General features: G+C 64.5%; 53 protein-coding genes (2 of these 53 only partly in view). 29 read left to right on the top strand and 24 right to left on the bottom strand.

Annotated elements, in window-relative coordinates; translation table 11 throughout:
- Window positions 1-1,056, bottom strand: partial view of a cation:proton antiporter gene (locus NAO55_RS09985; RefSeq protein ID WP_102838880.1) — the 5' portion only. The gene continues 198 nt to the left of window position 1, outside the view; the window shows 1,056 of its 1,254 coding nt (coding positions 1-1,056); the start codon lies at window positions 1,054-1,056; its stop codon lies beyond the left edge, outside the window.
- 174 nt (window positions 1,057-1,230) lie between these two features.
- Between NAO55_RS09985 and NAO55_RS09980 the strand changes: the two genes are divergently transcribed.
- Together NAO55_RS09980 and NAO55_RS09975 are read left to right on the top strand one after the other, a co-directional pair.
- Window positions 1,231-1,668, top strand: a complete 438-nt coding sequence (locus NAO55_RS09980; protein WP_102838879.1) for a hypothetical protein — start codon at window positions 1,231-1,233, stop codon at window positions 1,666-1,668.
- Between the two features lie 103 nt (window positions 1,669-1,771).
- Window positions 1,772-2,218, top strand: a complete 447-nt coding sequence (locus tag NAO55_RS09975; RefSeq protein WP_102838878.1) for a c-type cytochrome — start codon at window positions 1,772-1,774, stop codon at window positions 2,216-2,218.
- A 6-nt stretch (window positions 2,219-2,224) separates the two neighbouring features.
- On the opposite strand, the gene NAO55_RS09970 is transcribed toward NAO55_RS09975, so the two are convergent.
- The 3 genes from NAO55_RS09970 to NAO55_RS09960 form a co-directional block, all read right to left on the bottom strand.
- Window positions 2,225-2,605 (bottom strand): DUF1090 domain-containing protein, encoded by a 381-nt coding sequence (locus NAO55_RS09970; RefSeq protein WP_102838877.1) that lies wholly within the window; start codon window positions 2,603-2,605, stop codon window positions 2,225-2,227.
- Between the two features lie 59 nt (window positions 2,606-2,664).
- Complete coding sequence (gene ligB, locus NAO55_RS09965) at window positions 2,665-4,326, bottom strand: NAD-dependent DNA ligase LigB (protein WP_102838876.1); 1,662 nt, start codon at window positions 4,324-4,326, stop codon at window positions 2,665-2,667.
- 95 nt (window positions 4,327-4,421) lie between these two features.
- A complete protein-coding gene (locus tag NAO55_RS09960) occupies window positions 4,422-5,753 on the bottom strand; it encodes a ferredoxin reductase family protein (protein ID WP_102838875.1) in 1,332 nt (443 codons plus the stop codon).
- Window positions 5,754-5,925: 172 nt separating this feature from the next.
- Between NAO55_RS09960 and NAO55_RS09955 the strand changes: the two genes are divergently transcribed.
- Together NAO55_RS09955 and NAO55_RS09950 are read left to right on the top strand one after the other, a co-directional pair.
- Complete coding sequence (locus NAO55_RS09955) at window positions 5,926-6,849, top strand: ABC transporter ATP-binding protein (protein ID WP_102838874.1); 924 nt, start codon at window positions 5,926-5,928, stop codon at window positions 6,847-6,849.
- Between the two features lie 12 nt (window positions 6,850-6,861).
- Window positions 6,862-7,623 (top strand): ABC transporter permease, encoded by a 762-nt coding sequence (locus NAO55_RS09950; protein WP_102838873.1) that lies wholly within the window; start codon window positions 6,862-6,864, stop codon window positions 7,621-7,623.
- Window positions 7,624-7,710: 87 nt separating this feature from the next.
- On the opposite strand, the gene metK is transcribed toward NAO55_RS09950, so the two are convergent.
- The 4 genes from metK to NAO55_RS09930 all read right to left on the bottom strand — a co-directional run bounded on the left by metK (window position 7,711) and on the right by NAO55_RS09930 (window position 11,495).
- A complete protein-coding gene (gene metK, locus NAO55_RS09945; protein ID WP_102838872.1) occupies window positions 7,711-8,901 on the bottom strand; it encodes a methionine adenosyltransferase in 1,191 nt (396 codons plus the stop codon).
- Window positions 8,902-8,915: 14 nt separating this feature from the next.
- Window positions 8,916-9,917 (bottom strand): ArsR/SmtB family transcription factor, encoded by a 1,002-nt coding sequence (locus NAO55_RS09940; RefSeq protein WP_102838871.1) that lies wholly within the window; start codon window positions 9,915-9,917, stop codon window positions 8,916-8,918.
- Between the two features lie 82 nt (window positions 9,918-9,999).
- Window positions 10,000-10,602 carry a LysE family translocator gene (locus NAO55_RS09935; RefSeq protein ID WP_102838870.1) on the bottom strand — a complete coding sequence of 201 codons (603 nt, stop codon included), beginning with the start codon at window positions 10,600-10,602 and terminating at the stop codon, window positions 10,000-10,002.
- Window positions 10,599-11,495 carry a TauD/TfdA family dioxygenase gene (locus NAO55_RS09930; RefSeq protein WP_102838869.1) on the bottom strand — a complete coding sequence of 299 codons (897 nt, stop codon included), beginning with the start codon at window positions 11,493-11,495 and terminating at the stop codon, window positions 10,599-10,601. The genes NAO55_RS09935 and NAO55_RS09930 overlap by 4 nt, the downstream gene beginning before the upstream one ends.
- A 143-nt stretch (window positions 11,496-11,638) precedes the next feature.
- Here NAO55_RS09930 and NAO55_RS09925 point away from each other — a divergent pair, with 143 nt between their 5' ends.
- From NAO55_RS09925 to fba, 7 genes are all read left to right on the top strand, one after another.
- Window positions 11,639-12,577 (top strand): LysR substrate-binding domain-containing protein, encoded by a 939-nt coding sequence (locus NAO55_RS09925; protein WP_011914928.1) that lies wholly within the window; start codon window positions 11,639-11,641, stop codon window positions 12,575-12,577.
- A 96-nt stretch (window positions 12,578-12,673) separates the two neighbouring features.
- Complete coding sequence (tkt, locus tag NAO55_RS09920) at window positions 12,674-14,671, top strand: transketolase (RefSeq protein ID WP_102838868.1); 1,998 nt, start codon at window positions 12,674-12,676, stop codon at window positions 14,669-14,671.
- Window positions 14,672-14,777: 106 nt separating this feature from the next.
- A complete protein-coding gene (gene epd, locus NAO55_RS09915; protein ID WP_063540726.1) occupies window positions 14,778-15,824 on the top strand; it encodes an erythrose-4-phosphate dehydrogenase in 1,047 nt (348 codons plus the stop codon).
- Between the two features lie 49 nt (window positions 15,825-15,873).
- Window positions 15,874-17,034, top strand: coding sequence for a phosphoglycerate kinase (locus NAO55_RS09910; protein ID WP_102838867.1), 1,161 nt, complete (start codon window positions 15,874-15,876; stop codon window positions 17,032-17,034).
- 113 nt (window positions 17,035-17,147) lie between these two features.
- On the top strand, window positions 17,148-17,345 hold the full coding sequence (locus tag NAO55_RS09905) for a hypothetical protein (RefSeq protein WP_013984292.1): 198 nt from the start codon (window positions 17,148-17,150) through the stop codon (window positions 17,343-17,345).
- A 20-nt stretch (window positions 17,346-17,365) separates the two neighbouring features.
- Window positions 17,366-17,701 (top strand): MliC family protein, encoded by a 336-nt coding sequence (locus tag NAO55_RS09900; RefSeq protein WP_102838866.1) that lies wholly within the window; start codon window positions 17,366-17,368, stop codon window positions 17,699-17,701.
- Window positions 17,702-17,876: 175 nt separating this feature from the next.
- On the top strand, window positions 17,877-18,941 hold the full coding sequence (fba, locus tag NAO55_RS09895) for a class II fructose-bisphosphate aldolase (protein ID WP_102838865.1): 1,065 nt from the start codon (window positions 17,877-17,879) through the stop codon (window positions 18,939-18,941).
- Between the two features lie 60 nt (window positions 18,942-19,001).
- Here the strand turns inward: fba and NAO55_RS09890 are convergent, their stop codons facing one another.
- Entirely contained in the window at window positions 19,002-19,382 is a 381-nt protein-coding gene (locus NAO55_RS09890; RefSeq protein WP_102838864.1) for a response regulator, read from the bottom strand.
- Between the two features lie 290 nt (window positions 19,383-19,672).
- On the opposite strand from NAO55_RS09890, the gene NAO55_RS09885 reads away from it, so the two are divergent.
- From NAO55_RS09885 to NAO55_RS09860, 6 genes are all read left to right on the top strand, one after another.
- Window positions 19,673-20,287: a class I SAM-dependent methyltransferase gene (locus NAO55_RS09885; RefSeq protein WP_102838863.1), complete on the top strand. Its 615-nt coding sequence runs from the start codon at window positions 19,673-19,675 to the stop codon at window positions 20,285-20,287.
- A 177-nt stretch (window positions 20,288-20,464) separates the two neighbouring features.
- Window positions 20,465-20,743 carry a DUF3509 domain-containing protein gene (locus tag NAO55_RS09880; RefSeq protein ID WP_063540732.1) on the top strand — a complete coding sequence of 93 codons (279 nt, stop codon included), beginning with the start codon at window positions 20,465-20,467 and terminating at the stop codon, window positions 20,741-20,743.
- Window positions 20,744-20,831: 88 nt separating this feature from the next.
- Complete coding sequence (locus tag NAO55_RS09875; RefSeq protein ID WP_063540733.1) at window positions 20,832-21,305, top strand: PA2171 family ribosome-binding persister protein; 474 nt, start codon at window positions 20,832-20,834, stop codon at window positions 21,303-21,305.
- Window positions 21,306-21,520: 215 nt separating this feature from the next.
- Complete coding sequence (locus NAO55_RS09870) at window positions 21,521-23,767, top strand: putative bifunctional diguanylate cyclase/phosphodiesterase (protein WP_102838862.1); 2,247 nt, start codon at window positions 21,521-21,523, stop codon at window positions 23,765-23,767.
- A gap of 131 nt (window positions 23,768-23,898) precedes the next feature.
- Window positions 23,899-24,204, top strand: coding sequence for a hypothetical protein (locus NAO55_RS09865; protein ID WP_063540735.1), 306 nt, complete (start codon window positions 23,899-23,901; stop codon window positions 24,202-24,204).
- 62 nt (window positions 24,205-24,266) lie between these two features.
- Window positions 24,267-24,449 (top strand): hypothetical protein, encoded by a 183-nt coding sequence (locus NAO55_RS09860; protein WP_102838861.1) that lies wholly within the window; start codon window positions 24,267-24,269, stop codon window positions 24,447-24,449.
- Window positions 24,450-24,477: 28 nt separating this feature from the next.
- On the opposite strand, the gene NAO55_RS09855 is transcribed toward NAO55_RS09860, so the two are convergent.
- Window positions 24,478-25,662 carry a BaiN/RdsA family NAD(P)/FAD-dependent oxidoreductase gene (locus tag NAO55_RS09855; RefSeq protein WP_102838860.1) on the bottom strand — a complete coding sequence of 395 codons (1,185 nt, stop codon included), beginning with the start codon at window positions 25,660-25,662 and terminating at the stop codon, window positions 24,478-24,480.
- Between the two features lie 134 nt (window positions 25,663-25,796).
- Here NAO55_RS09855 and NAO55_RS09850 point away from each other — a divergent pair, with 134 nt between their 5' ends.
- On the top strand, window positions 25,797-26,561 hold the full coding sequence (locus NAO55_RS09850) for a substrate-binding periplasmic protein (RefSeq protein WP_102838859.1): 765 nt from the start codon (window positions 25,797-25,799) through the stop codon (window positions 26,559-26,561).
- On the opposite strand, the gene yccS is transcribed toward NAO55_RS09850, so the two are convergent.
- Together yccS and dbpA are read right to left on the bottom strand one after the other, a co-directional pair.
- Window positions 26,558-28,741 carry a YccS family putative transporter gene (yccS, locus tag NAO55_RS09845; protein WP_102838858.1) on the bottom strand — a complete coding sequence of 728 codons (2,184 nt, stop codon included), beginning with the start codon at window positions 28,739-28,741 and terminating at the stop codon, window positions 26,558-26,560. The genes NAO55_RS09850 and yccS overlap by 4 nt on opposite strands.
- A 137-nt stretch (window positions 28,742-28,878) precedes the next feature.
- Window positions 28,879-30,258, bottom strand: coding sequence for an ATP-dependent RNA helicase DbpA (dbpA, locus tag NAO55_RS09840; protein ID WP_102838857.1), 1,380 nt, complete (start codon window positions 30,256-30,258; stop codon window positions 28,879-28,881).
- Window positions 30,259-30,401: 143 nt separating this feature from the next.
- On the opposite strand from dbpA, the gene rloA2 reads away from it, so the two are divergent.
- From rloA2 to NAO55_RS09820, 4 genes are all read left to right on the top strand, one after another.
- A complete protein-coding gene (gene rloA2, locus NAO55_RS09835; protein ID WP_063540740.1) occupies window positions 30,402-30,911 on the top strand; it encodes a retropepsin-like aspartic peptidase RloA2 in 510 nt (169 codons plus the stop codon).
- 665 nt (window positions 30,912-31,576) lie between these two features.
- Window positions 31,577-31,840 (top strand): DUF4212 domain-containing protein, encoded by a 264-nt coding sequence (locus tag NAO55_RS09830; RefSeq protein WP_063540741.1) that lies wholly within the window; start codon window positions 31,577-31,579, stop codon window positions 31,838-31,840.
- A 3-nt stretch (window positions 31,841-31,843) separates the two neighbouring features.
- Window positions 31,844-33,613 carry a sodium:solute symporter family protein gene (locus NAO55_RS09825; protein WP_102838856.1) on the top strand — a complete coding sequence of 590 codons (1,770 nt, stop codon included), beginning with the start codon at window positions 31,844-31,846 and terminating at the stop codon, window positions 33,611-33,613.
- Window positions 33,614-33,710: 97 nt separating this feature from the next.
- Window positions 33,711-34,229, top strand: coding sequence for a hypothetical protein (locus NAO55_RS09820; RefSeq protein WP_102838855.1), 519 nt, complete (start codon window positions 33,711-33,713; stop codon window positions 34,227-34,229).
- A 138-nt stretch (window positions 34,230-34,367) separates the two neighbouring features.
- Here the strand turns inward: NAO55_RS09820 and NAO55_RS09815 are convergent, their stop codons facing one another.
- The 6 genes from NAO55_RS09815 to NAO55_RS09790 all read right to left on the bottom strand — a co-directional run bounded on the left by NAO55_RS09815 (window position 34,368) and on the right by NAO55_RS09790 (window position 42,811).
- Entirely contained in the window at window positions 34,368-35,075 is a 708-nt protein-coding gene (locus tag NAO55_RS09815; protein WP_063540744.1) for a 3'-5' exonuclease, read from the bottom strand.
- The gene (locus tag NAO55_RS09810; RefSeq protein ID WP_102838854.1) at window positions 35,072-37,006 is read right to left on the bottom strand and encodes a putative nucleotidyltransferase substrate binding domain-containing protein; all 1,935 of its coding nucleotides are present in this window, start codon (window positions 37,004-37,006) and stop codon (window positions 35,072-35,074) included. Before NAO55_RS09810 ends, NAO55_RS09815 begins: the two co-directional genes overlap by 4 nt.
- A 185-nt stretch (window positions 37,007-37,191) precedes the next feature.
- Window positions 37,192-37,596 carry a phosphate ABC transporter substrate-binding protein gene (locus NAO55_RS09805; RefSeq protein ID WP_102838853.1) on the bottom strand — a complete coding sequence of 135 codons (405 nt, stop codon included), beginning with the start codon at window positions 37,594-37,596 and terminating at the stop codon, window positions 37,192-37,194.
- A gap of 11 nt (window positions 37,597-37,607) precedes the next feature.
- Window positions 37,608-38,789 (bottom strand): porin, encoded by a 1,182-nt coding sequence (locus tag NAO55_RS09800; RefSeq protein WP_102838852.1) that lies wholly within the window; start codon window positions 38,787-38,789, stop codon window positions 37,608-37,610.
- An 18-nt stretch (window positions 38,790-38,807) separates the two neighbouring features.
- On the bottom strand, window positions 38,808-40,430 hold the full coding sequence (locus NAO55_RS09795) for a methyl-accepting chemotaxis protein (RefSeq protein WP_102838851.1): 1,623 nt from the start codon (window positions 40,428-40,430) through the stop codon (window positions 38,808-38,810).
- A gap of 200 nt (window positions 40,431-40,630) precedes the next feature.
- Window positions 40,631-42,811, bottom strand: coding sequence for a malate synthase G (locus NAO55_RS09790; protein ID WP_102838850.1), 2,181 nt, complete (start codon window positions 42,809-42,811; stop codon window positions 40,631-40,633).
- A gap of 227 nt (window positions 42,812-43,038) precedes the next feature.
- Between NAO55_RS09790 and NAO55_RS09785 the strand changes: the two genes are divergently transcribed.
- Window positions 43,039-43,563: a glycine cleavage system transcriptional repressor gene (locus tag NAO55_RS09785; RefSeq protein WP_063540750.1), complete on the top strand. Its 525-nt coding sequence runs from the start codon at window positions 43,039-43,041 to the stop codon at window positions 43,561-43,563.
- Window positions 43,564-43,566: 3 nt separating this feature from the next.
- Here the strand turns inward: NAO55_RS09785 and rarD are convergent, their stop codons facing one another.
- Window positions 43,567-44,457 carry an EamA family transporter RarD gene (gene rarD, locus NAO55_RS09780; RefSeq protein ID WP_063540751.1) on the bottom strand — a complete coding sequence of 297 codons (891 nt, stop codon included), beginning with the start codon at window positions 44,455-44,457 and terminating at the stop codon, window positions 43,567-43,569.
- A gap of 203 nt (window positions 44,458-44,660) precedes the next feature.
- Here rarD and NAO55_RS09775 point away from each other — a divergent pair, with 203 nt between their 5' ends.
- Together NAO55_RS09775 and treF are read left to right on the top strand one after the other, a co-directional pair.
- Window positions 44,661-45,428 carry an SDR family NAD(P)-dependent oxidoreductase gene (locus NAO55_RS09775; RefSeq protein WP_102838849.1) on the top strand — a complete coding sequence of 256 codons (768 nt, stop codon included), beginning with the start codon at window positions 44,661-44,663 and terminating at the stop codon, window positions 45,426-45,428.
- On the top strand, window positions 45,425-47,077 hold the full coding sequence (gene treF, locus NAO55_RS09770; protein ID WP_232244573.1) for an alpha,alpha-trehalase TreF: 1,653 nt from the start codon (window positions 45,425-45,427) through the stop codon (window positions 47,075-47,077). Before NAO55_RS09775 ends, treF begins: the two co-directional genes overlap by 4 nt.
- Here the strand turns inward: treF and NAO55_RS09765 are convergent.
- The 4 genes from NAO55_RS09765 to NAO55_RS09750 all read right to left on the bottom strand — a co-directional run bounded on the left by NAO55_RS09765 (window position 47,074) and on the right by NAO55_RS09750 (window position 50,718).
- A complete protein-coding gene (locus NAO55_RS09765) occupies window positions 47,074-47,982 on the bottom strand; it encodes an EamA family transporter (RefSeq protein WP_102838847.1) in 909 nt (302 codons plus the stop codon). The two genes, treF and NAO55_RS09765, sit on opposite strands and share 4 nt — an antisense overlap.
- A 107-nt stretch (window positions 47,983-48,089) precedes the next feature.
- Window positions 48,090-48,593 carry an LEA/WHy family protein gene (locus NAO55_RS09760; protein WP_102838846.1) on the bottom strand — a complete coding sequence of 168 codons (504 nt, stop codon included), beginning with the start codon at window positions 48,591-48,593 and terminating at the stop codon, window positions 48,090-48,092.
- On the bottom strand, window positions 48,594-49,352 hold the full coding sequence (locus NAO55_RS09755) for a slipin family protein (protein WP_102838845.1): 759 nt from the start codon (window positions 49,350-49,352) through the stop codon (window positions 48,594-48,596).
- On the bottom strand, window positions 49,342-50,718 hold the full coding sequence (locus tag NAO55_RS09750; RefSeq protein WP_102838844.1) for an NfeD family protein: 1,377 nt from the start codon (window positions 50,716-50,718) through the stop codon (window positions 49,342-49,344). The genes NAO55_RS09755 and NAO55_RS09750 overlap by 11 nt, the downstream gene beginning before the upstream one ends.
- Before the next feature lie 180 nt (window positions 50,719-50,898).
- On the opposite strand from NAO55_RS09750, the gene NAO55_RS09745 reads away from it, so the two are divergent.
- Both NAO55_RS09745 and NAO55_RS09740 read left to right on the top strand, forming a co-directional pair.
- Window positions 50,899-51,732 (top strand): MBL fold metallo-hydrolase, encoded by an 834-nt coding sequence (locus NAO55_RS09745; protein WP_102838843.1) that lies wholly within the window; start codon window positions 50,899-50,901, stop codon window positions 51,730-51,732.
- Window positions 51,732-51,920 (top strand): hypothetical protein, encoded by a 189-nt coding sequence (locus tag NAO55_RS09740; RefSeq protein WP_063540759.1) that lies wholly within the window; start codon window positions 51,732-51,734, stop codon window positions 51,918-51,920. The genes NAO55_RS09745 and NAO55_RS09740 overlap by 1 nt, the downstream gene beginning before the upstream one ends.
- Before the next feature lie 7 nt (window positions 51,921-51,927).
- Here the strand turns inward: NAO55_RS09740 and NAO55_RS09735 are convergent, their stop codons facing one another.
- The gene (locus NAO55_RS09735) at window positions 51,928-52,920 is read right to left on the bottom strand and encodes an SDR family oxidoreductase (RefSeq protein WP_102838842.1); all 993 of its coding nucleotides are present in this window, start codon (window positions 52,918-52,920) and stop codon (window positions 51,928-51,930) included.
- 427 nt (window positions 52,921-53,347) lie between these two features.
- On the opposite strand from NAO55_RS09735, the gene NAO55_RS09730 reads away from it, so the two are divergent.
- Together NAO55_RS09730 and NAO55_RS09725 are read left to right on the top strand one after the other, a co-directional pair.
- Window positions 53,348-53,506, top strand: coding sequence for a YqaE/Pmp3 family membrane protein (locus tag NAO55_RS09730; protein ID WP_073865913.1), 159 nt, complete (start codon window positions 53,348-53,350; stop codon window positions 53,504-53,506).
- Window positions 53,507-53,707: 201 nt separating this feature from the next.
- A protein-coding gene (locus NAO55_RS09725) for a response regulator (RefSeq protein ID WP_102838841.1) crosses the window boundary here: on the top strand, window positions 53,708-55,656 show its 5' portion. Its footprint extends 1,552 nt past the window's final position; the window shows 1,949 of its 3,501 coding nt (coding positions 1-1,949); it begins with the start codon at window positions 53,708-53,710; its stop codon lies beyond the right edge, outside the window.

Raw genomic sequence — 55,656 nt, 5'->3', positions numbered from 1 at the left:
GGTGCCGGCAGGCAAAGCGCGGCCTGCAGCACGCAACGCCAGCGCTGCCGGGCCGACTGCGGCGAGGCGTGTGGTCAGTATCAACAGCGTCACGCAGAGGGCGATCAGCAGGTACTGGGCACTGAACGGTAGCAGCACCAGTTCCATGCCGATCAGCACGAACAGCACGGCATTGAGGATTTCGTCCAGCAGCTCCCAGAAATTGTCCAGGTTTTCCCGCGTATGCCTGGACATTGCATGGCGTCGGCCCTGATTGCCGATGATCAGCCCGGCTACGACCATGGCGATCGGGCCGGATACGTGCAGATGTGTCGCCAGCGTGTAACCGCCCAGCACCAACGCGAGCGTCAGCAGGACCTCGACCTGATACTGGTCGATGCTCTTGAGCAGGGCGAAGGTCAGCGCCCCGAGCAGGGCGCCGAGCAGAATACCGCCTCCGGCTTCCTCGACGAACAGCCAGAGCGCCTCGCCAGCCCCCGGCGCCTCTCCGCGCGCCAGCACGCCGAGCAGCACGGTGAACACCACCACCGCGACGCCGTCATTGAACAGCGACTCCCCGACAATGGTGGTCTCCAGCGCCTTGGGTGCGCCCGCCGAGCGCATGATGCCGAGCACGGCAATCGGGTCGGTCGGCGAGATCAGTGCGCCGAACAGCAGGCAGAAGATCAGCGGCGGCTGCAGCCCGAACAGCCCGAAGATCCACCAGCTGCCCAGGCCGATCACAGCGGTGGAGAACAGCACGCCGACCGTCGCCAGCAGGCCGATGGCCCAGCGCCGGGCGCGCAGATCGGCCAGATTGATGTGCAGTGCGCCGGCGAACAGCAGAAACGACAGCATGCCGTCCATCAGCAGGTGATTGAAGTCGATCCGCCCGACCAGCGCCTCGATGCGTTGCTCGAGCAGTGGCAGGCCGAGCATGGCCAGACCGTGCAACAACAAGGAGAACAGCAGCGCGGTAGCCATCACGCCGATGGTCGGGGGCAGGCCGATGAAGCGGTAATTGACGTAGGCGAGCAGCGCCGTGAGGCTGATGAATATTGCGGCGAGTTCGAGCATGAAACCCTCGCATGAGGTCGGTGATGCAAGGGTGGACTCGCCAGGTACGCGATTGGTGCCGGCTGCGCCCGGCTTTGCCGGCCAGGCGGTGGGTGACGAACTCAGCGCAGGGCGCGGCGTCGAACCAGAAGGTTCGGTGAACCTTGCCGGGCGAAACCGTTTCAGGAGACCGCCATGAACCCTATGCTTCGCTTAGCGCCCGTGTTACTTGTCGGCGCTTTCAGCCTGCCTGCCGCTGCCAAATCCTGCTATGTGCACAGCGAAACCTCCGGTGCGGTTCCTGCGCCAGTGGTGACCGAGCAGTGTTTCGAATTCCACGGCGTGGACAAGGACGACGCCATCGACTGGGTCTGCCAGGACAACGAGGCCGTGAGAAATTCGCGCCGCGAGCTTCGCGACAGCTGTCCCGACGGCCACTTCGGTGTCTGCACCGCGCCGATGACGGCGGAAACGCTGGCCAACGAGCGTGCCACCGGATCCCAGGCGAAGAACGGTACCTTGCCCAGCCAGGTGGGCGGTGATGCGACGATCGTCACCTATCACTATCACGCCAGTGATCGGGCCCAGGCCAAGATCGATTGCGAAAGCGCTGGCGGCAGCTGGTCGCAATAGCCTGCCGAGCAATCTTTGCTGACGAAGTCGAAATCCGACTGATTTGTTCAGCCGCGCATGGACGGGGATAATCCCGCGCTTTGCATCGACGAGTGGTTGAACCATGAAGCTGAGTTTGCTGAGCCTGCCCCTGCTTGCTGTCCTGGCGCTGACGGGCTGCGATCGGGTCGATCCCAATTCGCCGCTGGGCAAGCGCAAGGCGATCTATCAGGCAATGCTCGATACCAAGGAAGACCTGGGCGGAATGTTGCGCGGGCGCATTCCCTTCGATGGCAACGCCTTTCGCTCCGGTGCGGTCAAGCTGGACGAGCTTTCGCGGCAGCCGTGGCACCATTACCCCGAGGTGAAGGAAGAACAGAGCGATGCGCGCGACGACGTTTGGCAGCGTCAGGAACGCTTCAACGAGCTGGCACGTGCGCTGGAGGCCGAAACGGCCGCGCTGGTCGAAGTGACCACGGCTGCGCCGGTCACGGCCGAGGGTGTGGCGCCGGCGTTCCAGCGCGTCGAGGATGCCTGCGAGACCTGCCACAAGGAATTTCGTGCCTATTGAGGTGAGTCATTGGCGCAGCGCCTCGAGCTTTTCCCGGGACTTGGCCAGCTGATTGCGGCGCAGCTCGATCAGCTGCGCATCGCCGGTACCCAGCGCCTGGCGTAACAGCGTTTCGCGCCGCTCCACCTCACCATAGACGCGCTCGTACTCGACCTGCCGCGGATGCAGCGCGACCAGGCCCTGGCATTGCTCGGTCAGGGTCTGCAGCTCGTGGTTGAGCTGCGTCTGTTGCAGCTTGTCGCCCTGCAGGCGTGCCTGTTGCAGCTGCTCGCCCAGCGCCTGACGCTCGGTCTGGCACCGGCTCTCGACGGTCGAAGGGGCTGCCAGCAGCGGGCTGATGACGGCCGTACCGATCAGCAGGGCAAATGGCCAATGTCGCAAAGACATGCCTCGCCTCCATGATTGTTATTCAGCCTCTATCGACAGCTGGGTGGGGCGAAAGTCCCTCAGGTACCCGGAATGCCGACGACCCGTAGCCTTTCACGCAGCGCTTGCAGTTCGGGTTCGCGAAAGAATGCCTGAAGCTGTTTCGCTCGCGCCGGTCCCACGCCGGCTTCGACCTGCCATTGCGCCGGGTCCCGCGCTGACAGTGCGTCCCAGTCCAGAGTCGCCTGCAATGCTTTGCCGGGCATGCCCAGCGCCTTCAGCCACTGCGCCAGCGGTCGTTTGCGGGCCTGGGCGAAGGTGGTCGCCAGTTTGCTCGCGCGCGCTTCGCCGATGCCCGGCACCTTCTGCAGCGTGACGGCATCCAGCGTCAGCCAGGCGAGCAGGTCGGGCAGCAATCCGGCGTCGAGCAGCGCCTGCCAGCTGCCGGCTCCGATGCCGTCGAGGGCGAGGCCCTGCTTGCCGCCGAGCCAGACAAGTCGGGAAAGAAACTGCTGCTCGCAGCCGGGCAGTGGCCGCCAGCAACTGTGCGGGTGATAACGGTTCGGTTCAGGCACGGCCACTGCGGCCCGCTCCGTGGCGCGCCAGGCCACTGAGTCCAGCTGCGGAATGCTGTGCCCGGCGAGCGCAACCGCGACCCGGTCGCCGGGGCGCACGTCCAACGCCCGCCAGCGCTCCAGCGAGCCGAGGCTCAGCGTGCGGATGCGTCGGCCGTCCAGCTGGACCGGGACGAGCTGCAGCAGCGGCGTGATGCGCCCGGTGCGACCGATGCGAAACTCCACCTCGCGCACCTCGGTCAACGCCTTGCGCAGCGGGTACTTCCAGGCGGCGGCCCAGTAGGGTTCCGCCTGCCAGCGCTCGGCCGGTGGACGCTGACCTTGGCGCAGCACCACGCCATCGCTGGCGAACGGCAACCCTTGGCGGTACCAGTGCTCGCGCCAATGTTGCGCTTGTTTGAAGCCCTGAACCGGTTGCGTAAGCGCCTGGCTGTCGGCGAAACCAAGCTCAGCCAAGCGTGCGAGGCGGGTTTGCATCGGCGCAGGGCCGTTTGGCCAGTCCCAGACGAACAGGCCGATCCGCGCGGCGGTGCTGGCGCCCAGACTGTTGCCGGCCATGGCGCCAGCGACGCGCCCGCGAGCCCCCGCGCTGCCGTGGGTGGCCTGGACATGCTGGTCCATTCGCCAATACAGCTCCCCCTGCAGGATGACCTCGCCGGCAAGCGCCAGGCGCGCCGGGATCGCCGCCAGTTTGCGGGCATTGGCCGTCCAGTCCTGCCCGGTGAGGCCGTCGCCGCGGCTGATGGCCTGCTGCAGGACGCCGTCTCGATAGACCAGGGTGACCGCGACACCGTCTATCTTGGGCTGGATCCACAGGTCCTCGCGCCGCGCGATCCAGGCGGCGACCGCCTGCTCATCGGCGAGCTTGGCCAGGCCGGTCTGGCGGATCGGATGGCGCAGCGGGCCGCCGGCGCCGGCCAACGGGTCCGGAGTCGCGAGGGTACTGGGGAAACAACGCTGCCAGTCGTGCAGGCGCGCACGGCTCTGGTCGTAGATTTCGTCATCCACCAGCGACTGGCCGCGGCGGTGATAGGCGTCGTCCCACTCGGCGAGCTGCGTTTGCAGCTGGTGGATCTCCCGCTGTGCTCGCGCGTCGTCCCAGGTCGGGCAGGTGGCGAGGCAGACAGGGGTAAACAGGCACAGCGATAGTGCGATCAGGCGTGGCATGACGAGCATCCTTGCTCTGGTGACAGGAGCGTGGCCCGCCGTCGCTGGCGGGCCGATGCCGGATTGTCGCCTGCCTGGCGCGTGCCGACCGTGCGTCAGCGCATGTTGAACAGCTCCTGATGGAAATCTCGCGGCGGCAGGCCGTGGCGCTGCAGGTCCTTGCTCAGATCCTGACCAAAGCCGGCCGGGCCGCAGAACCAGACGTCACTGTTCTGCCACTGCGGCGCCAGCTGGCGCAGGCGCTCGGGTGTCAGCCGGCCGCCCTCGCTGGTGACCAGCACGTGCAGGCGCACCCGGGCGCGTTCGGCCAGCTCGCGGATGCGCTCGATGAAGCCCTGATCCGGCGCGCTGGTGCAGTAGAACAGATCGACGTTGTCGCCCGTGCCGCTGTCGGCCAGCGCCTGCAGGCGGCCAATGAACGGCGCGATGCCGATGCCGCCGGCCACCCAGACCTGACGCGGCTTGCGGCTGTGGAAATCGAAGCAGCCATAGGGCCCTTCGACCTTCACCGCGTCGCCCACCTTCAGGGTGTCCGGCAGGGTACGGGTGTAGTCACCGAGACCCTTGATGGAGAAGGCCAGCTTGCCGTCGTTGCACCAGGCCGAGGAGAGGCTGAAGGGGTGCGGCCCTTCCTCGTCGTCGAAGGTAACGAAGGCGAACTGCCCGGCCTTGTGTCCCGGCCAGGCACCGTCGAGCTTGATATCGACGCGCAGCACGCGGTTGTCGCGGTGATGGGTCAGGCTTTCGATGCGGCCGACCACCTGATGCTTGCGGCCGATGCGGCGCAGCAGCGAGATGCAGGCAGCGACAGAGCCCGACGCCATCAGCACGGCGAGAACCAGGCCCAGCGGCGAGGTCCAGTAGTCGGGCGGGGTCAGCACGATCGAGTGCGCCACTAGGGCCAGGTAGACCAGCGCCAGCCAGCGGTGCGTCTTGAAGAACCAGCGATAGGGGAAGCGCTTGACCAATGCCAGCACGATGAGGATGACGGCGGCATAGAAGGCCCATTCACCGATGTCCTCGGCGAGGCCGCGGAAACGCTGCAGCAGGGCGAAGATGCCTTCGTGCCCCTGGCCCTCGCCGGCGCGCCGGGCCGGCTTTTCCAACCAGCCGAAGCCGACCAGCCATTTCGGAATCTGCCCCCAGCCCCAGTGGAAGATGGCGATCACCAGCGCGCTGATGCCCAGCCACTTGTGCAGCCGATAGGTCTTGTCCAGGCCGTCGAAGAAACGTTCGAAGCGCCGCGGCCGCACCGCCAGTATCATCGCCACGCTCATCGCGACGATGCCGAGCACCCCGCTGTAGTGCACCATTACCTTGCGCAGCGGCCAGAACTGATAGCGCGCCATGATGAAGTCGTCCACCAGCAACCAGAGCAGCGTCAGTCCGACGAACAGCGCGACGTAGGTGAGTTTTATCTGTCTCATCTCGGGAAAGCCTCCTTGCTGGCGACCCGTGTGCCAGCGCTTCCAAGCATCTATGCAGCGCCGCGACGCCGCCATGATCACGGTCACTACGAAGCGTGACTGGGAGACGGCGGCGCTCTGCGTTGCGTTTTTATCTACAATTCCGCCCCTGATTCCTCGAAGAGACGAGCCCGTGCAACCAGTGATCGCCATCGAGCAGCTCACCAAGACCTACGCTTCCGGCCACCCGGCGCTCAAGCGCATCGACCTCGAGATCCGCAAGGGCGAGATCTTCGCCCTGCTCGGGCCGAACGGCGCCGGCAAGACCACGCTGATCAGCATCATCTGCGGCATCGTCAACCCCGGCAGCGGGCGGGTGCTGGTCGACGGCCACGACATCGTTCAGGACTACCGCGCCGCCCGCTCGAAGATCGGCTTGGTGCCGCAGGAGCTGTTCAACGAGGGCTTCGAAAGCGTCTGGGCGACGGTGCGTTTTTCGCGCGGGCTATTTGGCAAGGCGCCTGACGATTCGTTCCTGGAGAAACTGTTGCGCGATTTGTCGTTATGGGACAAGCGCCATGCCCGAATTCTGGAGCTTTCCGGCGGCATGAAGCGCCGCGTGATGATCGCCAAGGCGCTGTCCCACGAGCCATCGATCCTGTTCCTCGACGAGCCCACCGCCGGCGTCGACGTCGAGCTGCGTCGCGACATGTGGGAGATGGTCCGCGGCCTGCGCGAGCGCGGCGTGACCATCATCCTCACCACGCACTACATCGAGGAGGCTGAGGAAATGGCCGACCGCATCGGGGTGATCAGCAAGGGTGAGATCATCCTCGTCGAGGACAAGCATGTGCTGATGCACAAGCTCGGCAAGAAACAGCTGACCTTGCACTTGCAGCGTCCGCTGGCGGCGATCCCGGGCGAGCTGGCCGACTATCCGCTGGAGCTGACTGATGCCGGCAATCAGCTGGTGTTCACCTTCGATGCCCAACACGAGGACACCGGTATCGCCGAGCTGCTCAGGCGGCTGGCCGCCCACGGCATCGATTTCAAGGACCTGCAGTCGAGCCAGAGCTCGCTTGAAGAAATCTTCGTCAACCTTGTTCACGGTCGCTGAGGAAAAGCCCGCATGAATTTCTACGCGATCCGCGCGATCTACCTGTTCGAACTGGCGCGCACCTGGCGCACCCTGCTGCAGAGCATCGCCACCCCGGTGATCTCGACGTCGCTTTACTTCGTGGTATTCGGCTCGGCCATCGGCGCGCGCATGGAGGCGATGCACGGCATCCCCTACGGCGCGTTCATCATTCCCGGCCTGATCATGATGGCGCTGCTCACCGAGAGCATTTCCAATGCCTCGTTCGGCATCTACATGCCGCGCTACTCGGGGACGATCTACGAGGTGCTGTCGGCGCCGGTGTCCTACATCGAGATCGTCATCGGCTACGTCGGTGCGGCGGCGACCAAGTCGCTGGTGCTCGGCGTGATCATCCTCATCACCGCGCGGCTGTTCGTCGACTACGAGATTCAGCATCCGCTGATGATGGCGCTGTTTCTGGTGCTGACGGCGATTACCTTCTGCCTGTTCGGCTTCATCATCGGCATCTGGGCCGACGGCTGGGAGAAGCTGCAGATCGTCCCGGCGCTGATCGTCACGCCTTTGGCCTTTCTCGGCGGCAGCTTCTACTCCATCGAGATGCTGCCGCCGCTGTGGCAGAAGGTCACCCTGTTCAACCCGGTGGTCTACCTGATCAGCGGCTTCCGCTGGAGCTTCTACGGTGTCTCGGACATCAGCGTCGGCATCAGCCTGGCGATGATCCTCGGCTTCCTCGCCGCCTGCCTGCTGGCGGTGTGGTGGATCTTCAAGACCGGCTATCGCTTGAAGAACTGAGACGTCGGCGCCGACGGTCGAAGTTCGGCAAAGAAAAGCCCCGCACGGCATGGCCGGCGGGGCTTGGCTGCTGCGTGGGTTGGCTAGTTACATGCCCGCTGCAGCACGCAGTGCGTCGGCCTTGTCGGTGCGTTCCCAGGTGAAGGTGGTGAAGGTGTCGGCACCCACCGTCATTTCGTAGGGGTTGCGGCCGAAGTGGCCGTAGGCCGCGGTGGCACGATACATCGGGTGCAGCAGGTCGAGCATGCGAGTGATCGCGTAGGGGCGCAGGTCGAAGTGCTCGCGCACCAGGGCGATGATCTTGTCGTCGCTGAGCTTGCCGGTGCCGAAGGTGTTCAGCGAGATGGAGGTCGGCTGTGCCACGCCGATGGCGTAGGACACCTGGATCTCGCAGCGATCGGCGAGGCCGGCGGCGACGATGTTCTTCGCCACGTAGCGGCCGGCATAGGCGGCGCTGCGGTCGACCTTGGACGGGTCCTTGCCGGAGAAGGCGCCGCCGCCGTGGCGGGCCATGCCGCCGTAGGTGTCGACGATGATCTTGCGACCGGTCAGGCCGCAGTCGCCGACCGGGCCGCCGATGACGAATTGGCCGGTCGGGTTGATGTGGTACTGGGTGTCCTTGTGTAGCAACTCGGCCGGCAGGCTGTGCTTGATGATCAGCTCCATCACCGCTTCGCGCAGGTCGCTCTGCTTGACGTCGGGGTTGTGCTGGGTCGACAGCACCACGGCATCGATACCGGCGACCTTGCCGTTCTCGTAGCGGCAGGTGACCTGGCTCTTGGCGTCCGGACGCAGCCACGGCAGCAGGCCGTTCTTGCGTGCCTCGGCCTGGCGCTCGACCAGGGCATGGGAGAAGCGGATCGGCGCCGGCATCAGCACGTCGGTCTCGTTGCTGGCGTAGCCGAACATCAGGCCCTGGTCGCCGGCACCCTGGTCTTCCGGCTTGGTGCGGTCGACGCCCTGGGCGATATCCACCGACTGCTTGCCGATGATGTTGATGATGCCGCAGGTGGCGCCGTCGAAACCGACCTCCGAGCTGTTGTAGCCGATGTCGACGATGACGTCGCGCACCAGTTGCTCCAGATCGACCCAGGCGCTGGTGGTTACTTCACCGGCGACGATGGCCACACCGGTCTTGACCAGGGTTTCGCAGGCCACGCGGGCGTGCTTGTCCTCGGCGATGATGGCGTCGAGCACCGCATCGGAGATCTGGTCGGCGATCTTGTCCGGATGCCCTTCGGATACGGACTCGGAGGTGAAAATCGAGTATTCGCTCATCTATCGGTTTCCTATTACCGGTGGGTGAGTCGGTCGTCAGGAGCGGACCGGGAAAAGCACCGGGCCTGGATCTGAAAACCGTTTTTCAAGCCAATGTAGAGGCTCTCGCCGGGCGTGAGCCCCGCGGCATCGGCCCAACGGGCCAGATCGTCCTGTTCGAAGCCCAACCAGAGATCGCCGCAGGCCTCCCTGGCCCAACTCTGGTTGTGGCTGCACAGCTCCGTGACCAGCAGACTACCGCCTGCGTTCACCAGCCGTGCCAGTTGTTTCATTGCCTCGCCCGGCGCTGCCAGGTGATGCAGCACCATGTTCAACACCACACAGTCGGCTGGCCGGCAGTCGTCGTGCAGTGCGTCGGCGAGCTTCAGCTCGACGTTGTCGAGCCCCTCCTGTTCGCAGCGGGCACGCGCCAGGTCGAGCATGGCCGGGCTGTTGTCCAGCGCCATGACGCGGGCGAAGCGACCAGCCAGTTCCGGTAAAAAGCTGCCGTCGCCGGGGCCGACTTCCAGCGCCGTGGCGTCGGCAGCGAAGTTCAGCGCGTCGAGCAGGGCCACCACGCTGTCGCGGTACTGCGGCAGGCCGGCGATCAGATCCTGGCGGGCCTGGAAGCTGTCGGCCATGCGCGCGAAGAAATCCTCGCTGGCGGCACTGCGCTGGGCGTGCACGGCGGCGATGCGCGCCTCGATCTTGCGCGGCAGTTCCAGGCGGTCCGCTTCTTCCAGCAGCGCCGCATGCAGCCTGCCGCCGAGGCTGTCGAGCTGCGGCAGGCTGCGCCGGTAGAACACGGCATTGCCTTCGCGGCGGGTCGCCAGCAGCCCGGCCTGGGTCAGCACCTTGAGGTGATGGCTCATTCCCGACTGGCCGGTGGCGAAGATCTGCGCCAGCTCCAGCACGCCGAACGAGTCGCTGGCCAACGCGCGCAGCACGTTCAGCCGCAGCGCATCGCCGCCGGCCTTGCACAGGGCGGCGAGCTGGTCACTGGCGTCGTAACGGATCTGGGGAAAGCGCAGGCTCATAGGCCGCGAAGTCTAGTCGGACCGTTTTCACCCAGCAAGGGCAATATCAAAAAGTTTTGATATTGCCCTTGCTGGCGCAGGGTCAATGCAGCAGGCGGGACAGTCCGAGGGTGCAGGAGACCAGACCCAGGCCGATGAGGAAGTAGTTGGGCAGGATATCCAGCAGGCGCTGGATCAGCCCTTCGCCGGCCAGGCGACGCGACAGCAGGCTGTAGGTGAGCAGGATGCTCAGGTCGATGATTGCCCAGATCAGGATGAGCACCATTGCCTGCGGCGCGAACGGCTGCGCGGGCAGGATGAAGCCGGGCAGAAAGGCGAGGAAGAACAGGATGTCCTTCGGGTTGGACAGGCCCACCGCCATGGCCCGCCAGAAATAGTGCGCTTCACTGCGGGTTGGCGTGGCGGTGTCGCTGCGGCCGCCACACAGGCCGTCGCAGCCGAGCCAGATAAGGTAGAGCCCGCCAAGGATCTGGCCGGCCTCGAGCACGATCGGTTGCAGGTCCAGCGCCAGGTAGATCATCACCAGCGCGGCGATCATCAGTACCTGGGCCGATACCACGCCACCGAGAATCGTCCACAGCGGCCAGCGGCGGCGGGCGTCGGCCACCACCAGGGCGACGACGGGGCCGGGCGAGGCGATCAGCAGGGCAACGGCGGCGGCAAAGGCGAGGTAGGTGGCGGTCATAGTTCGGTCACCAGGCCGAAGACCCGGCTGCGATTGCCCAGGCGCTCGGTGTAGAAGTTGGGATTGGAAATGGCGAATGCCCGCTGTATCCAGCGGTCGCTGCCGTCGAAGCGGGCGCTGAACGGGCTGCGCGCATGGGCGGTGCGGCGGTTGTCGATGATCAGCAGGTCGCCACGATTCAGTCGTACCGGCTCGACCACGTCCCAGGCGATGCTGCGCAGCTTGTCCAGCAGCTGCTGGGCACGGTTGCTGAAGGCCTGCATGAAGTGCGGGTCGAAGCGGAAGAACGGCGCATCCGGATCACCGTAGAGCACCGTCTGGTGGCGATTGATGTCGATGCGCTGGTTCTTCGAAGTCGGTCCGTAGTCGGAGAGGAAGTTGTACGGCTCGGTGAGAAAGAACGCCTGCTCCTCGAAGGTCAGGCGCTGCAGGATGCGCTCGATCGAGGCGATGTAGGTCACCGCTTCGGCTGCCGGGTCCTGGCGCAGGCAGAGCAGAACCAGATGATCGGGCAGGACGGCATGGAAGGCGTTTTCCGTGTGCAGGTCCAGTTCGGTGTCGAAACTGTCGGAAGTGGCCGCCCGTGACAGCGCTTGTTGCGGGAAGAAATTGTTGACGATGCAGCCATCGGACTCCTGGGTGTAGCCGATCGGCTCGCCGAGCAGGGCGGTCGCCTGCAGCAGCAGGCGTTCGCTGCTGTCATCCGGTTTGCGAATGTCCTCGCGGCTGACGGGCGTGGGCGGGATATCGCCGATCGGCAGGTTTTCCAGCAGCAGGAAGCCTTGCTTATTGCCGAACAGGCGGAAGTTGATGATCTGACCGATCTGCTCATGGCGCAGTACACCCTGTGCCACCGCGTTGGCCAGAAGCTGTTCGTAATGATCGTTTTGCATGCATCGTTCCCTGAGTTTTATTGTTGCTGGGCGATGACAGGCGGTGGCCCGGTATTGGCCTTGAGCCTTGTGCTGGCGCAGTATTGGCGGCGTCGGATGCGATGAAAAACGGAAAAAACGAGGAGAAAGCATGAGTAAAAGTCATGCATGACGGAGCGGCTGAATCGTTGCGCATGCCGCCGCTCTATGCCCTGCGGGCCTTCGAGGCGGCGGCGCGTTTCGGCTCCTTCACCCAGGCGGCGCAGAGCCTGTTCATCACGCAGAGCGCGATCAGTCGGCATGTGAAGACGTTGGAAGAGCACCTCGGCTGCCAGTTGTTCGAACGCCACGGTCCGCGGCTGCTCCTGACCGATGCCGGTCGTTTGCTGGCGCAGGAGCTGAGGGTCGGGTTTCGGACCATCGAGAATGCCTGCGTCGCGGTTACCCGACAGCGCGGCGCGTTGCGTCTCAAGGCGCCCTCGACGCTGACCATGCGCTGGCTGCTCGCCACGCTGGAAGGCTTCCAGGTGGCCAACCCGCAGAACCGCGTGCAGCTGACCAGCGCCTGGATGGACCTGGACGCCGTGGACTTCCACAGCGAGCCGTTCGACTGCGCGATCCTGCTCGGCAATGGCGGCTTTCCCGCCGACTGGCGCCGGGTCAAGCTGTTCGATGAATGGCTGGTGCCAGTCTGTGCGCCCGAGCTGCTCGGGGCCGCGCCGTGGAGCACGCAGCAGCTGGCGCAGGCCGAGCTGATCCATCCGTCGCGCGACTGCCGTGACTGGCGGCGCTGGCTGCAGCGCACCGGGCGGGCGGACGAGGTCGCCTGGCAGCAGGGCAAGCTGTTCGACACACTGGAGCTGGGCATCTCCGCCGCTGCTCAGGGGCATGGCGTGTCGATCGGTGATCTGGCGCTGGTCGGTGCCGAGCTGCAACGCGGCAGCCTGGTGCTGCCGTTCGGGCAGGCGGTCAAATCCGGCGACAGCTACTACCTGGTCTGGCCAGCCGGCGACAACGAGTCTTCCACATTGACGCGCATGCGCGACTATCTGCTCGAGCACCTGCCGGATGTCACCGGGCAGGGCATCGAGCTGTTGGATTGACGGTACTTGCCAGGGCATTCAGTCATTGCCCCGGCCACCCTCGGTAGGGGAAAATGGCCGCCTTTTTCCAGGTACACCCCCGCAGGAGATTCAGCGATGCCCAGCCGTCGTGAGCGAGCCAATGCCATCCGCGCACTCAGCATGGATGCCGTGCAGAAAGCCAACAGCGGCCATCCCGGTGCCCCCATGGGCATGGCGGACATCGCCGAAGTGCTCTGGCGCGACCACCTGAAGCACAGTCCGACCAACCCGCAGTGGGCCGACCGCGATCGCTTCGTGCTGTCCAACGGCCATGGCTCGATGCTGATCTACTCGCTGCTGCACCTGACCGGCTACGACCTGTCCATCGATGACCTGAAGAACTTCCGCCAGCTGCACAGCAAGACCCCGGGCCACCCGGAGTTCGGCTACACCGCCGGCGTCGAGACCACCACCGGCCCGCTGGGTCAGGGCCTGGCCAACGCCGTCGGCTTCGCCCTGGCGGAGAAGATCATGGCCGCGCAGTTCAACCGCCCCGGCCACGAGATCGTCGACCACAATACCTACGTGTTCCTCGGCGACGGCTGCATGATGGAAGGCATCAGCCACGAGGTCTGCTCGCTGGCCGGTACCTTGGGGCTGAACAAGCTGATCGCCTTCTACGATGACAACGGCATCTCCATCGATGGCGAGGTGCATGGCTGGTTCACCGACGACACCCCGCGTCGCTTCGAGGCCTACGGCTGGCAGGTGATCCGCAATGTCGACGGGCATGACGCCGACGAGATTCAGATGGCGCTGGAAACCGCGCGCAAAAGCGACCGCCCGACACTGATCTGCTGCAAGACGATCATCGGCTTCGGCTCGCCGAACAAGCAGGGCAAGGAAGAGTCCCACGGCGCTGCCCTGGGCGATGCTGAAATCGCCCTGACCCGCGAAGCGCTGGGCTGGAACCACCCGCCGTTCGAAATCCCCGCCGAGATCTACGCCGAGTGGGATGCCAAGCAGAAGGGCGCCGATGCCGAGAACGAGTGGAACAAGCGCTTCGCCGCCTATGAGGCCGAGTTCCCGGCGCTGGCTGCCGAGTTCAAGCGGCGCATGGCCGGCGAGCTGCCGGCGGACTTCGCCGAGAAGGCCAGCGAGTTCATCCGTGAAGTCGCCACCAAGGGCGAAACCATCGCCAGCCGCAAGGCCAGCCAGAACTGCCTGAACGCCTTCGGCCCGCTGCTGCCGGAGCTGCTTGGCGGCTCGGCGGACCTGGCCGGCTCCAACCTGACCCTGTGGAAGGGCTGCAAGCCGGTGGTGGCCGAGGATGCTTCGGGCAACTACATGTATTACGGCGTGCGCGAGTTCGGCATGGCCGCGATCATGAACGGCGTCGCCCTGCACGGCGGCCTGATCCCCTACGGCGCGACCTTCCTGATGTTCATGGAATACGCCCGCAACGCCGTGCGCATGTCGGCGCTGATGAAACAGCGGGTGATCTACGTGTTCACCCACGATTCCATCGGCCTCGGCGAAGACGGTCCGACCCACCAGCCGGTCGAGCAGCTGGTCGCCCTGCGCACCACGCCGAATCTGGACACCTGGCGCCCGGCCGACACCGTCGAGTCCGCGGTGGCCTGGAAGCACGCGGTCGAGCGCAAGGACGGCCCGAGCGCGCTGATCTTCTCGCGGCAGAACCTGCCGTTCCATGTGCGCGACAATGAAACCGAAGCGGCCATCGCCCGCGGCGGCTACATCCTGAAGAACTGCGCCGGCGAGCCGGAGCTGATCCTGATCGCCACCGGTTCGGAAGTCAGCCTGGCGGTGCAGGCTGCCGACAAGCTGACCGAGCAGGGCCGCAAGGTGCGCGTCGTCTCGATGCCCTGCACCAGCGTGTTCGACGCCCAGGACGCGGCCTACAAGCAGCAGGTACTGCCGGTGGAAGTCGGTGCGCGCATCGCCATCGAGGCGGCCCATGCGGACTACTGGTACAAGTACGTCGGTCTCGACGGCCGCATCATCGGCATGACCACCTACGGCGAGTCGGCTCCGGCCGGTCAGCTGTTCGAGGAATTCGGCTTCACCGTCGACAACATCCTCTCGGTGGCCGAAGAGCTGCTGGAAGACTGAATCGAGCGGCGGTGGATGACTCTGGTCATCCACCCTACGTCACGCCCCCTTGCGTAGGGTGGAAAACCCGCGCAGCGGTTTCCCACCGCCAGGACCGACGACTCCCATGGCCAACGCCCGTCCCTATCGCGTCGCCCTCAACGGTTACGGCCGCATCGGTCGCTGCGTGCTGCGTGCCTTCTATGAGCGCGGCGCTGCCTTCGATTTCCAGTTCGTTGCCCTCAACGACCTGGCCGACATGGCCAGCCTGGAATACCTCACCCGCTTCGATTCCACTCATGGTCGTTTCCCCGGCGAAGTGGGCGTGGACGGCGATTGCCTGCATCTGAACGGGCACTGCGTGAAGGTGCTGCGCGAGTCGACCCCGGAAGCCATCGATTGGCGGGCGCTCGACGTCGATCTGGTGCTGGAGTGCTCCGGCGCGTATACCAGCCGTGCCGATGGCGAGCGCTTCCTTGCGGCGGGTGTGCCGCGGGTACTGTTTTCCCAGCCGATGGCCAGCGCGGCGGATGTCGACGCCACGGTGGTGATGGGCATCAATCAGGGGCAGCTGACGGGGTCCGAGCGGCTGGTGTCCAACGCCTCCTGCACCACCAACTGCGGTGTGCCGTTGCTCAAGCTGCTCAACGATGCGGTGGGCATCGAGTTCGCCTCGATCACCACCATCCACTCGGCGATGAACGACCAGCCGGTGATCGACGCCTACCATCACGATGACCTGCGCCGCACTCGCTCGGCCTTTCAGTCGGTGATTCCGGTGTCCACCGGCCTGGCAAAAGGCATCGAACGCCTGCTGCCGGAACTCTCCGGGCGGATTCAGGCCAAAGCCGTGCGGGTGCCGACGGTGAACGTCTCCTGCCTGGACATCACGCTGCAGACGGCGAGCGATACCGATGCGCAGACCATCAACAAGGTGTTGCGCGAGGCCGCCGAAAGCGGCCCGTTGCAGGGATTGCTGGCCTACACGGAGTTGCCGCATGCCAGTTGCGACTTCAACCACGACCCGCATTCGGCGATCGTCGACGGCAGCCTGACCCGTGCCTCCGGCCCGCGCCTGGTGAACCTGCTGGCTTGGTTCGACAACGAATGGGGGTTCGCCAACCGCATGCTCGACGTCACCGACCATTACCTGCGCGTGGCCCATCGCCCGTAGCGGCACGCGCTTGCAACATCGCTGCTTCTCGACCTTAAGGAAGACCAACATGACCGTTTTGAAGATGACCGATCTCGACCTCCAGGGTAAGCGCGTGCTGATCCGCGAGGATCTCAACGTGCCGGTGAAGGATGGCGCGGTGAAGAGCGATGCGCGCATCCTGGCTTCGTTGCCGACCATCAAGCTGGCGCTGGAGAAAGGCGCCGCGGTGCTGGTCTGCTCGCACCTGGGCCGTCCGGAAGAGGGCGTCTACAGCGAGGAAGACAGCCTCAAGCCGGTCGCCGACTACCTGTCCAAGGCCCTCGGCCGTGAGGTGCCGCTGGTCAAGGATTACCTGGACGGTGTCGAGGTCAAGCCGGGTGAGCTGGTGCTGCTGGAGAACGTGCGCTTCAACAAGGGCGAGAAGAAGAACACCGACGAGCTGGCGCAGCAGTACGCTGCCCTCTGCGACGTCTTCGTCATGGACGCCTTCGGCACCGCCCACCGCGCCCAGGGCTCGACCCATGGGGTGGCCAAGTTCGCCAAGGTCGCCTGCGCCGGCCCGCTGCTGGCCGCCGAGCTGGATGCGCTGGGCAAGGCGCTGGACAAGCCGCAGCGGCCGATGGTGGCCATCGTCGCCGGCTCCAAGGTATCGACCAAGCTCGACGTGCTGACCTCGCTGGCCGACATCTGCGACCAGCTGATCGTCGGCGGCGGCATCGCCAACACCTTCCTCGCCGCGGCCGGCTACAAGGTCGGCAAGTCGCTGCACGAGGCCGATCTGATCGACACCGCCAAGGCCATCGCCGCCAAGGTCGCCGTGCCGCTGCCGGTGGATGTGGTGGTCGCCAAGGAGTTCGCCGAGAGCGCCGAGGCCACGGTCAAGGCCATCGCCGACGTCGCCGACGACGACATGATCCTGGACATCGGGCCGAAGACCGCAGCCATGTTCGGCGAGATGCTCAAGGCTTCGCAGACCATCCTCTGGAACGGTCCGGTGGGCGTGTTCGAATTCGACCAGTTCGGCAACGGCACCAAGGTGCTGGCCCAGGCCATCGCCCAGAGCCCGGCGTTCTCCATTGCCGGCGGTGGCGACACCCTGGCGGCGATCGACAAGTACGGCGTGGCCGAGCAGATCTCCTACATTTCCACCGGCGGCGGCGCTTTCCTCGAGTTCGTCGAGGGCAAGGTGCTGCCGGCGGTCGAGGTGCTGGAACAGCGCGCCAGCTGACCGATCGGGCAGCCAGTGTCGTCCTCGGTACTGGCTGCCCGCTGATGCAAGCGGCAACCCCGGCGGCTCGCCGTGGTCTTTGTTCTTATCGGAACAAGGAAAGGGGATTCCCCATGCGCTACATCGCTGTTGCCGTTTGTTGCCTGGGCCTGGCTGGTTGCGCCGGCAATTCACCGGATACCGCCTGTCAGGTGCTCGATCCGCCGCCGGTGCTCAGCCCGACCGCCGAGCATGATCAGCGCATGCAGATGCAGGCCACTGGCGATCCGACCGTCGTTACCCAGGGCGGACTGCAAGACTGTCCGGACTGATTTCGCCTCGAGGAGATGGAATGAACAAAGGCTTGCCCATGCTGCTCGTTGCGCTACTGCTCGGCGGGTGCGGGCACTGGCAGTCCGGCCCGGACGCACCGTTTGTGCGCTGGAAGTGCCAGAGCCAGCAGCACATCGCCTGGCGCTATGCCAATGCCGAGCGCAACGTCATCGATCTGAAGATCGGCGACAGTGAGCGGATTCATACGTTGCGCAAGGAACCGGCAACGCATGGCACTTTCTATAGCGATGGCGTAATCGCTTTCCATGACAGGGGCAACCAGGCGCTGGTGTATCGCGTCACCGATGACAAGGTGCTGGCCCACGGCTGCAGCGCATCGCTCATCAGCCTCTAGGCGACACGTTGCGAACGCCCCGCAGCTGCGGGGCAGGAACTGAAAGCTGGCGGGACGCTGGCATTTGTCGCTCCCGCCTCTACAATGCCGCGCCCAGCGTGCGGCGCTTGAACAGCGTCGGCCACTGCGGCAGGCTCTACACGATCAAACGACCCAGACCGGGAGAAAGGAAAACATGGCACTCATCAGCATGCGCCAGATGCTCGACCACGCCGCCGAGTTCGGCTACGGCGTGCCGGCCTTCAACGTCAACAACCTCGAGCAGATGCGCGCCATCATGGAAGCGGCCGACAAGACCGATTCCCCGGTGATCGTCCAGGCTTCCGCCGGTGCGCGCAAATATGCCGGTGCGCCGTTCCTGCGTCATCTGATCCTGGCGGCGATCGAAGAATTCCCGCACATCCCGGTGTGCATGCACCAGGACCACGGCACCAGCCCGGACGTCTGCCAGCGCTCGATCCAGCTGGGTTTCAGCTCGGTGATGATGGATGGCTCGTTGAAGGCGGACGGCAAGACCCCGGCCGACTATGACTACAACGTGCGCGTCACCCAGCAGACCGTGGCCTTCGCCCATGCCTGCGGCGTCTCCGTGGAAGGCGAGCTGGGTTGCCTGGGCAGCCTGGAAACCGGCATGGCCGGCGAGGAAGACGGCGTCGGCGCCGAGGGCGTGCTCGATCACAGCCAGCTGCTGACCGATCCGGAAGAGGCTGCCGACTTCGTCGCCAAGACCAAGGTCGACGCCCTGGCGATCGCCATCGGCACCAGCCACGGCGCCTACAAGTTCACCAAGCCGCCGACCGGCGACACGCTTTCGATCCAGCGCATCAAGGAAATCCATGCGCGCATCCCGGATACCCATCTGGTGATGCACGGTTCCTCGTCGGTGCCGCAGGAGTGGCTGAAGATCATCAACGAGTACGGCGGCGAGATCGGCGAAACCTACGGCGTGCCGGTCGAGGAGATCGTCGAGGGCATCAAGTACGGCGTGCGCAAGGTCAACATCGACACCGACCTGCGTCTGGCCTCCACCGGCGCGATCCGCGAATTCCTGGCGAAGAACCCCAGCGAGTTCGACCCGCGCAAGTACCTGGCCAAGACCGTCGCCGCAATGCGCGACATCTGCATCGCCCGCTACGAAGCCTTCGGCACTGCCGGCAATGCCAGCAAGATCAAGCCGATCTCGCTGGAAGGCATGTTCCAGCGCTATGCCAATGGCGAGCTGGATCCGAAGATCAACTGATCGCTCGGACATGAAAAAGCCCGCTGATGCGGGCTTTTTCGTTTCTGCGCGCCGGCAGTCTCAGCTGGCGAGCAGCTCCTGGATCTGGCAGCGCAGGGTATCCAGCGCGAAGGGCTTGGCCAGCACCGGCGCCGAGCGGGCGATGGGGCTGCCGGATTCGTAGATCTCGATGGGGTAGCCGCTGATGAAGATCACCTTGAGCTCTGGTCGCAGCTTGAGCGCGGGATCGGCGATCATTACCCCCGAGACGTTGCCCGGCAGGCGGAAGTCGGTGACCAGCAGATCCAGATGTGGCTTGGTCGCCAGGATTTCGAAAGCCTTGGGCGCACTGTCCGCTTCCAGCACCTGATAGCCCTCTCCGGCCAGATAATCCGAGAGCAGGCTGAGGATATGCGGCTCGTCTTCGACGAGCAGTACGATTTTTGGCAGGGCGTGATTCATGGTGGGTCTCGATGTTGCGTTTACGTGCTGCATGCCCGCCCGTAGCAAGGAGCCGGACAGGGTTTCGACAGGTTACGCGCTGCAAGTTTCAGTCCTGCGGCTGAACGGTCGTCGTGTCGGCTGCCGCTGTGCGCTGGTGCACGCTTGCGATCATACTCGACGCTTTCAGCACTGCGCTCAATGTCGACTTTAGCTGGGGGCGCCTAGCTGGGGGCGCCTAGCTGGGGGCGCCTAGCCGGGGGCGCCCAGCCGCGCTAGGGTTGCCCTTGATCATTCTTGCAGGAGAGACCATGAGCGACCCGTGGAGCGCGGCACAGCGCACGCTCGATCATTACCGAAGCAATGCACAGGCCTTTCGAGAGGGCACGCGCGAGCATGACGTCAGCCAGAACATTGATGCCCTTCTGCGTCACATTCGGGCCGAGCCTCCCCTGCGCATCCTTGATCTCGGCTGCGGTCCTGGGCGCGATCTCAGGGCTTTCAAGGCGCGAGGGCATGTAGCCGTAGGACTGGATGGCACCGAGGCATTCGTCGACATGGCCCGCGCCGAGAGCGGCTGTGAGGTCTGGCAACAAGACCTCTTGCAGCTGCAGCTGCCGTCAGCGTCGTTCGACGGTGTATTCGCCAACGCGGTGCTGTTTCATGTGCCCAGCCGTGAGCTGCCTCGGGTGCTGGCGCAGCTGCACGAAACCCTGAGGCCGGACGGGGTGTTGTTCTGTTCCAATCCGCGCGGTCACAACGAGGAAGGATGGAGCGGCGACCGCTACGGCGTCTGGTACGACTGGCCTGCCTGGCGCCAGCGGGTGCTGGCTGCCGGTTTCACCGAGCTGGAACACTACTATCGTCCGGCCGGCTTGCCGCGTGCCCAGCAGCCCTGGCTGGCGAGCGTCTGGCGCAAGGCTTAGCGGTAGCGCAGGCCGCAGAATGCAAGCTGCGTCACACTTCATGTTGCGTTTTGCACGGTCGGATGAAATGTGAGTTTTACTTAACTCATTGTTTTATAAGAATAAAAATAATAATCCGCGATTGGCACGAACGCTGCTCCCGTAATGTTCGCTGGAACTTTACTGGAGTACAGAACAATGACCGCTGCACAACAATTCCTCACTGCCGCTTTCCCTGAGTTCGAAGTACTCACCGAGCCACGCCCGGATGGCGGCTTGCTGCTGACCCTGCGCAACGATGACCGCACCCTGGTCAAGCGAGCGCTGTCGAAGGGGCAGACTCAGACGAAGATTCAACTGGAGTGGGTCGTCAGCTCGGTTCGCCGGGATCTGGCGCTGGAGGCCGGGATGTCTCCATCCATTGCGCATCTGCAGAGCCAGAGCCGTACCGCACTGCCGACATACGAGTACGCCTGAGCCCCTACCGGCTGCCGCCCACGCCGCAGCCCTTCGAGCCGAACGTCGCGGTTCGGCTCCTTTGCCGTGAAGCTGAAGAGGACAACACATGAACGCCATCGACCTGCTGATTGAGGACCATGAGCGCGTGAAGGACCTGCTGACGCGCTTGACCGAGTCCACCGAGCGCGCCGTGAAGACGCGCACCGATCTGCTGAGCAAGCTGGAAATGGAAGTGACCATTCACACCCAGCTCGAAGAGCAGATCCTCTATCCGGCCTACAAGGAAGCGGGCGGCAAGGAAGAACTGAAGATGTTCCACGAGGCCAAGGAAGAGCATCGCGCCGTCGATTCGCTGGTGCTACCGGATCTCAAGGCCACCGACCCCGGAAGTGTGGAATTCTCCGGGCGCGCCAAGGTATGCAAGGAACTGCTCGAGCACCATATCGAGGAGGAAGAGTCGGAGATGTTCCCGCAGGCGCGAGAACTGTTCGATGCCAAGCGACTTGAGGAAATGGGTGAGCAGATGAGCCAGTTGCGCACCCGCTTGAAGAAGGAGATGGCTGGCAAGCAGGCCGCCTGATCCGTTCGCCTGGATACCGGGATCGCTCGGCCCGGTATCCCCGACCTCCTAGGTTCCGAGCGGACCATCGTCTTTGCTGACGTGTATCAATAATGCGACGAAGCGTCGCTGCGACCCTTGATGGCTTTATAGCATCAGCTGGCGCGCTCACCACACTCAGTTGGCTGCAGGCCGGGTGTGGAAGTGTGGTTGCGCCAGCATCGACAGGGGCGGGCATGGAAGACGAGCTGAGGTCACTGCTGCATCGGGTTGGTCTAGGACTCGATCAGATCCTGACGCGAAAGCGTTTTCTACAATGGCAGACTGCTGATGCGCTGCGCCTGAATCGGCTCGCCGCGGACTTTGAACCGGCTCATCACGCCTTCATCGAGCGGCTTTATACGCATCTCGCCACGTTCGGCCAGCCAACGGTCATGCAGAACGATGGGGTCGGCCTGGCACGTCTCAAGCAGCGTCAGCAGGATTACTACCGGCGACTCTGGAACGGCCCGTACGAGCGTGACTACGTTCGCGATCGCCTGTTGGTCGGCTTGGTGCACCAGCGCGTCGGTGTCGATCTGGAATGGTATCTCGGCGCTTACCGGCTGTACCTGTCGGACATGCTGCGGGCGCTGCTGGGCGAAGGTGAGCAGCAGGCGGCCTATGACAGCCTGCTGAAGATCGTCTTCTTCGACATGATTCTGGCCATCGACACCTACAGCGCCGCTCAGCGGCACGCGGTGGAAGACAGCGAGGCGCGTCTGACCCGCGCCTTGCGTGGCTCCGAAGACGGCATCTGGGAATGGGACATCGAGCATGACCGGCTGCACCTGTCCGAGCGCTGGACCGCCATGCTGGAAATGCCGTCGCAGCCCGACTACACCAGCCGCGACTGGTTCGGACGGGTGCATCCGGACGACTTGCCGGGCCTGCGCGAGGCCATCGCCGATCATCTCAACGGACACACCGCCTCGCTGACCCACGAGTACCGGGTGCGCACCGAACGCGGTGAGTACCTCTGGGTGCTGCTGCGCGGCGTCGCCGAGCGCTGCGAGCTGGGCACGCTGCGCCTGGCCGGTTCGCAGACCGACATCAGCGCACGCAAGGCGGCCGAGGAATGCCTGCGGCATGCGGCGCGCCATGATTCGCTGACCGGGCTGGCCAACCGCCTGCACCTTGAAGAGCTGCTCAAGGAGGTTCAGCAACGCCCGCATGGGCGTGCCGCCGCGTTGCTCTTCGTCGATCTGGACCGTTTCAAGCTGATCAACGACAGCCTCGGACATGGCGCCGGCGACCAGGTGCTGGTCGAAGTGGCGCAGCGGTTGCTGCGCTGCCTGCGGCCGGGCGATCACCTGGCGCGTTTCGGCGGTGACGAATTCGTCGCCCTGCTCGGCGATCTGGCCTGCGAAGCCGACGCCGAGCGGGTTGCCCAGCGCATGCTGGTTGCCCTGCGCGAGCCGCTGCAGCTGGGCGAGCGCACCCTGTCGGTCAGCGCCAGCATCGGCATCGCGCCGTTGCAGCGCGACGGACAGGCGCTCAATGCCCTGCAGGCGGCGGATCTGGCGCTGTACCGGGCCAAGAGCGCCGGCAAGGACCAGTTCGCCCTGTTCTGCGATGGTCTGCACAGCAAGGCGGCTCGCCAGCTGGAACTCGAAAGCGCATTGGCGCAGGCGCTGATCCGCCGCGAATTCACCTTGCACTTTCAGCCGATCTGCCGGGTGGTGGGCGATCAACCCTATCTGCTTGGCGTCGAGGCACTGTTGCGCTGGCGCTTCAATGACAAGGCGGTGGCGCCCAACGAATTCATTCCGGTGCTGGAGGAGTCGCGCGAGATCGTCCGGGTCGGAGAGTGGGTGCTGCGCGAAGCCTGCCGGCAGGTCCGCCGCTGGCAGCAGGCGGGACAGCCTCTGCTGTACTGCGCGGTCAATCTGTCGATACGTCAGCTGCAGCAGGTTGATTTCGCCGCGCTGCTGGCGCGCGTACTGCAAGAAACCGGACTGCCGCCGCAGAGCCTGCTGCTGGAGATCACCGAAACGCTGCTGGTGCACGACAGCGAGATGATGCTCAGTTGCCTGCGCGAGATCGCGGCGCTGGGCGTGCGCCTGGCGCTGGACGATTTCGGCACCGGCTACTGTTCGCTCGGCTACCTGAAGCGCTACCCGCTGCATGTTCTGAAAGTCGATCGCAGCTTCATTGCCGCGGCGCCGACAGATACCGATTCGGTGGCGATCAGCCGGGCGATCATCGGGCTCGGCCAGAGCCTGGGCCTTGCGGTGGTCGCCGAGGGCGTGGAGCGTTGCGAGCAGGTGGTCTTTCTCGGCACCGAGGGTTGCCGGACGATCCAGGGCTACTGGCTCAGCCCGCCGCGCCCGGCGGCGGAGTTGCAGCGGCTGTTCGACGGCGAGCGTTGTCTGGACGGCCTGTGGAGCCTGCGGCGTCCGGCGGCAGTTGAGCGCCTGTCAACTGAGCCCCTGCCGGGCTGATCGAGCTGCGCTGCTGATAACCGACCAGGCGGGCAGGGCACTCTTGTGCCAAGACAGGGTCAACCTTCTGTGAATCTGACGATTCAAGCGATTGCCGGCCACCCGCCGGTTCACTCTGAAGGAGGTTAATCATGCGTCTTAGCTATCTGCTGCCCCCCGTGCTCGGACTTCTGCTGGTAGGTTGCGGTCCGGATGAAGACCGCGAGCGCGAGCCGACTCCGCCGCCGGCGACTACCGAGCAGCCTGCCGCGCCTTCCACCAACACCACCACGCCGCCTGCAGACACCGGCACTGGTACCGGCACCGCACCAAGCACCGGAACTGGCACCGGCACTTCCGGCGGCATGGCAACCCCACCGGCCGACAACGGCAGCGGGCTGGGCACCGAGTCCGGTTCGGGCACCGCACCGAGCACTGGCACCGGCACTTCCCAGTAACCGCCGCGCATCTGATCCAGGCGCCTCCGCACATGCGGGGGTGCCCTCAACCGGAGACGAAGATGAAGCCGATACATGCTTTGGCCGGCGCGCTGGCTGCCCTCACATTGCTGGGCTGCTCGCCGGACGATGAAAGATCTGCCTACGACAACAACACCCGCAACCAGCAGGAATATCAGAACACCGCGACCGACCCGGCGGGGCCGCGGGAGATTTCGCCACCCTCCAACCGGACCAACGAGTAATCCGGGCGGCCTGCTCCGGCAGCGTCCGCTAGACGAACTGGCCGGCGGCGTAGCCGGATGCCCAGGCCCACTGAAAGTTGAACCCGCCCAAGTGGCCGGTAACGTCCAGTACCTCGCCGACGAAGTACAGCCCCGGCGACTTCTGCGATTCCATGGTCTTGGACGAAACTTCGCGGGTATCCACCCCGCCCAGCGTGACTTCCGCCGTCCGGTAACCCTCAGTCCCCGCGGGTACCACCTGCCAGTCCGCCAGTTTGTTCGCGATCGCCTCCAGCTCTCTGGGCCCGTACTGCTTCAACGGTCGGGAGTCAAACCAGTGCTCGCACAGCAGCCCGGCCATCTTGCGCGTGAAGACTTCGCCGAGCAGCGTTTTCAGTTCGACGTTCGGCCTTTCCTGCTTCTGCGTCACCAGCCATTCGCCGAGCTCGAGATGCGGTAGCAGGTTGATGTGCACCACGTCGCCCGGCTGCCAGAACGACGATATCTGCAGGATCGCCGGTCCGGACAGGCCGCGATGGGTGAACAGGATGTTTTCGCGAAAGCTCTGCCCGTTGCAGCTGACCAGGCAATCCTCCACCGAGGTGCCGGACAGTTCGCTACAGATGGTCTTGAGTTGCGGGTCGGTGATGGTGAATGGCACCAGCCCTGCGCGGGTCGGCAGCACGTTGTGGCCGAACTGGCGGGCGATCTGGTAGCCGAAGCCGCTGGCGCCCAAGGTCGGGATCGACAGCCCGCCAGTGGCGATCACCAGCGACTGGCAGCGCACCGAGCCGATGCCGGTCTGCAGCGCATACCCCTGATCGAGCCGCTCGATCGCCGTCACGGTGGTGTCCAGGCGCAGATCGACTCCGGCCTGCGCGCATTCGTCCAGCAGCATCTCGAGGATGTCGCTGGACTTGTTATCGCAGAACAGCTGGCCCAGCTTCTTCTCGTGATAGGGCACGCCGTGGCGGCTGACCATCTCGATGAAGTCCCACTGGGTGTAGCGCGCCAGCGCGGACTTGCAGAAGTGCGGGTTGCTGGAAAGGAAGTTGGCCGGCTCGGTATAGAGGTTGGTGAAGTTGCAGCGCCCGCCGCCGGACATGAGGATCTTCTTGCCCGCCTTGTTGGCGTGGTCCAGCAGTAGCACCTGGCGGCCGCGCGCGGCGGCGGTGAATGCACACATCAGGCCGGCCGCACCGGCGCCGATTACCACCACGTCAGTCTGCACCAATGCATACCTCGTTCGAAAACGCGCGATGGTACTCCGCTCGCGGTTTCGCTGCAGCCAGGCATCCGACGAGGCGCCGACGTCAATCGACCTGCCTTGTGTTCTGATGAGCTGATAGCGCTTTGCCAGAGGGGCGGGTGGACGTGATGGCCATGCGACGATTGATCGGACTGATGTTGCTGCTGGCAAGCGCTTCGCTGCCGGCCGAGGTGCTTCGTCTGGCCGGCAACGTCTGGCCGCCCTATACGGACAAGAGCCTGCCCGGCGAAGGGCTGTCCGTCGAGCTGATCCGCACCGCGCTGGAACGCGGGGGCTACCGGGTCGAGTACATCGAGGTGCCCTGGGAGCGCGCACTGGTCGGCCTGCGCAGCGGTAGCTACGACATGGTCAATGGCTGGCCGACGCTCAAGCGCGTCGACTACACGCTGAGCTCCCGCCCGTTTCTGGTCAACCGGATGCGCTGGGTCCAGCGACGCGGAAGCGACTTTCGCTATGACGGCCTCGATAGCCTGATCGGCCATCCCATCGCCTTGAGCCGGGGCTACATGTACAGCGACGAACTGGACGACAACACGCGGCTGCAAAAGGGCTACGCTGCCAGTTTCGTCCAGGCGGCGGCGATGGTGCTTGCCGGACGTGTCGACCTGACGCTGGAGGATGAGCGCACCGTACTGTTCCATCTCGAGCGCGAGCTGGGCCATGAGCGGGATGAACTCTCCTTCGTCCCCGGTGAGTTCAGGCGGGCCGGGCTGTCCTTGGTGGTGCGCAGCGACCACCCGCAGGCGGCCGACATCGTGGCGACCTTCGAGCGTGAGATCGCCGCGATGGTCGAGGACGGCAGCTACGCGGCGATCTTTCGCCGCCACGGCATGCCCGCCCCGGAGGCGTTGCCCCGGTACTAACGCTGAACCGGCTGCTGCTTGATCAGGTGCGCGGCCATGCTGCGCAGCGGCGCCAGCTGACGGCAGATCAGCCCGAGCTGGGTCTGCACCAGGCGATGGGCATCGTCCATCTCCTCTGGAATCTGTTCGAGCTGCTGCGCCAGCGCTTCTTCCTCTTCGCTGTAGATGGCCACGGGTTCGTTCTGTGCCAGCGCCGTGGCCAGATCGTCAAGGCTCGCCGCCAGCTGCTCCGCGGCGCGCTCGAGCAGCGCATCGCTGGCATCGTCAGGCAGGCTTTCGCGATGGGCGCCGAGGCCGGACAGGTAGTTCAGCAGGGTGTGCGAGAGGATCAGAAAGCGAAAGCCGGTCTCGGCATCCTTGCGGAAGTGCCCGGGTTCCAGAAGCATGTTGGAGAGGGTGGTCGACAGCGCGGCATCGGCGTTGTGGGCGTTGCGCCGGGCCAGGCGGTAGGCCAGGTCGTCGTGCTTGCCACTGTCGTACTGGCGCATGATCTGGCGCAGGTAGTCGCTGTTGCAGCTGAGGGTGTTGGCGACCACCTGGTTCAGACGCCGGCCCTGCCAGTCGGGCAGGATCAGGAACACCGCGGCGGCGGCGATCAGGCTGCCGAGCAGGGTATCGAACAGGCGCGGCCAGATCAGCCCGTAGCCATCGCCGACCTGGTTGAAGCAGAACAGCACCATCAGCGTGATCGCGGCCGTGGCCAGGGTGTAGCGCGTGCTGCGGGTGGCGAAGAACACCACTCCGGCGACCACGGCGAACAGTGCCTGCACCGGCTGGCTGGGGAACAGATCGAACAGCGCCCAGCCGACCACCAGGCCGAGCACGGTGCCGCTGATCCGCTGCACCAGCTTGATCCGGGTGGCGCCATAGTTGGGTTGGCAGACGAATACGGTGGTCAGCAGCACCCAGTAGCCCTGCTCGGGATGGATGGCGTGCAGCGCGGCGTAACCCGCGACCAGGGCGATGGCCATGCGCAGGGCGTGGCGGAACAGCAGGGACGTCGGCGTCAGCTGCAGGCGGATGCGGTTGAAGGCCTCGCGCAGCGTCTGCGGCTGGCGATCCAAAAGGCTGCTGTCCTGCGTGCCTTCCAGCGCGGCGGGGTCGCTGGCACTGGCGAGCTGGCGCTGCAGGGTGGAGAGGTTGCTCGACAGCGCACGCAGCGAGCGCAGCAGGCCGCGCCAGGCCGGGTTGTTCTGCTCGCGCAGGTGCTCCAGCGACGCCTGCAGGTCCTCCAGCGCCTGGGCATTGGCCTCGCTGTAGCGAAACGTCTGGCGCAGCTGGATGGCCTCGCCGAGTTCGCTGCAGGCGCTGGCCTGCAGACGCAGCAAGCGCTGGCAGCGAAACAGCACGTCGCTGTGGAAGAAGGCTTCGGCGAGGGCCTGGTAAGGGTAGTGCGAAGAGCTGACACGCTCGTGCAGGTCCTGGGCGAGGAAGTAAAGCTTCAGGTAGTGATTGATCTTGCTGCCGGGGCGGCCGCTGCCCAGGCGGTGCAGCAGGGTTTCCTTGGCCGCATTCAGGGCGCTGACCACCCGGCCGTTCTGCTGCGCCAGCTCGAGCCGGCGCTGTTCGACGTCCAGCTGGCGCACCGGCTCGAACAGCGCGGCCTTGTAGCGAAAGTACAGGCCCAGCTCGCGATACAACCGCGCCAGGCTCTGCTGCACCGGCTGGTGCGCGAACAGCGCGTTCCAGCAAACCGACAGCAGGCCATACCAGGCGGCGCCGGCCACCAGCAGCAGCGGGTCGCGCCAGAACTGCTGCAGTTCGCCGTTGCGCTGATCGGCGGCGATCATGCTGTAGATGGAGAGGATCAGCGTGGCCTGGGCGATCGCGCCGTAGCGTTCGCCGAGCGCACCGAGCATGACCAGGGCGAAGGTGGACAACGCCAGGCCGGCGACGAACAGCCACGGATAGGGAAACAGCAACTCGACGGCGATCGCGGCGATGCTGAAGCACAGCAGGGTCACCAGCAGCGCGCTGAGCCGGCCCAGCCAGCTGTCGTCGGTCTCCGCCAGGGCGCTGGCGATGATGCCGAGGAACAGCGGGATGATCAGCGACGGCTGTCCGAGGTACCAGCTCAGGCCCATGCTGCCGGCCATGGCGATGAGCACGCGCAGGCTGTAGCCGAACTTCTCCAGCGCCCAGAGGCGCCGCAGTGACTGGCGGAACGAGGGTTGCGGCATCTATCGGTCCATCAAGGTGGCAGCGGATTGGACGGTCGCGCTCTTGCGGCTGTCACGGTAGCGATCTTGCTTTGCAAGTCCCATTCCCTCGATGGCCGTATGCGTGTCTCGTCTTCGCCGTGCACTGCGTTACGGTTCTACAGTTGTCTCACCTTCAGCGAGCGGCCCTTGATCTTGCCATCGTTCAGCCGCTTGAGGGCCTGCCTGGCGACAGTTCGTTCCACTGCGACAAAGGCCTGGAAATCGAAGATGGCGATCTTGCCCACCTGGCTGCCCGGGATGCCGGCGTCGCCGGTCAGGGCGCCGAGGATGTCGCCGGGGCGCAGCTTGTCCTTGCGCCCCGCGGCGATGCACAGGGTCACCATGGGTGGCTGCAACGGTTCCCCGGACTGCGACTCGAGCGCATCCAGTGGCTGCCAGTTGAGTGGTGCTTGCTGCAGATTTTCAACGGCCTGTGCACGATGGGCTTCGGCCGGCGCCACGAGGCTGACCGCCAGGCCCTGCTTGCCGGCCCGTCCGGTACGGCCGATGCGATGCACGTGGATCTCCGGATCGCGCGCCAGCTCGACGTTGATCACCAGGTCCAGCGCCTCGACATCCAGGCCGCGCGCGGCAACATCGGTTGCCACCAGCACCGACAGGCTGCGGTTGGCGAACATCGCCAGCACCTGGTCGCGGTCGCGCTGTTCCAGATCGCCGTTGAGCGCTGCCGCGGAAATGCCTTTGCTGGTCAGCTGCTCGACCAGCTCCTGGCATTGCTGTTTGGTAAAGCAGAACGCTACGCAGCTCTGCGGTCGAAAGGCGCTCAGCACGCGCACCACGGCAGTCATGCGCTGCTGCGGATCGATTTCATAGAAGCGCTGTTCGATCTGGGTGTCGTCATGCAGCGCCTCGACCCGTACCTGCTGCGGGTCGCGCATGAAGGTGGCCGACAGTTGCTTGATGCCGGCCGGGTAGGTGGCCGAGAACAGCAGCGTCTGCCGCCTGGCCGGCGTCTGTCCGATGATTTCGGCGATGGCGTCGTAGAAGCCCATGTCCAGCATGCGGTCGGCTTCGTCGAGGACCAGCGTGTTCAGGCCGTCGAGCTTCAGGGTGCCTTTCTTCAGGTGCTCCTGCACGCGTCCCGGCGTGCCGACGATCACGTGGGCGCCATGCTCCAGCGATGCGATCTGCGGGCCGATGGAGACCCCGCCGCAGAGGGTGAGGATCTTGATGTTGTCCGCCGCCCGTGCCAGCCGGCGCAGTTCCTTGGCCACCTGGTCGGCCAGCTCGCGGGTCGGGCACAGGACCAGCGCCTGACAGCCGAAGTAGCGCGGGTTGATCGGGTCGAGCAGGGCGATGCCGAAGGCGGCGGTCTTGCCGCTGCCGGTCTTGGCCTGTGCGATCAGGTCCTGGCGCTTGAGCATGATGGGCAGACTCTGCGCCTGGATCGGGGTCATCGCCGTGTAACCGAGCGCTTCGAGATTGGCCAGCATGGCCGCGGAGAGGGGCAGCGAGGAAAAGGCGGTACTGGTCACGGAAAGAGTCTTCGGCAAGGAATCGACCGGCAGTCTAACAGGCGCCACTAAAACACGCGGCGCGCATGGGCGCTTCGGTAGACGGAACCCTGGAGGTGACGCCTGATCGAAAACTACCCAATCGCTCTAAGCAGGAGGTTGTTTTGTCTCGTGTGCTTTTCCTCGCTGGGTTGCTGGCACTACCCGCTTTTGCAGCCGAGCCCACGCTCTATGGACGTTACGAACGAATCAAGATCGAAGAGATCGGCAAGATCCTTCCGGCCAAGATGGACACTGGCGCAATGACGGCCTCGCTGTCGGCCCGTGATATCGAGCAGTTCCAGCGCGACGGCGAGGACTGGGTGCGGTTCCGCCTGGCCGTGGATGGCGCCGATGACACGCTCTATGAGCAGCGCATGCTGGGCATCAGTCGGATCAAGACCCGTGCCGAGGAAGCCGGCGACATCGATCCGGGAAGCGAGCCGCCGCGCGCCGAGCGTCCCATCGTTGGCATGCAGCTGTGCATTGGCGACCAGCTGCGCGAGGTCGAGGTCAACCTCACCGACCGCAGCCATTTCAGCTACCCGCTGCTCATCGGCGCGGAAACCATTCGCGACCTGAACGCCGCGATCTACCCGACCGAACGTTACACGGCGGGCCAGCCGACCTGCTGAGCGCCGCCGTGCGTCAGCCTTAGGCCTGCGCCTCGCCTCGCAGTGCTACGGCGGGCCCAGGCCGTACCGGGCCGGGGTCCGTCCCTCCATTCACGGCTGGTCTGCCGTTCACTGGCCGGCGGTGCGCATGACTAGCTAGCAGTCGTGCCATGGTGCGCTGCTGATTGTCTCGGCCCGACTCGAGCAAGTGCAATGAATCGGCAATACATTAGTGCTAATTAATGGCGTAATCTGGCGTGAAATTAATTAATTTATTTAAGTGGAATCGCTATAAGTTAATTAATTCGTTGTGTCTTTTTGTATTGCATTGCCCGTGTATTGTTCTGCTCTGCCGTTGTCCTTCAAATATATATAACGGTTGGTAGTTTGGTGACCGGTTAGTCGCGTTTAAACCGGCCGTTGCCGGCTGCCAACCTCATCCGTACGGCTGCTGGCGGACCGCTGGCAAGGAGATGGGCGGCGGTCTGGATCGAAGGTTAGCGCCCGCCTGATGGCAAAGTGCTGGTGGCGAACGCGGCGTCTTCGCAGGCTCTGGCGCAGTGCCCGGTCGCCGCTCGGGGTTGATTGTCAGACTAAAGTCGGGGCTTTCATTCTATAAGGCACATTTGTTAGATTCAGCATGTGGTTTTCTCTCACTCGCAATAACAATAAGGCGGAGAACGTCAATGGCCGACAACGATAAAGAAAATGCTGCTGCGTACTGGAAGGCGAATGTTCGCCTCATAACATGGAGCCTCGTGGTCTGGGCTCTGGTCTCTTATGGCTTTGCCATTCTCTTGCGTCCCCTGCTTTCCGGAATCCCCGTCGGGGGTACGGATCTAGGCTTCTGGTTTGCTCAACAGGGTTCCATCATCACGTTCATTGCGATCATCTTCCACTACGCTTGGCGGCTGAACAAACTGGACAAGGAATTTGGGGTTGAGGAATAAGCCATGAGCCAATATTGGATCAACATGCTGTTCGTGGGCGCCTCGTTCCTGCTCTATATCGGGATCGCGGTCTGGGCTCGCGCCGGGTCAACTAAAGAGTTCTATGTCGCTGGTGGTGGTGTTCACCCGGTAACCAACGGTATGGCAACGGCGGCAGACTGGATGTCTGCGGCTTCCTTCATTTCCATGGCCGGTCTGATCGCTTCCGGCGGTTATGCCACTTCCGTGTACCTGATGGGCTGGACCGGTGGTTACGTGCTGCTGGCGATGCTGCTGGCGCCGTACCTGCGCAAGTTCGGCAAGTTCACCGTGCCGGACTTCATCGGTGACCGTTTCTACAGCCGTGGCGCTCGCCTGGTAGCTGTCGTCTGCCTCATCCTCATCTCCGTTACCTACGTAATCGGCCAGATGGCTGGTGCTGGTGTGGCGTTCTCCCGCTTCCTGGAAGTGAGCAACTCCGCCGGTATCTGGATCGCTGCTGCCATCGTGTTCGCCTACGCAGTATTCGGCGGCATGAAGGGCATCACCTATACCCAGGTGGCGCAGTACGTGGTTCTGATCATTGCCTACACCATCCCGGCCGTGTTCATCGCCATGCAGCTGACTGGCAACCCGATCCCGATGCTCGGGATGTTCGGCACTCATACCGAGTCCGGTATGCCGCTGCTCGACAAGCTGAACCAGGTCGTTACTGACCTTGGCTTCGCTGCCTACACCGCTGACGTCGACAACAAGCTGAACATGTTCCTGTTCACCCTGTCGCTGATGATCGGTACCGCTGGTCTGCCGCACGTCATCATCCGCTTCTTCACCGTACCGAAGGTGGCTGATGCCCGCTGGTCCGCTGGCTGGACCCTGGTCTTCATCGCCCTGCTGTATCTCACCGCTCCGGCCGTTGCCTCCATGGCACGCCTGAACCTGGTCAACACCATCTATCCGGAAGGCCCGCAGGCCGAAGCGATCCGTTATGAAGATCGTCCGCAGTGGGTGCAGACCTGGGAACAGACTGGTCTGATCAAGTGGGAAGACAAGAACGCCGACGGTCGTGTGCAGATGTACAACGACGCCAACGCCGCCTTCACTCCGACCGCTACCGAGCGTGGCTGGAACGGCAACGAGCTGACCGTGAACAATGACATCATCGTTCTGGCCAACCCGGAAATCGCCAACCTGCCGGGCTGGGTCATCGGTCTGATCGCTGCGGGTGCTATCGCTGCTGCGCTCTCGACCGCTGCGGGTCTGCTGCTGGCGATCTCGTCTGCGATCAGTCATGACCTGATCAAGACACTCATCAATCCGAAGATCAGCGAGAAGAACGAAATGCTGGCAGCCCGTCTGTCCATGACGGCAGCGATTCTGCTGGCCACCTGGCTGGGTCTGAATCCACCGGGCTTCGCCGCGCAAGTGGTGGCGCTGGCATTCGGTCTGGCGGCAGCGAGCCTGTTCCCGGCGCTGATGATGGGTATCTTCTCCAAGCGCGTGAATAGCAAGGGTGCGGTCGCCGGTATGCTGGTTGGTGTGATCTCCACTGCCGTGTACATCTTCCTGTACCTCGGCTGGTTCTTCATCCCTGGCACCGCAAGCATCCCGAACACTCCTGATCAGTGGTGGATGGGCATCTCCCCGCAGGCCTTCGGTGCCGTGGGTGCGATTCTGAACTTCGCTGTTGCCTACGCCGTTTCGATGGCTACCGAGGCTCCGCCGCAGGAGATTCAGGATCTGGTCGAGAGCGTTCGTACCCCGAAGGGTGCTGGCGTTGCACTTGATCACTAACTGATAATGCAGCCGGACGTCAGACCTGCTCTGACACAAGGTTGAGGTAGAAGTCGGGCTTCCAGTTGGAAGCCCGATTTTTTTAGGGGAGTCGTATATGTTCTGGCATCTAATCGCGGCAATCGTCGCAGGTGTGGCGGGAGCCGGTATTGGCCTGCTGCTGCGCTCACTGACGCGTAAGCGACTGCCGAAATGGATCATTCCCGTCTGCGCCGGACTGGGAATGCTGAGTTACACCATCCATTACGAGTACACCTGGTTCGAAACCACGCAAGCGCGCCTGCCGGAAGGATCGCTGGTGGTCAGGAGCGAAGAGGGCGAAATGCTCTGGCGCCCCTGGACGATGATCTATCCGATGCCGTTGGCCTATACCGTGCTGGACGGTGCGAATGCCCAGGTACAGGACACCACTCAAGGCCGTCTCGGCCGCTTCGTGCTGTACCGTTTCGAGAAGCAACACCTGACGTCGGTCGTGAAGAGCGCCAGCTATCAGCTGATCTGCAGCGAGAGGGCCATGTTCAGGCTCAACGATGCCGGAGAGGCCAAGGTCGAAACGCTGACCGAGCTGGAAAGCGATTCACCGCTGTACCAGGCCATCTGCGAACGTGACCGTTGACGGGATATACCAGCAGAGCCAGGCACCACGCACCGGCCACTGGTGTTCGGTGCCTACCACGGCGTGGCGCAAATCGGAGCGGGCCGAAGTCCGCGTGACCGAGGCCACCTGCCGCCATGTCGCGGCGCGGTCGGGGCATCAGATCGAGTTGAACGCCGCCTTGCGTGCGCGCTGCCAGCATCTGAGCCGCTGAGCCAGTTCGTCGAAACGCTGGAGTCCGGTGCGCTGCGCACGATTCAGCAGGATCAGGGCGATCTCAGCTGTAGCCATGGCGTCGGCTGCGGCATTGTGGCGTTGCGGAATGTGGATGTTGAAGTAACCGAGCCAGTGGTCCAGCCCGCCGCGATGAATCATCGCTTCCGGAAACAGCATGGGCGCCAGGTCGGCTACATCGAGAAAGCTGTGTTCCAGGTTATAGCCAAGCTCCTGTTTCAACGCGCGGGCCAGCATGCGCTGATCGAACGGGGAGTGAAAGGCCAGGATGACGCTGTCGGCGGCGAACTCCATGAAGCTCAGTAAAGCCTCTGCCGGCGGCAGGCCGCTGGCCAGTTCGCTGGGCGCGATGCCATGGATCAGTACGCTTTCGTTTACCTTGACCTGGCGACAGAGCGTGCATTCGAACTGCTGGGAATAGGCGATGGCGCCGTTCTCGATTACCACTGCGCCGATGGCGATCACCAGGTCGCGCTTGAGATGCAAGCCGGTGGTTTCCAGATCCAGGACGACCAGCCGTTGCTCGCGCAGAGGCACGGCTTTGGGAGGAGACGGCCGCTGCAGCTCGGCAACGCGCTGTTGCTGCTCCAGGGATAGTTTCGGCCCGCGTGGGTTGAACCAGAACATACTCATAGCTGATAGCGCACCGCGAGACTGGCCTGTAGACGCTGGGCCTGACGGAACGACTCCCGTAGGATCCGGCGATCGAGCACGTTGAGCGTATCCGGGTCCAAGCGGTTGGAATAGGGCAATCCGTCGCGTGCCTGCTGCTGGTGGTGCTGCATGCGGGTCTGCTGAATGAAATGATAGGCCTCTTCGTAGGCCGCGCCGTCCTTCTTTTCGATCACACCCTTTTCGACCAGTTTGCGCAATCGTTCGAGCGTGTTGCAGTTGCCGATGCCATTGCTCAGCGCCAGTAGCCGTGCACCATCGACGAACGGCGTCAGGCCCTGCACCTTGAGGTCCAGGGTGTCCTTGCCGTCGCCTTTGCGGGCCACCACGAAGTCACGGAAGCGGCCGACCGGTGGACGATGGCGCAGGGCGTTTTCGGCCATCATGCGCTGGAACAGACTGTTGTCGCCGATCTCCTCGAGCAGGTCCTGGCGCAGTTGCTCGCAGCCCTCGGAAGGGCCCCAGATGCTGCGCAGATCGAAATAGATGGAGCTACCGAGCAGGTTTTCCGGCGTAGCCTCACGAACGAACGAGCTGAAGCGCCGACTCCATTCCTGTCGCGACAGGCACAGCTGCGCGTTGCTGGCCATTATGTTGCCTTTGCACAGGGTAAAGCCGCAGGTATCCAGGTCGCGGTTGATCCGCTCGGCCAGCGGCAGCAGCCGGCCGCGGATATGCGCAGCCTCGGCGGCATCGGCGGCCTCGAAAAGCATGCCGTTGTCCTGGTCGGTGTGCAGCGTCTGCTCCTGTCGACCCTCGCTGCCGAAGCACAGCCAGGTGAACGGAACGCCTGGATCGCCCATGTGCTTGATCGCCAGCTCGATGACGCGGCAGACGGTGTGATCATTGAGCAGGGTGACGATGCGGGTGATCTGCGTCGACGACGCGCCATGGGCGAGCATGTTGTCGACCAGCTGGCGAATGCGGCTGCGGATGACCACCAGTGCATCGACATGGTCGGCATGCCGAATCGTCTGTGCCAGGTGCACCAGGTCGACCCGCTGCAGGGAGAACAGGTCGCGCTCGGAGATCACGCCGCGCAGCAGCCCGTTATCGACGACGCAGACATGGGCGATATGCCGCTCGGTCATGGCGATCGCCGCGTCGAAGGCGGTGGCGTCGGGTGGCAGATAGAATGGATCGTGCGTCATGAACTGCGAGATCGGCTGGCTCAGATCGGTGGTGCCGGTGCCGATGGCGCGACGCAGGTCGCGCAGAGTGAAGATGCCCTGGGGGTGCAGCGCTTCATCGACGATGACAATGCTGCCGACGTTCTCCTCCTGCATCATCGCCACCGCTTCGTTGAGCGGCCGGCTCGGCAGGCAGGACACCGGGTGATGCAGGGCCAGCTCGCCAATGCTGGTTTCCAGCGAGAAGTTCTCACCGAGGCTTTCCACCGCACGCATCTGCGCCTGCTGGTTGACCAGGTCGAGCAGGCTGCTGACGCCGCGTATGGCGAAGTCGCGAAACACGTCGGAGCTGGAGACCAGCTTGACGAAGGCAGGCTTGTTCAGCAGGAAACAGAAAGTGTCCTCGGCCGCCAGATGCGCGGTACGGGTCGCTCGCTCGCCCATCAGCGCGGCCATCGGGAAGCATTCGCCGACGATGACCTCGAAGGTCGTGTCGGTGCCGCGTTTGGCGGTGTGCGGGCGCTGACCGTGAACGCGGCCCTGCTTGACGATATAGAAATGCTGTACCACACCGTCCTCGGGCGAAATGATGCAGTCGCCCTCGGCGTAGAAGCGCAGCTCGCAGTTCTCCACCAGGTAAGCCAGATGGGCCGGCTCCATCTGGTTGAACGGGGCGTACTTGCGCAGAAACTCCATGGTTCCATGGATGTTCTGCAGTACAGCCGTCTTCCCTGCCTGGGAGAAGGCGTCGGGTGTGCTCATGTTTGGCTTCCACTTTTTATTAATGGTGGGCTGCGGGTCGGCCAGACCCAATTGGACGTAAGTCTAGTCAGCGCGGACGCTAGGAAAGCTGATCGGGATCAGCCTCGTGTTTCGAGCTGTTGCGATGAATTTCAGGCATAAGAAAGCCGGCCACTGGGGCCGGCTCCTTTGCTTCGTCATCGAGCTCAGGGCAGGGTGAACAGCACCTTGACCGAGCCGTTTACTGCCGAGGCGTCGACGTAGCCGATGGCGTCGGCTTCGGCAGCTACCTTGGCCACCACCGCCGCGTCGTCAGCGACGCTGGGCAGGGGCTGGCCCTTGCCGGTGAAGATCAGACCCGACCAGTAGGACTTGAGCTGCGACTCGTTCTTGCTGGTCACGCCGGCGTAGAACGCTTCCTTGGCCGGGTTCCAGCCCGCCTGGTCGACACCCTTCATGGACTTGTCCTTGCCCAGGAAGATGTTGGCGACATCCGACTGAGAGGGCGTCTTGGCTGCGGCGGGATTGACGATCACGGCGACCTCGGCCTGGGCCATGGCGGCCAGACCGAGCACGGCGGCGCCGCAGAGGATGCGAATGGATGCTTTCATCGGTGCGCTCCTCAGAATACGAAATCGACGCCGACGGAAACGATGTCGCCGTCGTAGTTGCGGGCCGGAGTGCCGGCTACGCCGGTTCGTGCGAACGCCTCGTTCTCGTAAAGCTCTTGGGCGTTGCGGGTGAACACTCCATCGTAGCCGTTCTTGGTGTCGACGCGCTTGTACTCGCCCTTCACCACCACGGTCGGCGTGGCCTGGTAGTTAAGTCCCAGGGTCCAGGAGCTCTGGCGACCACCGTTGTCGTCCAGCTGCGCATAGGTGACATGCGGCAGGAAATCACCGAAGCGGCGGCCACCCATCAGGTAGAAGGAGTCGATCGCTTCCATGCCGTCGTTCTCGATCAGGCGCGAAGTCCACTCGTTGCTGCTGATCCAGGTGCCGTTGTCGTACTGGTAGCCGATCGAGGTGAACTTGCCTTTCTCCTTGTTCAGCTGCAGCAGCGAGCGCTGCTCGGCGACTCCAACGCCCGGGCCATAGGGCTGCGGCAGTACGCTGACCACGTTGCCGGTGATATCGGTCTTAATATCCGCTTCGACATAACCGATACGCAGCGTGCCGAAGTCATTGGTGGCCAGGCTGACGCTGGCGCCGAACAGCTTGCCGTAGTCGATATCGAACTGCTCGTCGTAGGAGTAGTAATCGCGATTCTTCGCTTGCCCGCCAGCGATCTGGAAGGTCACCGAGCCGTACGACAGCGGTACGGTGTACACCGCATCGATGCCTTCGTAATTGGTGACCTGCACCTGGCTGTAGACCTCGTCGGGCAGGCGCAGCCAGGGGTAGCTGTAACCCACGTCGAGGCTTTCGGAATACATGTAGACCGGGCTGCGCAGGCGGCCGGCGCGGAGCATCAGCTGGTCGTTGGCCTGCAGCGACAGATAGGCCCATTCCAGATTGGCTTTCCACTCATCCTGCTGGGCTTTGGCTGTGCCCTGCACGGTCACGCCGAGGGTATCGGTGATGCCGTAGCTCAGCTGGGCGCCGAACTTGGACAGCTGATCGCCGCGCCAGGAGTCGTTGGTCTGGCCCTGAATGCCGTAGCTGCGACCGTCATCTTCACCACCCAGGTGGGTGAAGCCGACGGTACCGAAACCGTTGAAGCGGTGTTCGCCCTGTTCCAGGGCGAAGGCAGGAGTTGCGGCCAGGCAGACAGCTGCCAGGCCGGCGACACGAAGTGCAGTCATTTGATGCTCCAGGAATCGTTAAACACGGAATTGGCCCGTAGCCGCGCGCAGGTGGTCTCCGGTACTCACCAGTTGTTCGCCAAGGCGGGCGGTGGCTTCGGCGCCGTTTGCGGTTGCTTGTGCGTCCTGCTGCAACACTTGGGTTTCTTGTTGGATGGAACTCGACAGGCCGATCTGCTCCTGAGTGAACTGGGCGATGCCGGCGTTGAGTTCGTCGATCTGGTTGACGGTCTGGGCAATGGTTTCGAGCAATTGGGTGGCTTCTACCGAGCGCTCGATACTGGCGCGGGATTTCTCGCCGTTGCTGGTCATTACGTTGAGTACGGTGTTGGCGCTGTTCTGCAGGCGCTGGATGATCTGCTGGATCTCGGCGGTGGAGGCGGCGGTCTTCTGGGCGAGGTTACGCACCTCATCGGCGACCACGGCGAAACCGCGGCCTTGCTCACCGGCGCGGGCGGCCTCGATGGCGGCGTTGAGCGCCAGCAGATTGGTCTGCTCGGCAATGCTGCGGATCACCGTCAGCACTGAACCCACTTCCTGGGTTTCCTCTTCCAGCTGCTCCATGGCCTGCACAGCGCTCATCACACTGTTGCCCAGATCGCTGATGCCGCTGGACAGGCTGCCGACGTGCTCACGCGCGGTGGCGGCCTGGCGGGCGGCGGAGTTGGCTTCGTCGGAGGCCTGCTGCGAGCGCTGCGCCACCTCTTGAATGCTACCGGTCATGGTGAGGATGTCGCGGGTAATGGAGTCAGTGTGGTGCTGTTGCGACTTGGCGTTCTCTTCTGAACCTTGGGTCAGGTTGTAGAGCTCCTTCGATACCTGGCCGAGCGGGCTGGCGGCCTCGATAATCTGGCGAATGGTGCCCTGCAGCTTGTCGAGAAAACCATTGAACAGCTCGATCATTGCGCCAATCTCGTCATTCGATTTGACGTTCACGCGCTGCGTCAGATCGCCGTCGCCGCGGGCGATAGATTGCAGCGACGCGATCACGCCACGCACGTTGACCATTACGCTACGGATGACAAGCCAGGCACCGAGGCCTACCACGACGACGAGCACCAGGCTGAGGATGATGCCCAGGCGCGTGGTGTTTTCGTTGGCTTCGCGGGTTTCCGCGAGGGTTTGCTGGAAGTCGGCGTAGGCACCGGCACGGAAGTCGCTGGCCAGTTTCTGCGCCTGAGCCAGATCACTGGCCATGCGATCCAGGCTCGGTCGCAGGTCATCAAACGAGGCGCTGCCATCGATCAGCTTTGCAGACGCGCCGAGGGCATTGTCGGCGTAGCCCTTCACCGCATTGCGCCAGCTATCGAGCGCCTGTCGGCGTTGAGGTTGGCCGCTGAGAAGCGTCGCCAGCGCCTGCTGTTGTGCATCTATCTCGCTCAGGACTTCACGCGCTTCGCCGAGAATGCCCGCTTCGCCCGCCGCAACAGCGTTGTTCAGCAGCCCTGGAATGCGTGAAAACTGAAAGATCACCGCATCGGCCTTTTCCAGTGTCGGGTAACTCTGGCTTTCAAGCATTTGCAGCCGAGAATCGGTCGCCGACAGCTGCAGCGAGGTATAGCCGACATAGAGGATCAGCCCGAGCAGTGCGACGGCAGGCACCAACGAAAGCTTGGCGGTCAACGAAAGATTCTTGAACATGCAGCGACTCCACGGCGGGCGGCGAATACTACGAGATGACACATGGTGGCGACATGCCATCTATCGGAAACCAGTGTGACTTGATTTGTTAGCTTGGTCACGGTATCGGTTGTCGCATGCCGAACTTGAGCGCCGTTGAGCGGATTCGGAAGATAAAAAAACCGCCCCGTAGGGCGGTTCGTTTGCAGCCAGGCTGAGCGTTACAGGCCGTTCTTGGCCTTGAACTCGCGGCGGCGGCGGTGCAGCACCGGCTCGGTGTAGCCGTTGGGCTGCTTGGTGCCTTCGAGGACCAGCTCCAGCGCGGCCTGGAAGGCCACGCTGTTGTCGAAGTCAGGCGCCATCGGGCGGTACAGCGGGTCACCCTGGTTCTGACGGTCGACTACCGGGGCCATGCGCTTGAGGCTCTCGATCACCTGATCCTTGGTCACCACGCCATGGCGCATCCAGTTGGCCACGTGCTGGCTGGAGATACGCAGGGTGGCGCGGTCTTCCATCAGCGCGATGTCGTTGATGTCCGGCACCTTGGAGCAACCAACGCCCTGTTCGACCCAGCGGACCATGTAGCCGAGGATGCCCTGCGAGTTGTTGTCCAGCTCGTTGCGCTTTTCTTCCTCGCTCCAGTTGGTGTCTTTCGCCAGCGGGATGGTGAGGATGTCGTCGATGGACGCCTTCTCGCGCTTGGCCAGTTCGACCTGACGCGCCTGCACGTCGATCTTGTGGTAGTGCATGGCGTGCAGGGTGGCAGCGGTCGGCGACGGTACCCAGGCGGTGTTGGCGCCGGCCATGGGGTGGCCGACCTTCTGCTCGAGCATCGCGGCCATCAGGTCAGGCATGGCCCACATGCCCTTGCCGATCTGCGCCTTGCCCTGCAGGCCGCAGGCCAGACCGACGTCGACGTTGTTGTTCTCGTAGGCACTGATCCACTTCTCGGCTTTCATGGCCGCCTTGCGCACCATCGGGCCGGCTTCCATGGAGGTGTGGATCTCGTCACCGGTGCGGTCGAGGAAGCCGGTGTTGATGAACACCACGCGCTCGCGCGCTTCCTTGATGCAGGCCTTGAGGTTGATCGTGGTACGACGCTCCTCGTCCATGATGCCGACCTTGAGAGTGTTGCGCGGCAGGCCGAGGACGTCCTCGACGCGGCCGAACAGTTCGGTGGCGAAGGCCACTTCTTCCGGGCCGTGCATCTTCGGCTTGACGATGTACATCGAGCCGGTGCGGGTGTTCTTGCGGCTGGTGTTGCCTTTGAGGTTGTGCACCGCGATCAGGCTGGTGAACAGGCCGTCCATGATGCCTTCCGGCACTTCGTTGCCTTCCTTGTCGAGGATGGCGTCGTTGGTCATCAGGTGACCGACGTTACGGATGAACAGCAGCGAGCGGCCATGCAGGGTCAGCTCGCCGTTGCCGTCGGCCTTGGTGTAGACGCGGTCCGGGTTCATCGCGCGGGTGATGCGCTTGCCGCCCTTTTCCAGCTCCTCGACCAGGTCGCCCTTCATCAGGCCGAGCCAGTTGCGGTAGACGATGGTCTTGTCGTCGGCGTCGACGGCGGCGATGGAGTCTTCGCAGTCCATGATGGTGGTCAGCGCCGCTTCCATCAGGATGTCCTTCACGCCGGCGGCGTCGGTCTGGCCGATCGGGCTGGCCGGGTCGATCTGGATCTCGAAGTGAATGCCGTTGTTCTTCAGCAGCACGGCGATCGGTGCGCTGGCTTCGCCCTGGAAGCCCTGCAGCTGAGCCGGGTTCTTCAGGCCGGTGGTGCTGCCGTCCTTCAGCGAGACGACCAGCTTGCCGCCTTCGATGCGGTAGCCGGTGGAGTCGACGTGCGAGCCGGTTTCCAGCGGAGCGGCTTCATTGAGGAAGTTGCGCGCGTAGGCGATGACCTTGTTGCCGCGGATCTCGTTGTAGCCCGGGCCCTTGGTAGCGCCGTCTTCTTCGGAGATGGCGTCGGTGCCATACAGCGCGTCGTACAGCGAGCCCCAGCGAGCGTTGGCCGCGTTCAGGGCGAAGCGCGCATTCATGATCGGCACCACCAGCTGCGGGCCGGCCATGCGGGCGATTTCTTCGTCGACGTTCTCGGTAGTGGCCTGGAAGTCTTCGGCTTCCGGCAACAGGTAGCCGATTTCCTGCAGGAAGGCCTTGTACGCCACGGCGTCATGGGCCTGACCGGCGCGAGCCTGGTGCCAGGCGTCGATCTTGGCCTGCAGCTCGTCGCGCTTGGCCAACAGGGCGCGGTTCTTCGGCGCCAGGTCGTGGATGACGCTGTCGGCGCCAGCCCAGAAGGCGGCGGCATCGACGCCGGTACCGGGAATCGCCTCGTTGTTCACGAAGTCATACAGGACTTTGGCGACCTGCAGGCCACCGACTTGAACGCGCTCAGTCATTACTCGCCTCACTTGGTTCTTCTAATTTCGCCGGACGGTTTCGCTTTTGTAGTCCGAGGTCGCCGGATACTACATGAAGCGTCGGGGAAAATCAGTCCGCTGAAAGCGCAGGTTGCGTCGGCCTTGCGAGCATGCCGGTACAGGCGGTGCTGTCATCGCGAGTGGGGCCTGCTATACCTATTGGGCCGTCGCCATCGGGCGCGCGAATCCCGCCACAGGAGCAGTCCATGGATCACCTCGTTCTCACCGTCATTGCCAAAGATCAGCCCGGTCTGGTCGAACGACTGGCCAAGTGCATTGCCGATCATGGCGGCAACTGGCTGGAGAGCCGCATGTCGCGCATGGCTGGGCAGTTCGCCGGCATTCTGCGGGTGGCCGTGCCGGCAGACGCCCATGCCGAGCTGACTGCCGCGCTGGAAAGCCTGCAGACCCAGGGCATTCGCGTGTTGCTGGCCCACAGCGGTGCGGAGCCGACAACAAGCTGGCAGGAGATTCAGCTGGAGCTGGTCGGCAACGACCGGCCGGGCATCGTCCGCGACATCACCCACCTGCTCGCCGAGCACGGCGTCAATCTGGAAAGCCTGGATACCGAGGTGCTGCCGGCGCCGATGAGCAGCGAACTGCTTTTCCGCGCCGAGGTGCGTCTGGCGGTGCCCAGCGAGCTGTCGCTGGAGCGGCTGCAGCAGCGCCTGGAAACCCTTGCCGACGACCTGATGGTCGAGCTCAAGCTGCAGCCTGCCGAGCAGGTGTAGTGCTCAGCCGGCGCTTTTGCGCATGATGCGCCAGGTATCCAGGCTGTACACCGCAAGTCCGGCCCAGATGCAGAAGAAGGCCAGTTGCCGGTCGACCGGGAACGGCTCGCCGAACAGCTGCACGGCGAGGATCAGCAGCAGCGTCGGCGTCAGGTACTGCAGGAAGCCCAGGGTCGAATACGGCAGGTGGCGCGCGGCGGCGTTGAAGCCGAGCAGCGGGATCAGCGTCACCGGGCCGGCCGCCATCAGCCAGAGCGCGTCGGTGCTGGTCCAGAATGCGGGTTCCGTGCTCGTGCCGCTGCTGAACCAGAACAGCCAGACCAGCGCGACCGGCAGCAACATCCAGGTTTCCACCACCAGTCCGGGTAGCGCGGCCACCGGTGCCAGCTTGCGCAGCAGGCCGTAGCTGCCGAAGCTCAGCGCCAGCACCATGGAAATCCACGGGAATTCGCCGAGCATCAGCAACTGCAGGCTGACGCCGACGGTGGCCATCGCCACCGCCAGCCACTGCAGCGGGCGCAGCCGCTCGCGCAGCACGATCATGCCGAGCAGCACATTGACCAGTGGATTGATGTAGTAGCCCAGGCTCGCCTCGACCATGCGGTCGTGGTTCACCGCCCAGACGTAGATCAGCCAGTTGGCCGCGATCAGCACGCTGGAGATACCCAGCACGCCCAGGCGCCGCGGGTGCGCCAGCAGCTCGCGCCACCAGCCTGGATGGCGCCAGACCAGTAGTACCAGCGAGCCGAACACGGCCGACCAGATCACCCGCTGGGTGACGATCTCCAGCGCGCCGTACTGCTCGAGCGCCTTGAAGTAGAGCGGAAACATGCCCCAGATGCTGAAGGTGGCCAGCCCCAGCAGATAACCCTTGCGCAAATCGGCGGTTTGCATGAATTCCTTCTACGGGCAGCGGAGAGCCGGCCATTCTGCGCCTTTGCCTGCGGGAGAGAAAGATTAGTCAGCTAACAGAGCGTTCCCGCGCGACGGACTGTCCGATCGATCAACAAAGGGGAACACTCGGGCGCTTGCCCTCGTCTCATCTGCATCGCTAATCGAGACGGCAGCGCGCGGGTCAGCGCGAGCGGAGGACGGCAATGCGCTTGCACAATCAGGTCGCCCTGGTCACCGGCAGCACTCAGGGCATCGGCCGCGGCATCGCCGTGCGCCTGGCCGAGGAGGGGGCCGACGTGGTCATCAACGGTCGCGAGGAGGATGACGAGGCCCGTGCCAGCCTCGAACAGGTACGCGCCGTTGGGAGGAAGGTCTGCTTCATCGCCGCGGACGTCAGCCAGGTCGGGCAATGCCAGCGGCTGGTGCGCGAAAGCATCGCGCAGATGGGCAGGCTGGACATCCTGGTCAACAACGCCGGGGTGCAGACCCACGCCGCATTTCTCGACGCCGAAGAGGGCGACTACGACCGGGTACTCGACGTCAACCTGCGCGGGCCGTTCTTCCTCGCCCAGGCCTTCGCCCGCTATCTGCGCGAGCAGGGCCGTGGTGGGCGGATCATCAACAACAGTTCGGTGCACGAGGAATTGCCGCACCCCAACTTCACCGCCTACTGTGCAAGCAAGGGCGGGCTGAAGATGCTCATGCGCAACATCGCCATCGAGCTGGCGCCGCTGGGCATCACGGTGAACAACGTGGCGCCCGGCGCGGTGGAAACGCCGATCAACCGCGAGCTGATGAATCAGCCGGACAAGCTCGCCAACCTGCTGCAGAACATCCCTGCCGGCCGTCTCGGCCGCCCGCACGACGTCGCCGGCGTCGTTGCCTTTCTGGCCTCACCCGACGCCGAGTACATCACCGGGTCTACACTGGTGGTCGATGGCGGCCTGCTATGGAACTACAGCGAGCAATGACCGATATCCCGCCGTGCCAGCCGTTCAGCCACGACACCAGCGCCATCTCGCGGGCCGACACGCTCACGCCTGCCGAGCGCTATCAGGAGCTGTTCGTCGCCGTGCAGATGCAGCGGGTGTTTGCCGATAGCAAGACCTTCGTCGACTGCGCGCCGCGGCGCCATCCCGAAGTCATCCTCGAGGCCTACCGCGCCCGCTGCAACGAGCCGGGCTTCGATCTCGGCGCCTTCGTTCATGAGCACTTCAGCCTTTACGAGATGCCGGCCAGGGAATTCGTCGCGAACCCCGATGACAGCCTGGCCGAACACATCGACCGGCTCTGGCCGGTGCTCACCCGGCAGCCGCAGGACCATCCGGCGCATTCCTCGCTGCTGCCGCTGCCGTACGACTACGTGGTACCAGGCGGGCGCTTTACCGAGCTGTACTACTGGGACTCCTACTTCACCATGCTCGGCCTGGACGAAAGCGGACACTGCGACCTGCTGCGCTCGATGGCAGACAACTTCGCCTACCTCATCGACACCTACGGCCACGTGCCCAACGGCAACCGCACCTATTACCTGGGGCGCTCGCAGCCGCCGGTATTCGCCCTGATGACCGAGCTGTTCGAGGAAACCGGCGTCCACCGCGCCAGCGACTACCTGCCGCAACTGCGCAAGGAATACGCCTTCTGGATGGAGGGTGCCGACTCGCTGCGCCCAGGCGAGCAGCATCGACGCTGCGTCTGTCTGGCGGATGGGGTGGTGCTCAACCGCTACTGGGACGAGCGCGACACGCCACGCGAGGAGTCCTATCGCGAGGATGTCGAGACTGCGCGGGCCAGCTGCCGGCCGCGGCACGAGGTCTACCGCGATCTGCGCGCTGGCGCCGAGTCGGGCTGGGACTTCAGCTCGCGCTGGCTCGACGACGCCCACCGGCTGGCGACCATCCGTACCACCGGCATCCTGCCGATCGACCTCAACGCGCTGCTCTACAAGCTGGAGCGGCAGATCGCCGAGCTGTCGGCGGTCAAGGGCCAGCACAGCTGTGCCGAGACCTTTGCCCAGCGTGCCGAATCGCGCCGGGCGGCCATCGATCGATACCTGTGGAACCCGCGTTGCGGTGCGTATTTCGATTATGACTGGCAGCGTGGCCGGCCGCGCGACAACCTCACCGCCGCGACCCTCGCGCCATTGTTCGTGCGCATGGCCGGCGTCGAGCAGGCCGCGGCGGTGGCGGCGACGGTACGTGAGCGCCTGCTGGCGCCAGGCGGGCTGGCCACTACCGAGATCAGCGGCAGCGGCGAGCAGTGGGACCGCCCCAATGGCTGGGCACCGCTGCAGTGGATGGCCATTCGTGGCCTGCAGCACTATGGCCATAACGCCCTGGCGCTCGAGATCGAGGAGCGCTGGCTGACCATCGTCAGTCACCTGTTCGAGCGCGAGAACAAGCTGGTGGAAAAATACGTGCTGCGGCCCTGTACCGAGCACGCCGGCGGCGGCGAATACCCGTTGCAGGACGGCTTCGGCTGGACCAACGGCGTCACCCGCAAACTGATGCAGGAAGATCCCAATCACGAGGCCAACCGCTGTCGTGCCGGGCAATGCTCGCAGATTGACCGCAGCGGACGCGAACGGCTGGGTTCCGGCAACGGCGGGCGCCGGCCCTAGCGGCGGTACGCCAGCAGAACGATACCCCCTACGACGATCAGGCTACCGAGCACTTGCAAGGGTCCGAGTAGCTGGCCAAGCACCAGCCAGCCCAGCAGCATGCCGGCGACCGGTTCCATGTTCATCACTGGAGCGTTGCGTGCAATGTTCAGCCGTGGCATGCAGATGAACAAGGTCGAGAAGGCCGCGCCATAGAGCAGCACCAGGCAGGCGAGGGCGATCCAGCCGGCTGTGGCGCTGGGCAGGCCGAGCCCGCCGGGAATCAGGCCGCTGCTGCCGAGCAGGGCCGAGGCGAGAAACACCACGATCAGCGTCAGCATGCTGCGCACCGAACCGGCCATGCTCGACAGCTTGTGTTCGGTCACCCACAGCGCCACCGCGAACACCGCGGCAGCCGTCAGGCTGAACAGGATGCCGGCGACCCACTGGCCGTCCGGCGCCTCGCTGCTGACCAGACGTGCAGGCACGTCGAGCACCAGCACCAGGCCGAACAGGATCAGGCCCATGACCGCCAGTGTCTGGCGGGTCGGCCGGGGGCCGCCGAGCAGCCAGGTCAGCAGTGCCAGCAGGATCGGCGAGAGGTTGACCACCAGCAGTGCAAGCCCCACCGGAATGCGTGCTACAGCCGAATAGATACAGATGCTCTGCACTGCGATCAGCAGGCCTAGTAGGACTTGCCAGCGCCAGGTGGCGGGGCTCAGCTGCAACGACTCGCGGCGCCATAACACCAGTGTGGCCAGCGCCAGCATCGTCACCCCGGCGCGGCAGAGCACGGCCAGTAGCAGTCCAGTGTCATGGTCGAAGGCGATGCGTGCGGCAATATGATTGGCGGCAAAGGAGCTGGCCAGTGCGGCGAGGATCAGCACGGCGGTATGGCGCGGAAATGGCGTGGCGGTCGTCTGCATGGAAGTTGTGATCCACCTGCTGCGGTGCTCGATTATGCCGGTGAGGCGGCTTCACGGCCCCCTCACGTGCATTTTTGCAAGCGCAGCCATACGTGTGGAGCAGCTGCTCAGGGGCGTCGATAGGGCGAGTCTTTCACGGGTGACAGGTCAAATGTGCCCTTCTCAACGAAGCGCTGGGTACCGAACAGGCCGCCGGCGAGTTTGCCGCGCAAGACATAGGGCACTTCGTCGAGGCCGATGTGCTCGGCCAGCCCCAGGGCTTGGCGCGCGGCGGAGAAGGCGGAGATCGTCACCGGCACTTCGAGCACGCTCTCGCCGAAGCGCGGCACCGTGCCGCGCTGGTCGCTGACACCACTGGCCAGCCGCCGGCCGTTGATCTCCAGGTCCAGGGCGACGCCGTTGTAGTCGATGGCGCCCTCGTTGGGGTTCTGCAGGCGCAGCTTGACCAGGAAGCGCACCTCCAGTCCCTCGCCCTGCAGCGGTTGAATACCGGCGACCTGGACATTGAGCGGATCGCGCGGCGAAAAGGCAGCGCAGGCGCCCAGAGCCGATGCAAGCAGAATGATCAGCAGCAGGCGCAGCGGGTGGTGGAACGCGGAAGATGTGTGCACTCAGGGTTTCCTGTCGAGGTTCTTGATGCCCTGCAGCAGCTCGATGGGCAGCGGGAAAACGATGGTCGAACTCTTGTCACCGGCGATGCTGCTCAGCGTCTGCATGTAGCGCAGCTGCATGGCGCCCGATTGCCGGCCGAGCATCTCGGCGGCCTGCATCAGCTTCTCCGACGCCTGCAGTTCGCCCTCCGCATGAATGACCTTCGCCCGCCGCTCGCGTTCCGCTTCGGCCTGCCGCGCGATGGCCCGGATCATCGATTCGTCGAGGTCGACGTGCTTGATCTCGACGTTCGCCACCTTGATCCCCCAGGCGTCGGTCTGCGCATCGAGCACCTGCTGGATGTCGCTGTTGAGCTGTTCGCGTTCGGCCAGTATGTCGTCCAGTTCGTGCTTGCCGAGCACCGCACGCAGCGTGGTCTGCGCCAGCTGGCTGGTGGCCGAATGGTAATCCTCGACCTGGATGATCGCCTTCTGCGCGTCCAGCACGCGGTAGTAGACCACCGCATTGACCTTCACCGAAACGTTGTCGCGGGAGATCACGTCCTGGGTCGGCACATCGAGCACCAGCGTGCGCAGATCGACCCGCACCATCTGCTGGATGCCGGGAATCACCAGGATCAAGCCCGGCCCCTTGACCTTCCAGAAACGTCCGAGCATGAACACCACGCCACGCTCGTATTCGCGCAGGATGCGGAACGTCGACGCCAGCAGGCCGAACAGCAGCACCAGCAACACCAGAAAACTCGTTTCATAGCCCATGGTTCAGCTCCTCTCGATTGCTTGATGGCTGTGCAGCGACTTCCAGCTGCAGTCCGTGCCGCGCGATCACGCGTACCTGCTGGCCGGCCGCCAGCGGCGTGGCGCTGTGCACCTGCCAATTCTCGCCCTGCAGATGCAGCCAGGCGCTGTGCGGATCCTGTGTCGAGACCGAGCTGATCGGCGCGACGCTGCCGATCAGCTCGCTGTCGCCGCCAACCAGGCGCTGGCGTCGCGCCTTCAGCGCCATGGCAACGATGGCGAACACCAGCAGCGCACTGGTGAGGGCAAGGGTGATGATCAATGCCAGCGGAATGCCGAAGCCGGGCACTTCGGTGTCGATCAGGATCACCGCGCCGGCAACGAACGCGGCCACGCCGCCGATGCCGAGCACGCCGAAGCTCGGTAGAAACGCTTCGGCGACCATGAAGGCGATGCCGAGCAGGATCAGCGCCACGCCGGCGTAGTTCACCGGCAGCAGCTGCAGCGAATACAGCGCGAGGATCAGACAGATGCCGCCGAGCACGCCGCCGGCGCCGATGCCGGGGTTGGAGAATTCAAGGATCAGCCCGTAGATGCCGATCATCATCAGGATCAGTGCCACGCTCGGGTTGGTGATCACCGCCAGCAGGCGTACCCGCCAGTCCGGCGCGTGCTCGATCAACTGCGCGTCAGCCGTGTGCAGCGTGACTTCGATATCCGGGACGGCGAGCGTCTTGCCGTCGAGCTGGCGCAGCAGGTCGGCGACGTCGCGCGCCAGGTAGTCGATCACCTTGTGCTCCAGCGCTTCGCTGGCCGACAGGCTGACCGCCTCGCGCACCGCCTGCTCGGCCCACTCGGCGTTGCGCCCGCGCAGCTGGGCGAGGCCGCGGATATAGGCCGCCGCGTCGTTGACCTGCTTGCGGCTCATGGCATCGCCGGGTGCCTTGGTTTGCTCGTCCCGCTCGCCTTGCGGCTGCTCGGGCGGCGCGCCGGGCATGCCGCCGATCTGCACCGGCGTCGCCGCGCCCAGGTTGGTGCCCGGCGCCATCGCCGCGACATGGCTGGCGTAGAGCATGTAGGTGCCGGCACTGGCCGCGCGGGCGCCGCTGGGGGTGACGTAGGTGGCGACCGGGATGGGGCTGGCGAGGATCGCCTTGATGATGGCGCGCATCGAGGTGTCCAGTCCGCCGGGAGTGTCCAGTTCCAGCACCACCAGCTGCGCGCCCTCGTCGCGGGCGTGTTGCAGGCCACGCAGGATGTAGTCGGCACTCGCCGGACCGATGGCGCCATCGACCCGCAGCAGCGTCACCGGTGCGGCGGCGCTCGCACTCTGGACCGCCAGCAGGAGCAGCATGGCCAGCAGCCAGTGGGCGGGATGGCGAGGCATGACAGGCGTCCTCTCGTGCGAACGGGCACCCGGCGTGCCCCTGTTCAGCGTAGACCACCGGCTGTTACCGGGTTGCGGCGGACAGAGTTCGCATCCTGGCGGGCTGAACTCCGGCGCGCGGCACGGCCTCTGACGACATAGAGCCGGCGATCCTGTCGGCTCGTCGAGCGAGGAGTGCCCATGCGCGTCCATCACCTGAACTGCGGTTGCATGTGCCCGCTCGGCGGCGCCTTGTTCGATGGCTTCAGCAAGGGGCTGACGGCGCAGCTGGTCTGCCATTGCCTGCTGCTGGAAACCGACCAGCACGGGCTGGTGCTGGTGGATACCGGTTTCGGCACCGAAGACGTGCGGCGCCCGGGTGATCGCCTCAGCCGGTTCTTCCGCGTGCTCAACAACATCCAGCTGGAGCCGCGCTACACCGCGCTGGAGCAGCTGCGCCAGCTCGGGTTTGACGCCGGGGACGTGCGTCATATCGTGCTCACCCATCTGGATTTCGACCACGCCGGCGGCCTGTCGGATTTTCCGCAGGCACAGGTGCACGTGCTGCAGCGCGAGATGGATGCCGCCCGGGCGACACGCAGCTTCATCGGCCACAACCGCTACCGTCACCGGCAGTGGGACGAAGTGCGCAACTGGCAGTTCTACGAGCCGGGCGGCGATCTCTGGTTCGGCTTCCAGGCCGCTCGCGAGTTGCGCGGGCTGCCGCCGGAAATCCAGCTGATCCCGCTGACGGGGCATACCCATGGTCACGCCGGGGTCGCCGTGCAGACCGACAGCGGCTGGTTACTGCATGCCGGCGACGCCTATTTCTTCCGCGAGGAGGTCGGCCGCAACGAGCGCCATTGCACGCCGGGGCTGCGCTTCTACCAGCGCATGATGGAGGTCGATCGCACCGCGCGGCTGGCCAATCAGCACCGGCTGTGGACGCTGTCGCTGGAGCACCGCGACGAGGTCACGCTGTTCTGCAGCCATGACGCGCAGGAGCTGGCGCGCATGCAGCGTGGTGCGCACTGATGGCGGCGCCACGCAGCCGGGCGGTGGAGCGGATGATGGCCGCCGTGCGCTGGATCGGCTTCGGCGCCTGTTCGCTGGCCGCGCTCGGCTATGCGGCGATCGGCAACTACAGCATGACCGGCGCCATGCTGGCGCTGGCCGTGCTCTCCTGGATCAATATCCGCCGCAAACGCGAGCCGCGCCGGTAACTGCAGCTCAGCGCCGGCGACGGCCGAGCAACAGGCCAACGCCGAGCGCCAACAGCGCACCGGCGCCAACGGCCAGTCCGCTGGCGGTCGCCGCACTGAGCGATACGGCCCGGGGTACGGCCTGCTCGGTGAAACGCCCGTCGGTCCGGTGCAGACCCGCTACCGGCTCGAACAGGTTGTCGGGTCGCTCGGACGGGGCAGGTTCGGCGGTCAGCTGACCATCCCAGGCCTGACGGGCGAGCATTCGATCGAGCAGGCCGGGCATCAGCTGCGTACCCAGGATCGCCTTGAAACTGGCGGCACCCAGCCAGAGTTCTCGTGGCGCATGCCTGGCCGCACGCAGGATGGCGCGGGCCGCGACGTCCGGCGTGTGGATCGGCGGCACCGGCTGCGCGCGCCGGCTCATCCGGTTGCGCGCCCAGTCGAACTGCGGCGTGTTGTGCGCCGGCAACTGCACCATGGTCAGGCGAATGGCGCTCTTGTCGTGAATCAGCTCGCAGCGCAGTGAATCGATGAAGCCGCGGATGGCGAACTTGGCGCCGCAATAGGCCGACTGCAGCGGAATCGCACGATAGGCCAGCGCCGAGCCGACCTGGACGATGGTGCCGCGGTTGCGTGGGCGCATGCAGCGCAGCGCAGCGAGAATGCCGTGCACGCTGCCGAGATAGGTGACCTCGGTGACGCGGGCGATCTCCTCTGCGCTGAGCGTGGCGACCGGCCCGAACACGGTGGCCATTGCAGCATTCACCCAGACCTCGATGGGCCCCAGTTCCGCCTCGATGCGCGTCGCCGCGGCGTCCAGCGCAGCCGCGTCGGCGACATCGACGGACAGGGCCAGCACCTGCGCGCCCGACGCTTCGATCTGCAGCCTCGTTTCGTGCAGCCCCTGCTCGCCACGGGCGATCAATGCCACGCGGTAACCGGCCCTGGCGAAGGCCCAGGCGGTCGCGCGGCCGACACCGGCGGTCGCACCGCAGATCACCGCAGTTGGTTCGGCCATGGAATCCCCCTGTCGTCAGTTAACCGCCGGTACATTGGCCGGCTCTGTAAGCGACCTGCCGCAGCGCTGGCGAGTTCCTGCTCACGACGGACGCATTTTCCGAGTGATCCGCTCGGCTATCGACCAATGGCCAATAGCGATTACGTCTTTAGTCTGAGATTGTTAGCAGGCTAAGCGAAAGCCTGGCGCTGCCCCTTGGTCCAAAAGGCGAAGTGGCACGACGCGGCAGCCACCGCAGGTGGGGCTGCGTCCTTTCCTCTGTGCATCGATCAGATGCCCTCGGCGACTTATCCGGTCGCCTTCGGATCGTGGCGCCGCTGCCCCGGCAGCGGACTTGCCCGGCGGCAGCGCGAAGGAACCGGTCGACACCGATCAGGTCGATTCAGGTAAGCCAAGTTTGGCGACCTCTGACCTGACGGAGACCATGATGGACCTCATCCGCATCATCCTTGCGATTCTGCTGCCGCCGCTGGGCGTATTTCTCCAGGTGGGCTTTGCCGGTGCGTTCTGGTTGAACATCCTGCTCACCCTGCTGGGCTACATCCCGGGCATCATCCATGCGGTCTGGGTCATCGCCCGCCGCTGACGAGCCCCGGCCCGGATGGTCGGGCCATTTTGAACTCCCTCTCCTGGCCGTGTAGAGTCGCCGTCCCGGCGCTATGGAACCTATTGCGCGGGAAACACTCAAGAAAACGCCGTTAACGAGTGCGATCAGGCGGTAGCCATGCCTGCCGCCGGCAATCCTTGCTTGCGTTCGCCCGCCCCGGGTACACGGAAAGGAAACCAGATGAGCGAGTCCTTCATCGACCAGAACAATTTCAGGCGGATCCTCAACCGCAACGTGGCGGTGCCCCTGGGGTTCGGTTTTCTCAGCGCCTTCTTCTTCAGCGCCATCGTCTATTACCTGCTGAGTGTGGGCCAATGGGTCGAGCGCTCGGTTCAAGGCGTCGCCTATGCGCACGAGGCGCAGAAGATGCTCAACGACATCGAATCCTCGATGCGTGGCTATCTGATCGCCGGCCAGGAGCGGTTCCTCGAGCCCTACGAGCGCGAGCGGCCGTTGTTCGAGGAGCAGTTGGAACTGATGCGCAAGTACTCGGCGGAAGATGCCGAGCAGCTCGAACGCGTCGAACGCGTCGCGATGCTGCACAGCCAGTGGCTGGCCTTTGCCGAGGACCTGATCGGCCAGCGCGGTCAGGGGCTTTCGGTCATCGAGGACGTGCAGAGCAAACGTGGGCTCGAGTTGAAGGAGGATCAGCGCCGGCTGCTCAACGATTTCATCGCCCGCGAACGCCAGCTGCGCAGCGAGCGTACAGATGTCTCGGAGGTCATCACCACCGCGCTGATCGGGGGGTTCCTGCTGTTCAGCCTGATCTTCAGCGGCCTGCTGGTCTACCTTGGCCGCCGCGACCTGACCTCGCTGTCGGAAAGCTACTCGGAGTCGCTTCAGCGCCAACAGTCCCATGCCGAGGCGCTGGAGCAACAGGCCTGGTATCGCACCGGGCAGGCCCAGCTCAGCGACTCCATCATCGGCGAACTGGCGCTGCCGGCCCTGGGCCAGGGCGTGCTGAACTTCCTCTCGCGCTACATCGACGCCGCCGTCGGCGCGCTGTACGTGGTGCAGGACGGCAAGCTGCAGCGCGTTGCCGAATACGCCTACGACCCGGAGCATCTGCAGAGCGCGCGTAGCCTCGAGGTCGGTACGGGGCTGGTAGGGCAGGCCGCCTTGGAGCGGCGGATGATGGCGCTCGAAGACCTGCCGGCCGGCTATCTCAAGGTGACCTCGGCGCTGGGCTGCACCCAGCCGCGTTCGGTGCTCATCGTGCCGGTGGAAGACAGCGGCCTGCTCAATGGCGTGATCGAACTGGGCTTCCTGCGACCGCTGCGCGAGCAGGACAGCGAGCTGCTGCGGCGCATCGTGCCCAGCATCGGCTCGGCGATCGAGGCAGCGCGCTACCGCCAGCGCCTGCAGAAGGTGCTGGCCGAAACCCAGCAGCTCAACGAGGAGCTGCAGGTGCAGCAGGAAGAGCTGCGTGCCGCCAACGAAGAGCTGGAAGAACAGTCGAGCGCCCTGCGCGAGTCGCAATCGCACCTGGAAGAACAGCAGGCCGAGCTGGAGCAGACCAACGAGCAGCTGGCCGAGCAGACCGAAACCCTCGCGCGTCAGCGCGACGAGATGGACGAGAAGAACCAGCGCCTGAACGAGGCCCAGCTGATGCTCGAGCAGCGCGCCGACGAACTGCAGCGCGCCAGCCGCTACAAGTCCGAGTTCCTCGCCAACATGTCCCACGAGTTGCGCACGCCGCTGAACAGCTCGCTGATCCTGGCCAAGCTGCTGGCCGACAACCCCGAGGGCAATCTCAGCGACGATCAGGTGCAGTTCGCCCGCTCCATCTATTCGGCGGGCAACGATCTGCTCACGCTGATCAACGACATTCTCGACATCTCCAAGGTGGAGGCCGGCAAGCTCGAGGTGCACCCCGAGCTGACCGTGCTCGCGCGACTGGTCGATGGGGTGAAGAACCTGTTCTTGCCACAGGCCATGGAGCGATCGCTGCAATTCGAGGTCGAGCTGGCCGATGATCTGCCGGTCAGCCTGTTCAGCGATCGGCAGCGTCTGGAGCAGATTCTCAAGAATCTGCTGGCGAATGCCTTCAAGTTCACCGAGAAGGGCTCGGTGACGCTACGGGTGGAAAAGCGTGGCGAAGACCAGCTGGCATTCGCCGTGCGCGACAC

The sequence above is a fragment of the Stutzerimonas frequens genome (assembly GCF_024448335.1).
Lineage (GTDB): Bacteria > Pseudomonadota > Gammaproteobacteria > Pseudomonadales > Pseudomonadaceae > Stutzerimonas > Stutzerimonas frequens.
This window is presented reverse-complemented; position numbering and strand designations above follow the sequence as displayed.

Bases quoted from the DNA above. Each gene is read 5' to 3' on its own strand.
- NAO55_RS09980 (WP_102838879.1), top strand. From the start codon at position 1,231: ATGAACCCTATGCTTCGCTTAGCGCCCGTGTTACTTGTCGGCGCTTTC.
- NAO55_RS09975 (WP_102838878.1), top strand. From the start codon at position 1,772: ATGAAGCTGAGTTTGCTGAGCCTGCCCCTGCTTGCTGTCCTGGCGCTG.
- NAO55_RS09970 (WP_102838877.1), bottom strand. From the start codon at position 2,605: ATGTCTTTGCGACATTGGCCATTTGCCCTGCTGATCGGTACGGCCGTC.
- ligB (WP_102838876.1), bottom strand. From the start codon at position 4,326: ATGCCACGCCTGATCGCACTATCGCTGTGCCTGTTTACCCCTGTCTGC.
- NAO55_RS09960 (WP_102838875.1), bottom strand. From the start codon at position 5,753: ATGAGACAGATAAAACTCACCTACGTCGCGCTGTTCGTCGGACTGACG.
- NAO55_RS09950 (WP_102838873.1), top strand. From the start codon at position 6,862: ATGAATTTCTACGCGATCCGCGCGATCTACCTGTTCGAACTGGCGCGC.
- metK (WP_102838872.1), bottom strand. From the start codon at position 8,901: ATGAGCGAATACTCGATTTTCACCTCCGAGTCCGTATCCGAAGGGCAT.
- NAO55_RS09940 (WP_102838871.1), bottom strand. From the start codon at position 9,917: ATGAGCCTGCGCTTTCCCCAGATCCGTTACGACGCCAGTGACCAGCTC.
- NAO55_RS09935 (WP_102838870.1), bottom strand. From the start codon at position 10,602: ATGACCGCCACCTACCTCGCCTTTGCCGCCGCCGTTGCCCTGCTGATC.
- NAO55_RS09930 (WP_102838869.1), bottom strand. From the start codon at position 11,495: ATGCAAAACGATCATTACGAACAGCTTCTGGCCAACGCGGTGGCACAG.
- NAO55_RS09925 (WP_011914928.1), top strand. From the start codon at position 11,639: ATGCATGACGGAGCGGCTGAATCGTTGCGCATGCCGCCGCTCTATGCC.
- tkt (WP_102838868.1), top strand. From the start codon at position 12,674: ATGCCCAGCCGTCGTGAGCGAGCCAATGCCATCCGCGCACTCAGCATG.
- epd (WP_063540726.1), top strand. From the start codon at position 14,778: ATGGCCAACGCCCGTCCCTATCGCGTCGCCCTCAACGGTTACGGCCGC.
- NAO55_RS09910 (WP_102838867.1), top strand. From the start codon at position 15,874: ATGACCGTTTTGAAGATGACCGATCTCGACCTCCAGGGTAAGCGCGTG.
- NAO55_RS09905 (WP_013984292.1), top strand. From the start codon at position 17,148: ATGCGCTACATCGCTGTTGCCGTTTGTTGCCTGGGCCTGGCTGGTTGC.
- NAO55_RS09900 (WP_102838866.1), top strand. From the start codon at position 17,366: ATGAACAAAGGCTTGCCCATGCTGCTCGTTGCGCTACTGCTCGGCGGG.
- fba (WP_102838865.1), top strand. From the start codon at position 17,877: ATGGCACTCATCAGCATGCGCCAGATGCTCGACCACGCCGCCGAGTTC.
- NAO55_RS09890 (WP_102838864.1), bottom strand. From the start codon at position 19,382: ATGAATCACGCCCTGCCAAAAATCGTACTGCTCGTCGAAGACGAGCCG.
- NAO55_RS09885 (WP_102838863.1), top strand. From the start codon at position 19,673: ATGAGCGACCCGTGGAGCGCGGCACAGCGCACGCTCGATCATTACCGA.
- NAO55_RS09880 (WP_063540732.1), top strand. From the start codon at position 20,465: ATGACCGCTGCACAACAATTCCTCACTGCCGCTTTCCCTGAGTTCGAA.
- NAO55_RS09875 (WP_063540733.1), top strand. From the start codon at position 20,832: ATGAACGCCATCGACCTGCTGATTGAGGACCATGAGCGCGTGAAGGAC.
- NAO55_RS09870 (WP_102838862.1), top strand. From the start codon at position 21,521: ATGGAAGACGAGCTGAGGTCACTGCTGCATCGGGTTGGTCTAGGACTC.
- NAO55_RS09865 (WP_063540735.1), top strand. From the start codon at position 23,899: ATGCGTCTTAGCTATCTGCTGCCCCCCGTGCTCGGACTTCTGCTGGTA.
- NAO55_RS09860 (WP_102838861.1), top strand. From the start codon at position 24,267: ATGAAGCCGATACATGCTTTGGCCGGCGCGCTGGCTGCCCTCACATTG.
- yccS (WP_102838858.1), bottom strand. From the start codon at position 28,741: ATGCCGCAACCCTCGTTCCGCCAGTCACTGCGGCGCCTCTGGGCGCTG.
- NAO55_RS09830 (WP_063540741.1), top strand. From the start codon at position 31,577: ATGGCCGACAACGATAAAGAAAATGCTGCTGCGTACTGGAAGGCGAAT.
- NAO55_RS09825 (WP_102838856.1), top strand. From the start codon at position 31,844: ATGAGCCAATATTGGATCAACATGCTGTTCGTGGGCGCCTCGTTCCTG.
- NAO55_RS09820 (WP_102838855.1), top strand. From the start codon at position 33,711: ATGTTCTGGCATCTAATCGCGGCAATCGTCGCAGGTGTGGCGGGAGCC.
- NAO55_RS09815 (WP_063540744.1), bottom strand. From the start codon at position 35,075: ATGAGTATGTTCTGGTTCAACCCACGCGGGCCGAAACTATCCCTGGAG.
- NAO55_RS09810 (WP_102838854.1), bottom strand. From the start codon at position 37,006: ATGAGCACACCCGACGCCTTCTCCCAGGCAGGGAAGACGGCTGTACTG.
- NAO55_RS09805 (WP_102838853.1), bottom strand. From the start codon at position 37,596: ATGAAAGCATCCATTCGCATCCTCTGCGGCGCCGCCGTGCTCGGTCTG.
- NAO55_RS09800 (WP_102838852.1), bottom strand. From the start codon at position 38,789: ATGACTGCACTTCGTGTCGCCGGCCTGGCAGCTGTCTGCCTGGCCGCA.
- NAO55_RS09795 (WP_102838851.1), bottom strand. From the start codon at position 40,430: ATGTTCAAGAATCTTTCGTTGACCGCCAAGCTTTCGTTGGTGCCTGCC.
- NAO55_RS09790 (WP_102838850.1), bottom strand. From the start codon at position 42,811: ATGACTGAGCGCGTTCAAGTCGGTGGCCTGCAGGTCGCCAAAGTCCTG.
- NAO55_RS09785 (WP_063540750.1), top strand. From the start codon at position 43,039: ATGGATCACCTCGTTCTCACCGTCATTGCCAAAGATCAGCCCGGTCTG.
- rarD (WP_063540751.1), bottom strand. From the start codon at position 44,457: ATGCAAACCGCCGATTTGCGCAAGGGTTATCTGCTGGGGCTGGCCACC.
- NAO55_RS09775 (WP_102838849.1), top strand. From the start codon at position 44,661: ATGCGCTTGCACAATCAGGTCGCCCTGGTCACCGGCAGCACTCAGGGC.
- treF (WP_232244573.1), top strand. From the start codon at position 45,425: ATGACCGATATCCCGCCGTGCCAGCCGTTCAGCCACGACACCAGCGCC.
- NAO55_RS09765 (WP_102838847.1), bottom strand. From the start codon at position 47,982: ATGCAGACGACCGCCACGCCATTTCCGCGCCATACCGCCGTGCTGATC.
- NAO55_RS09755 (WP_102838845.1), bottom strand. From the start codon at position 49,352: ATGGGCTATGAAACGAGTTTTCTGGTGTTGCTGGTGCTGCTGTTCGGC.
- NAO55_RS09750 (WP_102838844.1), bottom strand. From the start codon at position 50,718: ATGCCTCGCCATCCCGCCCACTGGCTGCTGGCCATGCTGCTCCTGCTG.
- NAO55_RS09745 (WP_102838843.1), top strand. From the start codon at position 50,899: ATGCGCGTCCATCACCTGAACTGCGGTTGCATGTGCCCGCTCGGCGGC.
- NAO55_RS09740 (WP_063540759.1), top strand. From the start codon at position 51,732: ATGGCGGCGCCACGCAGCCGGGCGGTGGAGCGGATGATGGCCGCCGTG.
- NAO55_RS09735 (WP_102838842.1), bottom strand. From the start codon at position 52,920: ATGGCCGAACCAACTGCGGTGATCTGCGGTGCGACCGCCGGTGTCGGC.
- NAO55_RS09730 (WP_073865913.1), top strand. From the start codon at position 53,348: ATGGACCTCATCCGCATCATCCTTGCGATTCTGCTGCCGCCGCTGGGC.